At 36.1% G+C, this 57671-nt stretch carries 40 protein-coding genes (2 of these 40 cut by a window edge); 16 read left to right on the top strand and 24 right to left on the bottom strand.

The genetic code is table 11. From position 1 onward, the window contains the following. The 4 genes in view from E0W73_RS11575 to E0W73_RS11560 are tightly spaced (at most 12 nt apart) and all read left to right on the top strand, a layout consistent with a single transcriptional unit that may run on beyond the window. Positions 1–482 carry the 3' portion of a TonB-dependent receptor gene (locus tag E0W73_RS11575; RefSeq protein ID WP_135222243.1) on the top strand. Its footprint begins 2200 nt before the window's first position, so only the last 482 of its 2682 coding nucleotides appear in the window; the start codon falls outside the window, past its left edge; its stop codon occupies positions 480–482. Between the two features lie 12 nt (positions 483–494). Continuing rightward, the gene (locus E0W73_RS11570) at positions 495–1805 is read left to right on the top strand and encodes a DUF4876 domain-containing protein (protein ID WP_135222242.1); all 1311 of its coding nucleotides are present in this window, start codon (positions 495–497) and stop codon (positions 1803–1805) included. A gap of 11 nt (positions 1806–1816) precedes the next feature. Beyond that, positions 1817–3412 (top strand): DUF6850 family outer membrane beta-barrel protein, encoded by a 1596-nt coding sequence (locus E0W73_RS11565; RefSeq protein ID WP_135222241.1) that lies wholly within the window; start codon positions 1817–1819, stop codon positions 3410–3412. Between the two features lies 1 nt (position 3413). Beyond that, complete coding sequence (locus E0W73_RS11560; RefSeq protein ID WP_135222240.1) at positions 3414–4553, top strand: cytochrome-c peroxidase; 1140 nt, start codon at positions 3414–3416, stop codon at positions 4551–4553. 159 nt (positions 4554–4712) lie between these two features. Here E0W73_RS11560 and E0W73_RS11555 read toward each other — a convergent pair whose 3' ends face one another. The 4 genes from E0W73_RS11555 to E0W73_RS11540 all read right to left on the bottom strand — a co-directional run bounded on the left by E0W73_RS11555 (position 4713) and on the right by E0W73_RS11540 (position 7657). Next, complete coding sequence (locus tag E0W73_RS11555; protein WP_135222239.1) at positions 4713–5120, bottom strand: hypothetical protein; 408 nt, start codon at positions 5118–5120, stop codon at positions 4713–4715. 361 nt (positions 5121–5481) lie between these two features. After that, positions 5482–6501, bottom strand: coding sequence for a phenylalanine--tRNA ligase subunit alpha (pheS, locus tag E0W73_RS11550; protein ID WP_135222238.1), 1020 nt, complete (start codon positions 6499–6501; stop codon positions 5482–5484). A 154-nt stretch (positions 6502–6655) separates the two neighbouring features. Then, positions 6656–7105: a hypothetical protein gene (locus E0W73_RS11545; RefSeq protein WP_208730537.1), complete on the bottom strand. Its 450-nt coding sequence runs from the start codon at positions 7103–7105 to the stop codon at positions 6656–6658. A 195-nt stretch (positions 7106–7300) separates the two neighbouring features. Further along, on the bottom strand, positions 7301–7657 hold the full coding sequence (locus E0W73_RS11540) for a hypothetical protein (RefSeq protein WP_135222236.1): 357 nt from the start codon (positions 7655–7657) through the stop codon (positions 7301–7303). 363 nt (positions 7658–8020) lie between these two features. Between E0W73_RS11540 and E0W73_RS11535 the strand changes: the two genes are divergently transcribed. The 4 genes from E0W73_RS11535 to E0W73_RS11520 all read left to right on the top strand — a co-directional run bounded on the left by E0W73_RS11535 (position 8021) and on the right by E0W73_RS11520 (position 11919). Further along, positions 8021–8566, top strand: a complete 546-nt coding sequence (locus tag E0W73_RS11535; protein WP_135222235.1) for a CvpA family protein — start codon at positions 8021–8023, stop codon at positions 8564–8566. Between the two features lie 330 nt (positions 8567–8896). Further along, a complete protein-coding gene (locus E0W73_RS11530) occupies positions 8897–10000 on the top strand; it encodes a helix-turn-helix domain-containing protein (protein WP_135222234.1) in 1104 nt (367 codons plus the stop codon). Between the two features lie 245 nt (positions 10001–10245). Continuing rightward, the gene (locus tag E0W73_RS11525) at positions 10246–11238 is read left to right on the top strand and encodes an alpha/beta hydrolase (protein ID WP_135222233.1); all 993 of its coding nucleotides are present in this window, start codon (positions 10246–10248) and stop codon (positions 11236–11238) included. Between the two features lie 6 nt (positions 11239–11244). Beyond that, positions 11245–11919 carry a hypothetical protein gene (locus E0W73_RS11520; protein WP_135222232.1) on the top strand — a complete coding sequence of 225 codons (675 nt, stop codon included), beginning with the start codon at positions 11245–11247 and terminating at the stop codon, positions 11917–11919. A gap of 397 nt (positions 11920–12316) precedes the next feature. Here the strand turns inward: E0W73_RS11520 and E0W73_RS11515 are convergent, their stop codons facing one another. The 11 genes from E0W73_RS11515 to E0W73_RS11465 form a co-directional block, all read right to left on the bottom strand. Then, entirely contained in the window at positions 12317–14713 is a 2397-nt protein-coding gene (locus tag E0W73_RS11515; RefSeq protein ID WP_135222231.1) for a glycoside hydrolase family 95 protein, read from the bottom strand. Positions 14714–14977: 264 nt separating this feature from the next. Next, positions 14978–16924: a sialate O-acetylesterase gene (locus E0W73_RS11510; RefSeq protein ID WP_135222230.1), complete on the bottom strand. Its 1947-nt coding sequence runs from the start codon at positions 16922–16924 to the stop codon at positions 14978–14980. 113 nt (positions 16925–17037) lie between these two features. Further along, complete coding sequence (locus tag E0W73_RS11505) at positions 17038–18546, bottom strand: cellulase family glycosylhydrolase (RefSeq protein ID WP_135222229.1); 1509 nt, start codon at positions 18544–18546, stop codon at positions 17038–17040. A gap of 150 nt (positions 18547–18696) precedes the next feature. Further along, complete coding sequence (locus tag E0W73_RS11500) at positions 18697–20934, bottom strand: glycoside hydrolase family 3 C-terminal domain-containing protein (RefSeq protein ID WP_135222228.1); 2238 nt, start codon at positions 20932–20934, stop codon at positions 18697–18699. Between the two features lie 277 nt (positions 20935–21211). Next, a complete protein-coding gene (locus tag E0W73_RS11495) occupies positions 21212–22777 on the bottom strand; it encodes a GH39 family glycosyl hydrolase (protein WP_135222227.1) in 1566 nt (521 codons plus the stop codon). A 228-nt stretch (positions 22778–23005) separates the two neighbouring features. Then, positions 23006–25012, bottom strand: a complete 2007-nt coding sequence (locus E0W73_RS11490) for a glycoside hydrolase family 97 protein (RefSeq protein ID WP_135222226.1) — start codon at positions 25010–25012, stop codon at positions 23006–23008. Between the two features lie 372 nt (positions 25013–25384). Continuing rightward, positions 25385–27784, bottom strand: a complete 2400-nt coding sequence (locus E0W73_RS11485) for a glycoside hydrolase family 31 protein (RefSeq protein ID WP_135222225.1) — start codon at positions 27782–27784, stop codon at positions 25385–25387. A gap of 121 nt (positions 27785–27905) precedes the next feature. Further along, on the bottom strand, positions 27906–30389 hold the full coding sequence (locus tag E0W73_RS11480; protein WP_135222224.1) for a glycoside hydrolase family 2 TIM barrel-domain containing protein: 2484 nt from the start codon (positions 30387–30389) through the stop codon (positions 27906–27908). 75 nt (positions 30390–30464) lie between these two features. Then, positions 30465–31832 carry a hypothetical protein gene (locus tag E0W73_RS11475; protein ID WP_244248476.1) on the bottom strand — a complete coding sequence of 456 codons (1368 nt, stop codon included), beginning with the start codon at positions 31830–31832 and terminating at the stop codon, positions 30465–30467. 22 nt (positions 31833–31854) lie between these two features. Continuing rightward, a complete protein-coding gene (locus tag E0W73_RS11470) occupies positions 31855–33429 on the bottom strand; it encodes a RagB/SusD family nutrient uptake outer membrane protein (protein WP_135222223.1) in 1575 nt (524 codons plus the stop codon). 11 nt (positions 33430–33440) lie between these two features. Then, positions 33441–36569, bottom strand: coding sequence for a SusC/RagA family TonB-linked outer membrane protein (locus E0W73_RS11465; protein ID WP_135222222.1), 3129 nt, complete (start codon positions 36567–36569; stop codon positions 33441–33443). Positions 36570–37172: 603 nt separating this feature from the next. Here E0W73_RS11465 and E0W73_RS11460 point away from each other — a divergent pair. The 4 genes from E0W73_RS11460 to E0W73_RS11445 all read left to right on the top strand — a co-directional run bounded on the left by E0W73_RS11460 (position 37173) and on the right by E0W73_RS11445 (position 41424). After that, positions 37173–37889, top strand: a complete 717-nt coding sequence (locus E0W73_RS11460; protein WP_135222221.1) for an NUDIX hydrolase — start codon at positions 37173–37175, stop codon at positions 37887–37889. Between the two features lie 44 nt (positions 37890–37933). Continuing rightward, positions 37934–38623, top strand: coding sequence for an NUDIX hydrolase (locus E0W73_RS11455; protein ID WP_244248475.1), 690 nt, complete (start codon positions 37934–37936; stop codon positions 38621–38623). A 162-nt stretch (positions 38624–38785) separates the two neighbouring features. After that, positions 38786–40582 carry a translation elongation factor 4 gene (gene lepA / locus E0W73_RS11450; RefSeq protein ID WP_135222219.1) on the top strand — a complete coding sequence of 599 codons (1797 nt, stop codon included), beginning with the start codon at positions 38786–38788 and terminating at the stop codon, positions 40580–40582. Positions 40583–40809: 227 nt separating this feature from the next. Then, positions 40810–41424: an outer membrane beta-barrel protein gene (locus tag E0W73_RS11445; RefSeq protein ID WP_135222218.1), complete on the top strand. Its 615-nt coding sequence runs from the start codon at positions 40810–40812 to the stop codon at positions 41422–41424. 56 nt (positions 41425–41480) lie between these two features. On the opposite strand, the gene E0W73_RS11440 is transcribed toward E0W73_RS11445, so the two are convergent. The 3 genes from E0W73_RS11440 to E0W73_RS11430 are packed head-to-tail and all read right to left on the bottom strand — an operon-like array spanning position 41481 to position 43808. Further along, a complete protein-coding gene (locus tag E0W73_RS11440; protein ID WP_135222217.1) occupies positions 41481–41678 on the bottom strand; it encodes a hypothetical protein in 198 nt (65 codons plus the stop codon). A 5-nt stretch (positions 41679–41683) separates the two neighbouring features. Beyond that, a complete protein-coding gene (locus E0W73_RS11435; protein ID WP_135222216.1) occupies positions 41684–43075 on the bottom strand; it encodes a radical SAM protein in 1392 nt (463 codons plus the stop codon). After that, on the bottom strand, positions 43065–43808 hold the full coding sequence (locus E0W73_RS11430; RefSeq protein ID WP_135222215.1) for a prolipoprotein diacylglyceryl transferase: 744 nt from the start codon (positions 43806–43808) through the stop codon (positions 43065–43067). Before E0W73_RS11430 ends, E0W73_RS11435 begins: the two co-directional genes overlap by 11 nt. Positions 43809–44004: 196 nt before the next feature. Between E0W73_RS11430 and E0W73_RS11425 the strand changes: the two genes are divergently transcribed. Continuing rightward, entirely contained in the window at positions 44005–44964 is a 960-nt protein-coding gene (locus E0W73_RS11425) for a helix-turn-helix transcriptional regulator (RefSeq protein WP_135222214.1), read from the top strand. A 56-nt stretch (positions 44965–45020) separates the two neighbouring features. On the opposite strand, the gene E0W73_RS11420 is transcribed toward E0W73_RS11425, so the two are convergent. Next, positions 45021–45500, bottom strand: coding sequence for a DinB family protein (locus tag E0W73_RS11420; RefSeq protein WP_135222213.1), 480 nt, complete (start codon positions 45498–45500; stop codon positions 45021–45023). A gap of 318 nt (positions 45501–45818) precedes the next feature. Between E0W73_RS11420 and E0W73_RS11415 the strand changes: the two genes are divergently transcribed. Continuing rightward, a complete protein-coding gene (locus E0W73_RS11415) occupies positions 45819–49874 on the top strand; it encodes a T9SS type B sorting domain-containing protein (protein ID WP_135222212.1) in 4056 nt (1351 codons plus the stop codon). Between the two features lie 289 nt (positions 49875–50163). Beyond that, the gene (gene thiL / locus E0W73_RS11410) at positions 50164–51210 is read left to right on the top strand and encodes a thiamine-phosphate kinase (RefSeq protein WP_091494276.1); all 1047 of its coding nucleotides are present in this window, start codon (positions 50164–50166) and stop codon (positions 51208–51210) included. A 123-nt stretch (positions 51211–51333) separates the two neighbouring features. On the opposite strand, the gene E0W73_RS11405 is transcribed toward thiL, so the two are convergent. The 5 genes from E0W73_RS11405 to E0W73_RS11385 all read right to left on the bottom strand — a co-directional run bounded on the left by E0W73_RS11405 (position 51334) and on the right by E0W73_RS11385 (position 57238). Beyond that, positions 51334–52032 (bottom strand): response regulator, encoded by a 699-nt coding sequence (locus tag E0W73_RS11405; protein WP_135222211.1) that lies wholly within the window; start codon positions 52030–52032, stop codon positions 51334–51336. Beyond that, entirely contained in the window at positions 52029–54032 is a 2004-nt protein-coding gene (locus tag E0W73_RS11400) for a tetratricopeptide repeat-containing sensor histidine kinase (RefSeq protein ID WP_135222210.1), read from the bottom strand. The genes E0W73_RS11405 and E0W73_RS11400 overlap by 4 nt, the downstream gene beginning before the upstream one ends. A gap of 139 nt (positions 54033–54171) precedes the next feature. Further along, on the bottom strand, positions 54172–54420 hold the full coding sequence (locus E0W73_RS11395) for a hypothetical protein (RefSeq protein ID WP_135222209.1): 249 nt from the start codon (positions 54418–54420) through the stop codon (positions 54172–54174). A 177-nt stretch (positions 54421–54597) separates the two neighbouring features. Beyond that, positions 54598–55407 (bottom strand): LytR/AlgR family response regulator transcription factor, encoded by an 810-nt coding sequence (locus E0W73_RS11390; RefSeq protein WP_135222208.1) that lies wholly within the window; start codon positions 55405–55407, stop codon positions 54598–54600. 289 nt (positions 55408–55696) lie between these two features. Continuing rightward, positions 55697–57238, bottom strand: a complete 1542-nt coding sequence (locus E0W73_RS11385; RefSeq protein ID WP_135222207.1) for a glycine--tRNA ligase — start codon at positions 57236–57238, stop codon at positions 55697–55699. A gap of 161 nt (positions 57239–57399) precedes the next feature. Between E0W73_RS11385 and E0W73_RS11380 the strand changes: the two genes are divergently transcribed. Further along, positions 57400–57671, top strand: partial view of a ComF family protein gene (locus E0W73_RS11380; RefSeq protein WP_135222206.1) — the 5' end (the start) only. The gene runs 346 nt beyond the window's last position; 272 of the gene's 618 nt are visible here — the first part of the coding sequence; it begins with the start codon at positions 57400–57402; the stop codon falls past the right edge of the window.

Here is a 57671-nt window from a genome sequence, read left to right as displayed (position 1 = left end):
GTTCCACTGATCTTTTATCGGCAGAAAGATATGGAGTCTATCCTTCGATGCCGATGACCAATGAGAATTTCACTGCAAGTTTTAACTTCAGTTATCATATTCCAAAAGCAGGTTTATTATTGTCACTAAGAAGCGAGCATATCATTTTACGTACTTCCTACATTACGAACAGTAATTATCCAAATGGCTATTTAGACAATCAATTGGCCTATCATGAAATTCCAGAGGCAGATCGTACAAATTCACAAAAATACGGACACATTTTCCGCGATACGCAAAATGACTCACAAAATAAGCTTGAAAACATGCTTCATAATTTTCATCTGCGTCTTTCCAAAGATTTTCTAAACGGATTTAGTGTTTCCTTTTATTCGACCAATTTTTTAAACCTGAAGCCTTATTACGAGAAAAACGGCATTAGGAGTCCGTACGATTATTTCGCAAAATTCTCTTTTGGAACCCGACTTAATTATCAATTTTAAATCTATATACCTATGAAAAAAACGCTATCTCTTTTTATAATACTCTTTGGACTAATCATTCAGTCCTGCAGCAATGATGATAACGAAAACGAAGCATTAAAACCAGTTGATTTTAGTGTTTCACTTAAATATGATGCTACTTTTAACAGTCAGGTTGTTAAAAAAGCAAGCGTAACTATTGTGAATACAGAAACTGCCAATAAATATACCGTAGAATCTGATGAAAGCGGTGTGGCTACTTTTAAACAGATTTTACCGGGAACTTATACTATTACTGCAACCAAAGTGATTGCATCTGCTGAATTTACAGAGACTTTTGGTTACACGCCAACAGAAGCTGAAATTAATTTTAATGGTTCCGAAAGCAGTGTAATCGTAAATGCGACAACGCTTGCAAGCAACATCGAAATGAAAACTTCTAAAGTAGGCGATTTCGTTATTAAACAAATTTATTACGCTGGATCTGACACTAAAAAAGGAGCAATTTTTAGAGATCAGTTTATAGAAATTTATAACAATTCTAATACCGTTCAGTATGCAGATGGATTATACGTGGCGTTGCTGACTGGATCTACATCCACTACTGTTTTAGGTTACTCATTGCCAAACGGACAGTTTGATTGGAGCAAATCAGAAGGCATGACTGAGGGTAGTACTGCAAATACCAATTATGTTTATGCCTTAAATATCATTAAAATTCCTGGAAGCGGAACTCAATATCCTGTACAACCGGGAGCAAGTATTGTAATTGCCCAAAATGGTATTAACCATAAAGCAAATTATGTAGACAACAAAGGTAAAACCGTTAGTATTCTAAGCCCTGAATTAACGGTAGATTTAAGTACCGCAGATTTCGAATCATTCCTAGGAGATTATTCTGGTGATTTGTATCAATATGATATTCAAAATGCTGCTGTTCCAGATGTAAACATTGCTTACTGGGGAAATAGTAACAATGACATGATATTAGACTCAAACGGAAGACATAGCTATGTTATTTTCAAAATGACTGATGCAGAATTCACAGCATTGAAAAAATATAAAAATCCTAAAGGTGATGCTAATCTGGCACTTCAAATTCCGGTTAGTGTTATTATTGATGGAGTTGATACTACAAGAGATTTAGGTTCCAATCTAGTTCCTAAAAAACTGCCTTCTCAAATTGATGGAGGAAATACCTATGTCCCTTCAGGAGCTTACTCTTCAAAATCGGTAATAAGAAAAACTAAAACTACAATTGCCGGCAGAATTGTGCTTCAGGACACGAACAACTCTACGAATGACTTTGTGGAAGCAACAGCAAATCCAAAAGGATTCAACTAAAATTTTCTTTAATGAAAATCAATAAAACTAAAATATATTACAATAAAAGTAATGCCTGGAGATTCTGGGCATTACTTCTTTTATTGTTTTCTTTCGCTTTTACAGTGAATGCACAAGACACTATAAAAGTGCAGAATCACATTATTGATAATCAAATCAAAAATCAAATTTTTAAATACCCAATTGCATATACCAATCCCAATATTAAAGATTTCACCTTTACCGAAGTTTCGTATGAACATCAGCAAAATGAATTTGCAAGAAAACGGATCGCGAACGAAATCAATACGTATCAATTTTTAGCGCAGGGTTATTTTACAACAAAATCCAGATGGAAATTATTTGGGGATTTGGCCATCAAAAAAATACTTGAAAAAAATCTTGGCTGGGTACTTTCTGATGACCGTGCCGAAGAACAGGAAGTAATTGACCCGCATTATTTTTATGTTCCCAGAAAAGCCGATTGGGACAATCAGGTTTATGCTTTGAGCGGAGGTTTTTCTAAAGACATTACCAATCATTTATCTGTGGCTGTTAAAGCCAAGTATGGTACCGAAAAATTCAGTAGAACTTTAGATGCCAGATCACAAATCATAAACAGAAATTTGGGAGGAGAAATGCAAATTGGTTATCAGTTAACTAAAAATCATAAAGCCTTTGCTTTTGGCAATTATGCCGAAAATCAAAAAGATTTCAACTATACCTACAATAATACCAATTTAAATCTGGAAATCTATCCTGAAACTTATCTTCGTTTTAATGCTGGTTATGGTAGAATTCTAAATTCTTTTAGAAATAATGAAGGAGGTTTTACTTATACCTATATTGATCAAGTAAATAAACTGGGGCTAGGCTATACTTTTTCAAATAAGAAAACAATTATAACCGCTTTATATCACAAACAAAACTCAAACAATATTTTTTATTCCAGTTCCTATACACTTAAAGCAAACGAACGGTTAAAACTTAAAACAAACTCCAATCATGCCGAAATATTCGCCATGCACAAATGGAATAAAAAAGAAATTCAATCTACTTTGCAATATGATCAAAGTGATGCGAAAAATTTTGACACAAAAAGTAATGGTTACAATTATACCAATTCACTGAATAAAATCAATTGGACAGCCTCATTGGCCCAAAAATCAGGTTCTAAAATTGATTATTTAGTGGGTTTGAATCTGCTTTACCAGCAAAACGAATACGATGATGTTTTGGCCACAACACATATCAAATTGAATTCATTAAATACTGGAATTTATACGAGTAAAGATTTTGCTTTTGATAAAAGTAAATTGAATGCAACGGCAAGTTTCAATATGTATTTTCCGCTTCCATCAAAATTGGACTATTATGATACTTCGGGAGGAACAAATGCCAGATTTTTTGACGAAGTGATTCTTTACGATTATGCTGTCAATACCACAAATTATTTTGCGTCAGAATTACGTTTACAATACAGTTATCCTGTAAAAAACAATAAAACAGTGGTTTTCTTTACCAATCTAAAAGAGAAAATCGCACTTAAAAAACAAACTGATTATCCAGTCAGCATTAATACCAATACCACCTATTGGGTTCAAATGGGTGTACAATTAAATTATTAAAATGAAAACAAAATTGATTGCCGTCTGGGCAATGTTATTTTCACTAATCCTATTATCTTATTCTAAAATAGAGCCTCAATTTTCGATTTCAGAATTAAAAGCGCTCTATAGCAGTGGCGATTATCAAAAATGGCCAAAGCCTGAAGTAGACTCTATGGTTTACACTCAGGGATTTGAAGACATCGGAACTTTAGGCAAACCCGAATTCCCGGCAAACAATCCGTATACTGAAGAAAAAGCCGAATTAGGCAAAGTGCTCTTTTTTGATCCGAGATTATCCAAATCCGGTCAGATTTCGTGTGCCAACTGCCACGATCCCGAATTAAACTGGGGCGATGCTAGAAGAGTTTCCTACGGAGAAGACAGACAGCAAGGAAGTAGAAATGCGCCAAGTTTACTCAACATTGCCTATTCTAAAGTTTTCTTTTGGGACGGAAGAGCCAAATCTCTCGAAGATCAGGCCAGTTTCCCCATACAAGATGCTAAAGAAATGAACTTTCATATCGATTTAGCCACCAAACGCTTAAACAAAATAAAAGGTTATAAACCGTATTTTAAAAAAGCTTTCGGAAAAGAAAAATTAACTCAGGAAGAAATTTTAAAAGCTATTGCTACTTTCGAAAGAACTCTAATTAGTCCGAAAAGTAAATTTGATAGATTCATTGAAGGAGATTCTACTCAATTAACTAACAGACAGGTTCTAGGTTTACATTTATTCCGTACCAAAGCAAGATGCATTAATTGTCATAATACAGCCAATTTTGCCGATAATAAATTTCATAATGTTGGTCTTACGTATTACGGAAGACAATATGAGGATTTAGGAAGATACAATGTAACGGGAAAAGCTGAAAATGTAGGCGAATTTAAAACGCAGTCTTTACGCGGAGCGGCTCAAAATGCACCGTATATGCACAATGGTTTATTTCCGAATTTGCGCGGCGTTTTAAACATTTACAACGCCGGAATGCCTCAGCCCAAACGAAAAGAAACTCAGTTAAATGATACTTTGTTTCCAACCACTTCTAAACTGATAAAAAAATTAGATTTGAGTCAATCAGAACTGCTTGCTTTAGAAGATTTTATTATGAGTCTATCAAGCACAGGATATAGAATGAAACAGCCTGTTTTACCACAGTAGTTTTAGTATTCAGTGGTCAGGTTTTTAGTATTCAGTGATACCTTTAGTGGTCAAGGTAGTTACTTAAAAAACAAAAAGTCAGGAGAAAAATAATCTTCCTGACTTTTTGTTTATATGTAACGTCTGTAACTGATTACTAAAAAATCTGATCACTGACCACTACTTCACCATCACCCCTTCAACAAACAAAATCGGCACTTCTTCCGTTTTGTTTTCGTCAAGCGAATTGGCTTTGAAGATAAATTTCTTATCGTATAATGTATTTCCGATGAAGAAAGTTACCATGAATTCGTTGTTCAATACTAAAAGGCTTTTTTCAATCAATTCTATTTTTACAACAGAAACTGAAGGAACTTCCACAAAAGCATGACGCAGAATCGAAGTTTTTTTCATTTCGCCATCAATAGTTCCAAATGCTTTCGAAACTACCATGACGCTATCTAAGTTGAAATCACTATCATTAACCAAATAAGCGTACCATACTTTTTCCATAAAATCGTCGCTCCATTCCTGCACGGCGGCAAGAAATACGTTTTCGACTTCCGGAATTATTATATCTTTTTTCATTATTTAAATTTTAAAAACCTTTGTCAAAGCCTGAAACTTCAACAAAGGTTTGTTTATTGTAAAGGTAATTATGCCAAAGTTTCCTTTTTTTACCATTAAGTTATTAAGAAAGTTAAGTTTTGTTTGATGAAAACAGGAAGCTTAATATATCTTATAAACCTATAATGATTACTATCTTGCCTTAAATCTTAATTACCTTAATTGCTTAATGGTAAAAAGAGAATTAAGCTTAAATTTTCGATAATTTTGACACATCGCAAGGTCGTTTATAACGTAAAGCCCTAGCCCTGATGGAAGCGGCATCCTTTTGTCTCGTTTTTTCAACGAGACAAAAGATACAGCGGACAGCAGGAAACAGCTCCTAAATATTAGCTTTAAACTGCTCTAAGAAACGAACATCATTTTCGTAGAACATACGGATATCTCCAATTTGGTATAAAAGCATTGCAATACGCTCTACTCCCATTCCGAACGCAAATCCGTTGTATTCGTCTGGATTGATGTCACAGTTTTTCAAAACGTTTGGGTCAACCATTCCGCAACCTCCAATTTCCAACCAGCCGGTTCCTTTTGTGATACGGTAATCGGTTTCTGTTTTTAGTCCCCAATAAATATCAATTTCGGCACTTGGCTCTGTAAATGGGAAATACGACGGACGAAGACGAATCTTAGATTTGCCGAACATTTCTTTTGTGAAATAAAGCAACGTCTGTTTCAAATCGGCGAAAGATACATCTTTGTCAATGTACAATCCTTCCACTTGATGGAAAATACAGTGCGAACGAGATGAAATTGCTTCGTTACGGAAAACACGTCCCGGAGAAATCGTACGAATTGGCGGTTTATGATTTTCCATATAACGCACCTGAACAGATGATGTATGCGTACGCAACAACACATCAGGATTGGTCTGAATGAAAAACGTATCCTGCATATCTCTTGCTGGATGATATTCTGGCAAGTTCAATGCCGTAAAGTTATGCCAGTCGTCTTCGATTTCCGGACCTTCAGAAACGTTGAATCCGATGTTGGCAAAAATATCTATAATCTGATTTTTTACGATAGAAATCGGGTGGCGCGAACCAATAATTACTGGTTCTGCAGCACGTGTTAAATCGCCAAAAATACCTTTTGCTTCCTCTTTGCTTTCTAAAGTTTCTGCAATAGTTTTAACTTTATCTTCGGCCGCATTTTTTAAAGCGTTTACTACCTGACCGAATTCTTTTTTCTGATCGTTTGGAACATTTCTAAACTCGGCGAAAAAATCATTTAAAATTCCTTTTTTTCCTAAGAATTTTATACGGAATGCTTCTAGTTCTGCTGCGTTTTCAGTTGAAAAAGCTTCTGCTTCGCCAATATATTCTTTAATCTTATCTATCATTTTCATTCGTTTCTTGAGAATACAAATTTAAGTATTTTGTTTAAAGTTTACCGCTTAAAGTTCAAAGTTTCCTTTGTAGCTGTAAAACAGGATATTTACACTACACTGCCCTTTGTAAAATCTGTAAAATTGTCTGCTTCTGAGTGTTTAAAATTTATTTTATGAGACTTAGTTTTTCTTCGATTTTTTTAACCTGTTCATGCCAATACTCTAAACCTTCCTGATTGGTAACTACTTCTTTTTTATAATTAGAAGAAATCCTGGCCAATTCAGACCAGTTTTTATTTGTATCGCGTTCTTTTTCTTTTTTAGTTGAAGGTTCAATTCTGTTGCGCCAAAAATCCATATTCTTCAAATATGTTTTTTTCATCTCTTCAAAATATTCGATTAGTTTTTCCTTCGAATTCGGAATATAACCTGGTCCACTGCAGCCGCAGGAATGAAAAGTAATGCCAACGGAATATAAACTTTTTAGATGTTCCCATTTTTTGACATCATCCTTTTTAGGCGATTCAAAATCGAGTCCCATATTTGCCATTAATTGGGCACATTCAGGGCATTTAGCTTCAAAAACAGAAGCTTCTCCTTTTTTGATATCACCCATTAATCTTCTTTTAAAAGTCTTTCGACAATTAAAACAAGCGTAATGAGGCTTATAGGATGTCATGGCGTATCTACACATTTTTTAGTATTCAGTTTTTTTAGTAATCAGTGTTCAGATATTTAGTGGTCAGTGGCTTGCTTAGTTGCAGTTTACAGTACTGAATACTAAAAAACTGAATACTGAACACTAAAAAATCTAGTCAATAAGTTTTCTTTCTAAAAAGTAATTCACGATCGCTTCTTTCATTAAAACCGATTGTTCACCTGCCTTTAACGGAGGTAATTGTTCTTTAACCTTATAATGCGGCCAGCCTTCTTCGTCAAAATATTCGAATTCGTAAAATCCGTAAGGCTCCAATAATCGGCAGATGGCAATGTGCATTAAATTTAGTTTTTCGTCTTTTTTGTATTGACGATGCACTTTTCCGTATTCCTGAACCCCGATTAAATAAATTATAGAATCCAAATCTAAATCTTCGCCTTGCGAAAACTGATTGGAAAGTATATCGACGAGCTTTTCCCAGCGCTCCTTTAGTTGTATATCTCTAGACATTGTGTGATTTTAGATTGTTGATTTTAGATATCAGATTGCTGAAAAATCTGATTCTGAAGGGGACAGAATCGTAATCTGATTTCTAAATTTTGATTTGCAAAGATACATAGTTCATATACAATGTGCCTAAAAATTTTAAACACATAGAAACATAGATTTTTTTTGAGCCAAAAAGTAAACCAAAAGAAACTAGTTTCTAACACATAGCAAAACAAGTGAAACGCGTTTATACAGTTTTGAAACTATGTTTCTATGTGTTGAAATTTATCTCATTTTATAAAACCTTTGAACCTTTGTCTCTCTGCCACTCTGAACCTCAAAAAAAACCTATCTTTGCGCCTCATTAAACACCAAAACCTAAACATGAGTTTTTTTGACATTATCGTTGCCGCACTTTTGGCTTTTAGCTTGTATAAAGGAATTAAAAACGGGCTTTTTGTTGAAGTTGCTTCTTTTATCTCGCTTCTATTAGGAATTTATATTGCGATAAAATTTTCTTCATTCATGACCGAAATGATTTCAAAACATGTTTCGTGGAATCCGGTCAATATTCAGATTACGGCTTTTATTCTGACTTTTATTCTGGTTGTGATTGGCGTTTATTTACTAGCAAAAATGCTGACCGGAATTGCAGATTTTGCCATGCTAGGCTGGCTTAACAGTCTCGGAGGAGGATTTTTCAGGGTTTTAAAAACAATTCTGATTTTGAGTATTTTTATAGCCTTATTCGAAAAGATAAACTTCAATAATACTTTCGCAAAAAAAGAAACTTTAGACAATTACATTTTTTATAATCCGGTAAAAAAAGTTGCTTCTTTTGTTTATCCGTCTATTGAGAAATGGTACGAAACATTTAAAAAGGAGCATGCTGAAAAGCAAGAAGAAGAAAAAGAACAGACAGAAAAATAATATTTGTATCGATAAGAATTAAACCCTCCTGGTTTTTGAAACCTGTAGGGCTTATTATTCAAAAGCCTCAGCGAGACGATATATTTATAGAAATTAAATCCCGCGAATGTAAAAAAGCTCCGGCGGAGCGACATATAAATCATCATAATACAAATTATGTCGCTCTGCTGGAGCTTCAATCGTTGCTATCTAATTTATGCTATAATATTCGCTTCTCCGAAGCTTCTTTTTTAATAACCTACAGAAAACACCACACATTCAAATATTTGCAGGAAATATTTTATCTTGCTCCGTATTTCCAACAAACCGATTTAACCAAAAATCTAAACCATGTTGTATTTAACGGGCATTATAATCACCTTTTTTCTGGTCGTTATTCTAACTAGTAAAAAGAACAAAAGTGAAGCTGATAAAATTCTGGCGCTTTGGCTGTTTTGCACAGGGTTTCACTTGTTTTTATATTACCTGCATTATAAAAAAGACTTTTCTTCTTTTCCATTTTTACTGGGTTTAGAACTTCCAATGCCTTTATTGCAAGGTCCGTTTTTGTATTTGTACACTTCTGCTTTGACCAATCAAAATCCGCATCGAAAATACAATTGGCTTCATTTTTTACCCTTTGTAATTGCTGTTTTAGTTTTAATGCCGTTTTTCACATTATCATTTCAGGAAAAATTAACCGTTTTTCAAAATGATGGAAAAGGATACGAAAACCTGATTCTGATTTTATACAGCGCTATTTTAATTTCCGGAATTTTCTATGCCTTACTTTCACTTCGGAAACTTTCCAAACACAGAGAAAACATTTCAGACCAATTTTCTTTTACTGAAAAGATTAACCTGCGTTGGTTGCAGTATTTAATTCTTGGATCAAGTATAATCTGGCTCGTAGTTATTTTTTATGAAGAGAAACATATCTTTTCTGTTGTCGTTTTTTATTTAATATTTATTGGCTATTTCGGAATCAAGCAAGTCGGAATTTTTACGAACCAGCCTATTTCACAAAATGATAATTTTCAAAACCTAGTTTTAGAAAGCGTTTTTGTTGAGGAAAATCAAACTGAAAAAATCAAATACGAAAAATCAAGTTTGAGTTCAGAACAGCTTCAGTCCATTCATCAAAAACTAACTGAGATTATGCTGACTGAAAAACTCTATAAAAATCCAGATTTGACTTTAGCGGAATTATCTCAAAAACTAGATGTTCATCCTAACATTTTGTCTCAAGTCATTAATTCTGCCGAAGGAAAAAACTTTTATGACTACATCAATTTACAGCGTGTCGAAGAATTTAAAAAACTGATTTTACTGCCCGAAAATCAAAAATTCACTTTGCTTTCTATTGCTTTTGAATGCGGCTTCAATTCGAAAACGGCTTTTAATCGAAACTTCAAAAAAGCAACTGGACTTTCTCCTTCTGAATTTTTGAAATGATATTTTAAACACATAGAAACATAGTGATTTTTTGTATTGAAAGGCATTTCATTTGTAATAAAAAACATAGCTATGTGTGAGAAACTAGTTTCTTTTAGTTTTCTTTTCTACTCAAACAAAAAACTATGTTCCTATGTGTTTAAAATTTTAACCTCAAAGCATATAAGAATGGAACCACCTTACAAGTTGGGGCGACCAGCATACTAGCGGAACCCATCTTTGCATAAATTTTAATCAATTCTGCAATGAAAACCAACTTACTTTACACAGCTGTAATGGCTGTCTCGATTTTCTTTTTCCTAGGATGCGAAACAGAAAATGACATTAACAAACTTGGAAATTTAGTTCCCAAAACCGTAGAGTACGACTCTAGTCTTCCTTCGATTCCGATTAACGGAACACAGCTTCATGCAGAGACCTTCGGAAATCCGAACGATCCAATGGTGGTCTTTCTTCATGGCGGTCCAGGTGCCGATTATCGAAATGCTTTAAACGTAAAAGAGCTTGCCGATGATGGTTTTTATGTTGTTTTTTACGACCAGCGTGGTTCGGGATTATCCAAAAGACATGACAAAAAAACTTATTCTATTCAGTTAGTTTTAGACGATCTGACTGCTGTAATTGCGCATTACAGAACTTCTCCCACACAAAAAATATTTCTTTTTGGACATTCTTGGGGCGCAATGCTCGCTACTGCCTATATCAACTCGTATCCGGATAAAATCAACGGAATTATTCTGGCCGAACCGGGCGGAATCAACAAAAAACTGCTTGATGAATATGGCGAATCGAGCCGAAAAATAGAGCTTCTTTCTGAGCTAACCAGCAACCTTTTTTATATTGACCAGTTTTTAACTGGAAAAGAAAACCAACACGAGATTCTAGATTATAAAATGGGCATTTCGTCGAGCTTTTCGTATGCCAAAGGAAACGATGAAGGCATTGAAGGCCCTTCTCCTTTCTGGCGTATGGGCGCAGCAGTACTCAATGGATTTGTTGATATTTCAGAAAATGAAGGATTTGATTTTACTACAAACTTAATGAAATACGACACCAAAGTTTTGTTCTTATTTGGAGAAATGAATAAATCTTACGGCTACAGTTTTGCCCGAAAGGAAGCGATGTATTTTAGAAACGCACAAATCGAAGAAGTAAAAGGTACAGGACATGAAATGATTTATTTCAAATGGGAGAATGTTCATCCGATTGTGTTGTTTTATTTAAATGAACTAAAATAATTGGGTATGAAAGCAATAATAATATTAATTACATTTATCATTTCTTATCTCAGCTCTCACATTTTACAGGCTCAAACCCTAAATTGGGAAAATCTCAAAAAAGAAGAAAAGCATATTCTCAATATCAATGCAGGCTGGGAAAACAGCATGGTTTTTGGTTTGCATTACGGCTATCATTTTCGAACAGAAAAACCGCTTGTGGCAGAAGCTTCGATTTCGATTCCGGCAGGCAGTTATTTTTTGGATGATTTCAAGACCAAGCTGGGCGGACAAATCAGCTTTTATAAAATTGATAATTTTCGTTTGAATGCTTCTGTTCATGCTATTTATCGCCGTTATGAAAATCCGCTCGTTGTGTTCCAGAATTTTGGAGCCGATGCCACAGTGGTTCTGGGATATTACAAACTAAAATGGTTTGCTTCAGGCGAATTTGGTTTTGACAAAGCAATTCTGACCCGCTTCAAACATCTGGAAATCTATAAAGAAGTTTATCCTGAGGCAAAAAATGGCTGGTACGGACCCTCAACAGGAGGGAATTTCAATTTCGGAATTCAAGGCGGTTATTCTTTTAATCGAAGTGATATTACTTTACGGGCGGGAAAAGTAATGACGCAGGATTTTAAGATAACACCATTGATTCCGTTTTATGTACAGTTGGGGTATAATTATAAATTGGATTAATTGATTTTAAACACATAGAAACATAGATTTTTTACAAACTAATAGAAGGATAATTTAAAAAGCTATGCTTTCACACATAGCTATATCTATGTTTTTTTTACTAGTGAAATTCCTTTCAACGTATAGAATAACTATGTTTCATGTGTTTAAAACTATTCCTAAAAACAAACCCGACAGTTAGAGAGCCTCAGAGAGGCTAAATATTTATAGAAATCCAATTACACAAAGAGAAAAAGCTCCAGCGGAGCGACATCTTCATTCCCAAAATTATATTTCGCTCCGCTGGAGCTTTATATTGTAAATATTCTATAAATATGTTGCTTCTCCGAAGCATATTAAAAAAACCAAACCCGACAGTTTTAAAACCTGTCGGGTTTAATTAAAATCTAATATAAAATTAAATATCGATTTCTAAACTTTCTCCTTTTTTCAAAACAATTTCCTGTTTTTTATCTCCGAAAATCAAAGTTGTTTTTCCTCCTGTTTTAGAAGAAATTACAGCATGAGATAGATTTTTATTATTCCAACTCATTTCAATTTCAAATCCTCCTCTAGCACAGATGCCGCTTACAGAACCTTCTGACCAAGCGTCTGGCAAAGCAGGTAATAATCTTATTTCATTTTCGTCTGACTGAACCAGCATTTCGGCAACTGCAGCTGCACCTCCAAAATTACCATCAATTTGAAAGGGCGGATGAGCATCGAATAAATTTGGGTACGTTCCTCCTCCTCTTCTGGGTTTTTCTGTTTTTTTGCCGTCGGGGTCAACATATCGCAATAATTCTCGATACATTTTGTAGGCACGATTTCCGTCCCAAAGTCTTGCCCAAAGATTAATTCGCCAGCCTTTTGACCAGCCTGTGGTTTCGTCGCCTTTTATTTCTAATGTTTTCTTTGAAGCTTCGGCTAAATCAGGCGTTTTTAAAGGCGTAATATGGTCGCCCGGGAAAAGTCCGAATAAATGCGATTGGTGACGGTGCTTTGGGTCTTTATCTTCCCAATCAAAATACCATTCTTGCAGGTTACCTTTTTTCCCAATTTGATACGGATGAAGTTTAGCCAGTGCTTTTTCTAATTTATCTCTAAAAGCGGCATCAGTATTCAATACTTTTGATGCTTTTATGGTTTTGTCAAAACATTCACGAATCATCGCTAAATCTGCCGTTCCTCCGTACAATGTTGCTCCCACAAAACCATCTGCCAATTTATATTGATTTTCTGGCGAAGTTGATGGCGAGGTAATCAGATTTCCATTTTTATCTGTTATCATCCAATCTAAACAGAATTCGGCTGCTCCTTTCATTAACGGATAACCTTCTTTTTTCAAATAAGCTACATCTTGGCTAAAAATATAATGCTCCCAAATATGCGTACTTAACCATGCTTGTGCCATTGGCCAACACGCCCACATTGGGTCTTCTTTTCCGAACTGCCCCACCGGATTGGTCATGGCCCAAATATCTGAATTGTGCGCTGCAACCCAGCCTTTATCTACTCCATAAAAAGTTTTAGCGGTAACTTTTCCGGTGACCGAAAGGTTTTTAATAAAACTCAAAAGCGAAGAATGCATTTCGGATAAATTGGTGTTTTCTGCGAGCCAGTAATTTTCTTCCAAATTAATATTCATAGTATAATTACTGCTCCAAGGCGGACTCAAATGCGGATTCCAAAGTCCTTGCAAATTCGCTGGAACGCCCAAGGTTCTCGATGAACTGATTAATAAATATCTTCCGAAATTGAAATAAAGGATTTCAAGGTTTTTATCTTCTTTTCCGTCAGCGTAGCGTAATAAACGTTCGTCTGTTGGCAAATCTGGAGCGGTTGTTTTTCCTAAATCCAGATTGACACGATTGAAGAATTTTTGATAATCAACGATATGGGCTTCTTTCAGTTTATCGAATGTTTTGGCATAGGCTTTATTCAGATTTTGCAAAGCGATTGAAACATCGTCTAAACCTTCTGATGCCGGATTTTTGTCAAAACCGTTAAAGCTTGTTGCAACAGAAACAAAGATTATGGCTTCAGTCGCATCTTTTAATGTCAAGGTTTCTCTGGAACTTGTAATTGTCCCATCTGTTTTTTTGATTTGAACTAAACCTGTAAATCGTGTTCCTCTTTCTTTCAGATTCAGATATTTTGGAACAACATTGTATCCTGCATTTTCATTAATTGGCGCAGCACCTGTGAGTACCAAAATATTGTTTCGCACTTCAACATTCGATTTCAAAAGGCTTTTCAAATTAATATCAAAATTCAAAGCTCCTTTTTGGTCGGCTGTCAATTTGATAATCATAACCTTATCTGGAGCAGACACGAAATATTCTCTAGTATATTTTATACCCGCCATTTCGTAACTCACTTTTGAAATCGCATTCGAAAGATCCAATTCTCGATGGTAATTTACCGCTTTTCCTTTTTCTGAATTATTGATTTCTAATGTTCCTAATGGTGCATATTTCTCTGAATTTTTTCCTTGAACTTTTTTATTGAGTTCTTCTGCCAGTCTGTAGTTTTCGTTTTGTAAAGCTTCGCGAATGGCTGGAATGTTTTTATAAGCTTCTGGACTCATATTGGCATTTACGGGTTCGCCCGACCAAAGCGTAATATCATTCAAATAAATTTTATCTGAATTGGCGCCTCCAAAAACGGTTGCTCCCATTTTTCCGTTTCCTAAAACTAAAGTTTCTTCAAAAAATTCTGCGGGTTGTTTGTACCATAAAACATTTTTGGACTGTGCAGAAATGGTTGTATAGCAAGATGTAAGAAGTAAGAGGAGAAATATTTTCTTTATCATATTTGGTTATCTTATCCTAACAGGTTTCCAAAACCTGTTAGGTATTTATTTTTATCTAAACTAATAAAAAAATCTAGTGATACCTAACAGGTTTCCAAAACCTGTTAGGATAAAAAACTACGATCAGATCTATAGCCGTTTTATGCGCGTGAGGGATAGGAGCAATCCGCCGCGGCGGAGCGGATAGCCCGACCCCGATAAGATAAGTGGGCTCGTATACGCAAAGAGAATTAGCCCACTTATCTTATTGGGGTCACGCCCAAATTATTTACTCACTTTATACTTCTCATTCGCCGTAATCATTTCCCAATTATCAGTTCTGAATGGCGATGCTGGAAATTTCTCTTTATTGAAAAGATTGATATTTGTATCGTCATCTGCCCAACCGTAATGCACTGCAACCGGATTTTGAACCTGATCGCTCGAAACGATTATTTTATTGTCTTTAATTATCGCTTTCGCGGAATGAAAAATTTTGTCCTTGCCTGCGATTTCGAATCCTTTTAGTTCGTCATTACTTGGCGTTGAAAGTCCGCTGCCGATATTATCGAAAGTTAGAATAATTTGGTTTCCTTTTATTGTTTGAGATTTATATGTTGGTCCGCTGTGAACTTGTTTTTTCCCGTAAATATTGTTTAAAGCTGTTGCCGCCAAACGCAATCCGATGTCTTGTTTGTTGGTTGGGTGAATGTCTTTTGCGTTTCCAATATCTGTTGTCACGGCCATTCCGGTGTTTGGCAGTTTTAAGGTTTCAGATTGTGCTTCGCGAAGTTCTGCCCAACGACTTCCTTTTTGGCTGTTTCCTCCAAATTCATCAAATGTTGACAACTGAACGAAGTAAAACGGGAAGTTTCCTTGTTTGAATTTTGTTCTCCAATCATTAATCATTAACGGAAATGATTTTTTGTATTCTGCTGCTCTCCAAACATTGGCTTCTCCCTGATACCATAAAACGCCTTGCATGGCGTAAGGCACTAACGGATTTACCATGGCATTGTACAATAATGACGGATAACTGTTTGGCGAAACTTCGATTCTCACTTTTACGACATTGAATTTCCAAAGTCCTTCTAAAGGCAGATTCGAATCTTTAAAATCGATTTTTAAATCGGTTGCATCGCCATAGATACCGCCTCCGCCACTATAATCTGTAATTCTTACTGCAATTACGTTTGTTCCTTCTTTTAAGACATTAGATGGAATTTTGTAAATTCTTTTGGCGTCCCAAAGATTGTTTGTTCCAATTTGAACGCCATTTACAAATGTTTGGTCTTCGTCGTCAACTTTTGCTAAATGTAAAGTCGCTTCTTTTTTGGCTTGTTCTGCTGTTAAAACAATCGTTTTTCGCATCCAGACAATTCCGTCAATATTTCCTATTTGCTGGTTTTCCCAAAGTGAAGGCACTTTTATTTCTGGCCAGTTTTTATCTTGGAAGTTTGGATTTTTGAATTGCTCTTCATTTTCCATCGAAACATCAAAACCTTGCACTTTTTTCAGATTGTCTAAAACCGATTTTTTATACGTTTCAAAAATGGCATTGATATCTACAGTTGGAACATCGACAATCATGGCTTTAAAATCGGGACTGTTTTCGAAAGCTTCTCGGCTTGTCCAGGTTTCGACATTGGTCCCGCCCCAAGATGTATTGATAATTCCGATTGGAATTTTTAATTCTGCATACAGTTTTCTAGCGAAATAATAGCCAACTGCTGTGAAGTTGCCTACATTTTGTTTATTGGCTTCTTCCCATTTTCCTTGTTTTAAATCATCTTTTGGAGTACCACTTAAATCTTGTGCGACGCCAAAATGACGAATCATTGGATAGTTAGCAGCTGCAATTTCGTTTTCGGCATTCATGGTTTTGGAAACCTGAAACTCCATATTCGATTGTCCGCTACAAATCCATACTTCGCCAACCAAAACATTTTTGATGGTGATTTTATTTTTTCCGATAATTTCTAATTCAAATGGTCCGCCGGCTTTTTCAGCACTTAAATTTACCGTCCATTTTCCGTTTTTATCGGCTGTTGTTTTCTTGATTTGTTTGTTGAAATGAATTTCTACGCTTTCATTCGCATCGGCAAAACCCCAAATCGGAATTGGCTTGTCTCTTTGAAGCACCATTCCGTCAGAGAATATTAAAGGCATTCTCACATTAGCATTAGCTAAAACACTAATTAACAGAAAAATAAAAACTAAACTCTTTTTCATTTTTTTAATTTAAATATTTTTTAAACCATATAAGTGATATAAGATAGTTTAAGTTTTCATTTAGCAATGCGCTTAAATTTACTTATATCACTTATATGGTTTAACTACATTTTTTACTTTAATCCGTCTATTAAAGCGGTTAGAGCTTGTGTGTCGAAGACGGTATTATTGGTTCTGTTCATGATTCCGAAACCGTTGTTTCCTAAGCTTCCTTCGTCCCAATAAAAAGGTAATAATCCGTTTGCTTTTGCTGTTCTCACCACCGTTTTTAAATAATAGGCTCTTGAATTTAAATGTAAAGTTAAAGCGTCTCCAGTTAAGGTTGTTCTGCGAATTGCTCCAAATTCTCCCAACAGAACTGGAATTCCTTTGTCTACAAATTGGGTTTTCATCAATTTGAAATTCTTTTCTAAATCGGCTTCTTCTCCCCAAGTTGCATTTCGTTCAGTATCAGTTGTCGAATGGAAACCAGCTCCCCAATAATAAAACATTTTGCCCCAAGATTCGTCTTTGGTTAAACCAGCAAAATTCCATGGTGTGTAATAATGCACTTCGACCATCATTCTGCCAGAAACTTTATCTGTTGGCAATGTAGTCATTAATTTGTTTGTTTTTTCAATATCTGTTGTCGGGCCTTGAACTACCAAAACACGAGTGGCATTTTTTCCTCCTGTCGAACGAACGGCATCAATAAAAGTTTGGTGATACGAATTTAAAACCGCCATTTGAGCTGCATCTTCAACCGCTGGTTCGTTGGCACTGGCAAAAAGCAAATGTTCGTCAAATCCGCGTAAATGCGTTGCGATTTGTTCCCAAAAAGCTTTTTGTTTGCCGTTATTTTCTACTTTTTTGGCTTCTGTAATATTATTTTCCAGCCAGCCTCCGTCCCAGTGAATATTCACTACAACATACATATCATTGTCTACGCAGTATTGCACCACTTCTTTAACGCGATTTAACCAATCTACTTTAATTTTTGCTGTCGCTGCATTTTCCAGATTTTGATTCCATGAACACGGAATTCTGATGGCATTGAAACCGTTTGCTTTTACGGCATCGATTAAAGCTTTGGTCACTTTTGGATTTCCCCAAGCGGTTTCACCGCCCGTTGCTTCCAAAGTATTTCCAATGTTCCATCCTAATTTGATTTTTGCTGCTAATTCAACTGCAGAGCTTCCCATTCCGCTTGCATCAGCTGCGATTGGATTGGTATTGTAGCTTGGGTATAAACCTGCAGCAACTGTTGCACCCGTTTGTGAAACTGCAATGGTAACCGTTTTTGCTTCGCTTGAACTTAAAGTAATAGAAGCGGTTCTAGCAGCAGTTTCTGCATTGGCTGAAGCTGTTATTCTCACAATAATGCTTCCTTTTGTCCCAGCTGCCTGACTCACTTTTACCCAGCTTGCCGAACTGACTAAAGTCCATGCTGTGGCTTCTGAATTAATAGTCACATCGGAAGTATTTTCTTTACTATCAAAATCAATTTTAGTGGTGCTCGCATTTAATAATTTTACTGTGGTTTCTGGAGAAGTATTTTCTTTGTCTGAACTGCAAGCTAAAACGCCTAAAAAAGCAAAACATAAAAGTAAGCTCAGCAGATAATCTTTGATTGTTTTTTTCATTTGGTTTGGTTTAAGTTTTACAAAATAGGCTTAAAAAAATAACCATATAAGCAATTTAAGTTCATTTAATCAAGCTTCAATTAATCTCGCAAGACGCAAAGTTTAAAGCAAAGTCAAAATGAACTTAAATTATTTATATGGTTAAAAAGACTACTTAATTGTTACTGTAATCTCTTTTTTAATGTCTCTTGAAGAAGTTCCCAATTTGATGGTATATTTTCCTGGTTCAACTGTCCATTTTTTAGAAGCAACATCGTAGTAAGCCAATTCTTTAACTGGTACTTTGATAGTTACTTTTTCTGAACCTCCAGCCTTAACAGCAACTTTCTTGAAACCTTTTAGTTCTTGCGCTGCACGGGTAATTTTAGAATCCGATTTTGAAGTGTACAATTGAACTACTTCTTTTCCGTCTACTTTTCCAGTGTTTTTAACATCAACTGTAACTTCAATTACGTCGTTTTGAGCATATGATTCTTTATTTGCTTTTGCATTATCAAGCGCAAAAGTGGTGTAGGATAATCCGTAACCAAAAGGATATAACGGCGCTACGTTTTTAGTATCAAACCAGCGGTATCCAATTAAAATTCCTTCTGCATAATTAACCGCTTTGTCTCCGGGGAAACTGTTTGTAGCGTGGGCAGGAGAATCTTTCAATTGTTTTGGCATTGTCCAAGGTAATTTTCCTGACGGATTTACTTTTCCTAAAATCACATCGGCTAAAGCATTTCCACCTTCAGAACCGTTAAACCAGCTCCAGACTAAAGCAGAAGATTTTTGGCTCACTTCATTAATATCAAAAGGCGCTCCGGCAATCATCACCACAATTGTTTTTGGATTTACAGCCAATACTTTTTTGATTAATTCTTCTTGTCCAAAAGGCAAGTGTAAATCTCTTCTATCTGAAGCTTCTGTTTCGTAATCACGATTTGAACCCGCAAAAATGATGGCTATATCTGAGTTTTTAGCGGCTTCTACCGCTTCCTTAACTTTTGCATCGTCTAATTTGTCGATGGTAACTGGTCCGTTTGCTGTGATATTTCCTAAGTTTCCTTTGTTTTTCTCATCATAACGCTCTAAATATCCTTCAGCATAATTGATTTTTACTGATGAAGGCAATCTGTTTTTAAGACCTTCCAAAGGCGTAACTTCTCTTTTTGTTTTAACACCCGCACCAAATCCGCCAAGAGCATTTTTCTTTGTCGCATTATTTCCGATAACGGCGATAGATTTAACTCCGTCCAATTTTAGCGGAAGTGCATTATTTTCATTTTTCAACAAAACGATTGCTTCTGCAGCAATTTTGTAAGCGTCTTGGTAATGCGCTTCGGTTGCAATGCTTCCTTTAGCACGAGTTCCGCCTCCCATTGCTTTAACTTGAAACAATGTTCTTAAAATTCTTTTTACATGCAAATCGATTTCTTTCTCAGAAACTTCACCAGATTTAACCGCAGCAATTAATTTATCGGCTAAGAAAAATTCATTGAAAGGCTTTGGTGTTCCCATTTCAATATCCAAACCATTTTTCAATGCTTTTGCAGTGGAATGCACCGCTGCCCAATCTGAAACTACGATTCCTTTGAATCCCCATTCGTCACGAAGGATTTTATTGAGCATATAATCGTTCTCACATAAATATTCACCTCTGAATTTATTGTAAGCGCCCATAATGCTATACGCTTTGGCTTCTTTTACCGAAGCTTCGAAAGCAGGAAGATAAATTTCGCGAAGTGTACGCTCGTCAATTTGTACATCTACAAAATCACGATTCGTTTCCTGATTGTTAGCCGCGTAGTGTTTTACGCAAGCCATTACGTCTTTTTCCTGTAAACCCACAATCAAAGGCACGGCGATTTTTTTGTTCAAAAATGGGTCTTCCGACATGTATTCATAGGTTCTTCCTCCGAGCGGTGTTCTTACCATATTGATGGCTGGCGAAAGCAACATGTCTTTGTCTCTTGCACGTAATTCTTCTCCTAAACTGGTTCCAAAAGTATGCGCCATTTCAGCGTTCCAAGTTGCGGCCAAAGCACCTCCTGCAGGATAATAAGTCGCAAAATCGTTTGTCCAGCCAGCCGGAGCCCAATTGTCTCTCGAGATTTCCTCACGAACTCCCAGCGGACCATCGGCCATTTTTAATTCGGGAATTCCTAAACGTTTTACGCCTGCGTTGGCAAACATACTGTTTCCGTGAAGCATTCCTACTTTTTCTTCCAATGTCATCTGTGAAATCAGTTTGTCGATTTCTGCGTCATGTTCAGTGCTTATTTCTTTTCCGATGTATTCTTCGGTCTCCGCCGAATTCGAACCCGAAGTCTGTGTCTCATTTTTACATGAAGTAAACAATGCAAAAACCAAAGCTGCCGAAAGGTATATCATTTTGTTTTTCATAGATAATTAGGTGTTTTTTGATTTAAAGATTTTTGATTTCCTCACGCATCATCTTTAAATGCAGTTAATATTATTTTATGTTTGTGGTTTTCTCTCGATTTATTGTTTAGTCATTGTGTGAAATTATTTAACACATAGAAACATAGCTTTTAGTTACTTACAAAAGGCGTTTCACTGAGAATAATGCACATAGAACTATGTGTTAAAGCTTGCTTTTTTTGTAATCTTAAACAGAAGCAATAAAAATCAATGTTTCTATGTGTTTAAATTAATTTTGCTATTGCTTGATTAAATTCAGCATGACAACATCATTTTCATTGATTTTAAATTCTTTGCTGAAAGTGCCTTTTCCGTCAATTGTTATTTTTTCTGTTAAAATCGGTGCTCCGTTATTTTTTTCTTTTATCGAATTGACTTGCTCACGTGTCAACTGACTCGGTTTATTCATGGCTAAATAATCCGCGTAAGCGTCATTTTCTTTGTAACCCACTTTATAAATTTCTAAGACGTATTTTCCTTTCTGCATTCCATCAATTTCAACTTTTACTTTTCCTTTTTCTTTTGATGGAAGGTCTTTTATGTAATACGTCTGATTGAGTTCTTTATCGCCGGGATGTGTATTGGTAAAATCCCATAATAAAACCTGAACATTGCTATTTTTGTCTTTGCTTACCCAAGAATTTTTATCAGAATTTTGAAGTTCAGTTTCTCCCAATTTATTCATTAAATAATAAGAGAAATAAGCTGGCTTTTTAATTCCCTGCGTATTCAATAATCCGAAACCGCCGTGAAAAGGCGTAAATCTTGGCCCAGCTTCTTCAAAAATATCGGTAAAAACCCAATACGACATGGAGTTTGCCTCATTGCCGACTTGTTTTAATTTCTGCAAAATATATGCTGCTGAATGATAACTGTCGTGAATTGGGTCTGCTGGGGTATAAGAAGAACTCCATTCTGTATAATGCAACTCCAGATTTGGTTTAGCCGATTCTGTAATCTGTTTGCGTGAATTTAGAACTTCGCCGCTTACGCTAAATTCATCTTTACTTAAAATAGTTCCAGAAGTTCCGAATTCGTCCAAATAGCCATGTTTTACTCCGTAAGCATGCGTCGAAATAAAATCAATCGGAACATTATTCTTTGCACAAAAAGCAATGGTTTCAGGAACCCACGCCGCACCCGCTGTTGCTGGTCCGCCGACTTTATACGCTGGATTTACCGCTTTCACGCCACGCACAGCATAATCGTATAATTTATAATATTCATCTTGTGTACTGCTCCAAAAGCCTGGCGATAAGTTAGGCTCATTCCACACTTCAAAATACCAAGTTTTTACTTCTTCGTCTCCATAACGTTTCTTAAAATGCGCAGTTAGATTTCGAATTAAATCTTCCCATTTTTTATAATCTTTTGGAGGCGTTACGTTGCCGCGCCACCAAAAAATGGTTTCTTTTCCGCTTGCCAAGGCATTAGGCATAAAACCTAATTCAACGAAAGGTTTCATTTTCAGACTTACAATAAAATCGAACAGAACATCTACATATTGGTAATTGTATTCTGGATTTCCTTTTTCGTCTTCACGGTAAATCGCCATATCATCTGTCAATAAACCATGAAAGCGGAGGTATTTAAAATCGCATTCTTTTTTGACCATTGCCAATTGCTGCTGCCAATCTGCACGAAGTCCTTCGTTTGCTCTTCCGGCACCAATGCATTCTTTGAACATGGTGTTTAGTTTTCCTGCTTCTTTTTTGAAATCGACTTTTATGATTCTGTTTGCATTTTGCCCAAACGAATAGATTGAAATAAATAAAACTCCTGCTAGTATTAAAAGTTTTTTCATCTGAAAATGGTTTTGTTATCCTAACAGGTTTCCAAAACCTGTTAGGTATTTATTATTTTTTCCTATTTAAAATAACTATTTAGCTGTGACGTAATATTTGAATACCTAATAGATTTTAGAAACCTGTTAGGATACTTAATAGTTGCGTTACCAAACCCGACAGGTTTTAAAAACCTGTCGGGTTTAACATCTAACATTTAACCTCTAACTCTTAGCTTCTAACCCAAATTACAATTTCTTGAATCTCACTGCTCCACCGCCAGCACCGCCTAATTTTAATTGTAATTTATCTGAAGCTTTTACTGTTTTCTTAGAAATTGCAACCGCTTCTGGATTGTGCGTTTGGTCTGTTCCTTCGGCATCTACATAAATCTGTGCTTCATAAGTCGCATTAGAATCTAAGAATGATAATGAAACCTCAACATTTCTTGGTTTTTCGTTTGTCAAAGTTCCTAAATACCAATCCGCGCTGTTTCTGTCTTTTCTTGCTGTTGTGATGTATTCGCCAATTTTACCTTCTAAGATTTTAGTGTCTTCCCAATCGGTCGGAACGTATTTTAAAAATTGCAATGCTGGTTTTCCTTCATAGTTTTCTGGAAGGTCAGCCAACATTTGAATCGGAGAATAAATTGTTACGTACAATGCCAATTGCTGACCAACCGTTCCCTGAATTCTCTTTCCTGGATAACCTTGTTTTACCTCGACATCAAAAATTCCAGGCGTGAAATCCATTGGTCCTGAAAGCAATCTCGTAAACGGAATAATACTTAAATGGTTTGGCGGATTTCCTTCGCTCCAAGCATTGTATTCTTGTCCGCGCGCTGCTTCTCTTGAAACCATGTTTGGATACGTTCTTCTTTCTCCGGTATCTTTAATTGATTCGTGGTATAAAACCGCCAAATCGTATTGCGCCGCTTTTTCTAAAATATATCTGAAATAGTTTACACCAAATTGCCCAAAATGCATTTGTTTCATATTCAATTTAGAACCTACGTGACCAATTTTTACCGTATGAATTCCTAGTTTTTTGTATAAAGCAAAACCTTCGTCAACTTGTTTTAAATAGTTAATTAAATTGGACCCCGTTTCGTGGTAACCGATTAATTCGATGTTCTTTTTCTTGCCGTATTCTACTACTTTTTCTAAGTCGAAATTATCAGCATTTTTCGTGAAGCTGAACATGTGCATACGGTTTTCATACCAACCTGGCGTCCAACCTTTGTTCCATCCTTCGATTAATAAATGGTGAAAACCTTCTTTTGCTGTGAAATCGATATATTCTTCGGCATGTTTTGTCGTTGCGCCTTGTTTGTCGCTTTCCCAGAAAGTATATTTTCCGATATGCATTCCCCACCAGATTCCTAAATATTTATAGGGTTTGAAATAGCTGTTTGTATTCTTTAATTTGTTTGGCTCATTCAAGTTTAAAACCAAATAAGAAGTAATCAATTCTCCTGGATTTTCTCCAATTTGAATCGTTCTCCAAGATGAAGTAAACGAATCTTTCACACGAACTTTTACACCATCAGCCCATGGCACTAAGTCTGATTTTAATTCTGTTCCTTTTGTATTTACCAAAGTCATACTTGCAAAATCGTACAAGTTTGCTTCGTGGAAACTTAAAGCCAATCCGCTTTTGCTTTCGATTGTTAGTGGAGTCAAAACCGTATCAAGCGTACTTACTGGCGCATCTTTGAACAAATATTCGTCGCGGTTTTCTCTGTTGGCAGGAATCCACCACGCTTTTCCGTCTTCTTTTAAGTTGAAAGTTGTTTTTTCATCCATGATGAAAATACTGTCTTTTACATTTTGTTTTGGATAAACATATCTAAAAGCTACTCCGTCATCGAAAGCACGAAACTGGATTTGTAATTTTCTTTTGTTTCCAGTTTTCTGCTGTAAATCGACTACCAATTGATTATAGTGATTTCTGATGTTTTTCTTTTCTCCCCAAACTTGCTCCCAAGTTTCGTCAAACGTAGAAGTTTTGGCTCCTTTGATTTCGAAGTTTGTGCTTAAGTCTTCATTTCCTTTCAATACAAATCCCATGTCAGATGGAGTAATTACTTCTGTCTTTCCGTGAGAAACGGCATATTTTGGAGCATTTTTTACGAGCTCAAATTTGATTTTGTTTTTTCCGTTTGGCGATGCTAATTCGTAAGCATTCTTCGTTTTTTGGCTGTAGCCGATTGTCATTGAAAACAGTACGGCTGGGAGAATTAGATAGTTTTTCATGTTTTTTGGTATTATGTTTTTTTTGCCACGAATTGCACGAATTTCCACGAATTAAATTTGTGCTACTTGTTGCTAACTTTTTTAACACATAGAATCATAGCTTATTGGAATCTTTAAAAAGAGGCGTTTGACTTGTTTAAATTCACATAGCTTCTATGTGTGAGAAACTAGTTTCTTTCCAATTTCTTTATTCACAAACAATAAATCTATGTCTCTATGTGTTTAATTTTTTTTTCACACAGATTAAACAGATTTAAGCAGATTTTAATCCTTTTAATCTGTGTAATCTGTGGCTATATATTTTGCCACGAATTACACTAATTTCCACGAATCAAATTTGTGTTAATTCGTGTAATTCGTGGCAGACTTACTTTATTTTGCCCACTCAGTTTTAAAAGTGGTTTTTCCATTTAATGGATTTGCTGCTACATCAAAATTGTTTCCGCTTTTGTTCACTTTTATTTCTTGTACAGCATCTCCTTCTGGTAAAAATACTTTGGCTGTTGCCGAAGTGGTTTTGTCGCTTGCAAATACTTTTAATGTTAATTTAGTCCAATCCATATCTTTTGTGGACTGCGCTAAACCTATGTGTGGAACTGCAGTTCCGTCTTTTACTAAAACTACGATTGGCACTTCACCTGCTTTGATTTTATGCCATCCAGATTGGTACACTTTTTTAGTTTGGTAATCAATCCAAGTTCCTTCTGGAAGGTAAACATCTCTTTCCTCAACTTCTTCAAAAAGCGGTGCAACCAACATGCTTGACCCGAATAAATATTGATTATCGACTAACCAAGCGCCTGGGTCGTTTGGATATTCTACAAATAATGCGCGCATCATTGGCAATCCTTTTTGAGAACTTTCTTTCGCTTGAGCGTAGATGTATGGCATTAATTCGTAACGCATATTATCAGCTTTTCTAAATCCTTCTAAAAATTCTTTGCTGTACAACCAAGGTTCGCGAGGCGGTTCTCCGTGGCTTCTCACGTGCGAAGTAAACATTCCGAATGGCGTCCATCTTCTGTAAATATTCTCAGGAGATTTTGTTGCGAAACCTCCAACGTCATGACTCCAGAAACTGAATCCGCTTAATCCTAATGAAAGTCCGCCGCGTAATTCTGCCGACATCGCTCCGTTTGTAGTTTCAGAATCGCCTCCCCAATGTAACGGATAACGCTGAGATCCTGCCCAAGTACTTCTTGCCCAGATTAAAGTGTATCCTTTTTCTTTCTGCGTGATTTCTGCAACTGCTTTATTATATCGTAACGGATATAAATTGTGTTCATAGAAACCAGTTCTTCCAGAATGGTAAATTCCGTCTGGCGGTGCCGCTTCTCCAAAATCTACTTTGAAAACAGCAACGCCTTCATCAAATAACTTTTTCAATTTTCCTTGGTACCAAGAAATGGTTTCAGGGTTTGAGAAATCCAAAACGGCATCTTCGTAAGGAAGATTTCCTTTTCTGTCTCTTACGGCTAAATTTTTATCCATGATTTCAGGAAACAAAGTATTCTTTGGTGTGAAATATGGTAATTGCCAAAGACAAACCTGGAAACCATCTCTCTTTAAATCAGCCATCATTTTAGTTGCATCTGGGAAGCGAGATTTTGCAAACTCGTAATTATTTCTCCAATCTACATCAAACCAACCAGTATCAAAGTGAATAACATCAGTTGGGATTTTATATTTACGTAAATCTCTTGCTACATCACGCCCTTCTTTTTCTGAGAAATACGTAATACGGCTCATCCAGAAACCGAAAGACCAAAGTGGCGGCATAGCCGCTTTTCCTGTCAAATTGGTATATTGATCTAAAATGTCTTTTGGTTCTCCAATGAAGAAAAACAAATCAGCTTCGTCGTCTCCAATGTACATTTCGTTGGCGCTTGAAAAATATTTTCCGAAGTCCACAGTAATTGGAGTTGAATGATGCATAAAAACTCCGTATCCACGACTGCTCATGTAAAACGGAATCGGTTTGTACATCGTTTCATTTTGGATTCCGTTCGCATCATCCGTCCATAAAACTACTTTTTGTCCGCGTTTATTGAATTGTGTGAATGATTCACCGCAACCAAATATTTTTTCGTCTGGCTCTAAGCTGAAAGCCGCGCCCATACTTCTTGAATAATCGCTGTTTCTACGTACATAAGAAAACGGAAGTGTTGGCGTGTATGTGTTTTTAAAATCGGTATCGTGAAGTGTACTTGTCAGCAATTTTCCTTTTTCATCGTAGATTTTTACGTGCCATGGTTTTGTCAAAATTTCAACTCTACCGTGTTTGCTTGTATAACTGTGACCGCCTTCAATTTTAGCATATTTCCATAATTCTGGGTGATTTGGCGCAACGCCGTCAACCAACATTAAAGACTCTTTTTGTGGATGAAACTGCGGTCCAGAAGTCGTTTTGATACGAAGGGTTCTATCTGAAACAAACTGAATTTCGAATGGCAGAACAGGAGATTCTGCGTATTCTGTTGTTGGGAATTCGTTTGCTTTTTCCACATCTGGTTTCATCATCATGTTGTTGAAAGCCTGACGTGTTTTATAATTGTATCGCAGATATTTGATGGTTCCTTTTCCTGTTGCAGGATCAAAAGAAGCCAATTCGTCTGCGAAATAAAAAGTATTCAGATAGTTCTGAAAATCTTTGCTGATATCGATTGGTGCGTTCAACACATCTGCATTTTGAATTTGAGCTGATGCTTTTGGCGTAAGAACGCATCCAAATAGAAAAGCAGAAAACAGTGCGGTTAGTTGTGAGTTTTTCATGAGTTAGTTTTTATTTTTCTTTCCTGCAAGGTTTCCAAAACCTTGTAGGTCTTACTATTTATTATTCAAAACTTATTCTATACCTACAAGGTTTTGGAAACCTTGCAGGAACTTTGCCTAATTATTCTGTTGTAATTACAATTGTCGATTGTTTTAGTCCATTCGCTTTTGCGGTCAATTCTAATCTTCCTGATGTATCTCCAGATTGTATAACAACCAAACATTTTCCTGCCAAAGCCGTATGTTTATTTCCTTTGTACGATTCGTGACTAACTGGGTCTCCACTGCATACGCCTACGATTTTTCCATTTCCTTTTAAAGAAAAGTTGATTTCGTTATTGGCATTTGGAACCAAAGTTCCATTTGCATCCAAAATATCAACCGTTACAAAAGACAAATCATTTTTATCTGCTTTGATAGTGCTTTTGTCAGCAGTTAATTTTAATTGCGAAGGATTTCCTGCCGTTTTGATTTCTTTTTCTAAGACCACTTTTCCGCCTTTGCGAGAAATTGCTTTTAATGTTCCTGCTTCAAAAGGAATTCTCCACATTACATGTAAATCGTCTCCTTTTTTAGCTCTTTTTCCGACTGATTTTCCGTTTACGAAAAGTTCCACCTCATCAGCTTTATTGTAATACGCCCAAACATCAACTGCTTGTCCTGCTTTCCAGTTCCAATGTGGGAAAATATGCAAAACCGTTTTATCTGTCCATTCGCTTTGGTACATATAATAGACATCTTTCGGGAAACCGGCTAAATCCACGATTCCGAAATACGAACTAACAGAAGGCCATTCGTATGGAGTGGGTTCTCCGATATAATCGAAACCTGTCCAAACGTACATTCCGGCTAAGAAATCATGTTTTTTAATGATTTTCCAAGTGGCTTCGTGTGTAGAGCCCCAAGGCGTCTGCACTTGGTCGTAGGCTGAAACGGTATTTCCAGGATTTCCTCCTTCAAATTTTTTATCCCAGCTAACTGGCCATTTTTTGATGGCATCTGAAACAGCATCATAATAACCTCTTGTCTGCAAACCTGAAGTTGTTTCGGTCGCAATAAAAGGCGTTTTTGGAAAGTTTTTTAAGTGATGTTCGAATGTTTGATGCGCGTAATTGTATCCGATTAAATCTAAAACGCCAGACCCAGCAAGCGGATTAATAGAAACATTCTTTTTCTCGAATTGCAGTGTTACCTCATCAATATTCATATTTACCGGCGGATTCATTCCTGCTGTCAACGGACGGGTTTTATCGTATTGACGTGTAATTGAGGCTAAATCTTTGGCGATTTCAATTCCAGTTTCATTCCATTGTTCCGGGATTTCGTTTCCGATACTCCACATAAAAATGCTGGCATGATTTCGGTCGCGCAACAATTGGTCTATTAAATCTTGTTTGTGCCATTTGTCCCAATCGTTTGCATAATCGTATTTGGTTTTAGTCTGCTTCCACATGTCAAAAGCTTCATCCATGACAATAAAACCCATTTTGTCGCAAAGTTCTAAAAGTTCTGGAGCAGGCGGATTGTGTGAAGTTCTGATTCCGTTTACGCCCATTTCTTTCAAAATCTCTAACTGACGCTCGATGGCGCGTGTGTTGATTGCCGAACCCAACGGACCTAAATCGTGATGCATACAAACTCCTTTTATTTTGACTTGTTTTCCATTCAAAATAAAACCTTTGTTCAAATCGAATTTAAAATCTCTGATTCCGAAAGTGGTTTTGTATTGGTCAATGATTTTATCGTCAAGCGAAATTTCTGTAACTGCTGTATACAATTCTGGATTTTCATCTGACCACAGTGTCGGATTTTCAACTTCTGCCGATTGTTTCAGCGTTTGATTTCCGTTGGCATTGATGGTTATATATTGAGTAACCGATGTTACTTTTTTGTCTTCTTTAAAAATAGTAGTCGTTACCGTTGCTTTTTTAGCTTCTTTGTATTGATTTTTAATTGTCGTTTCAATACTTACAGAAGCTTTTTCTGCCGTAACATTTGGAGTTGTGATATAAGTTCCCCATTGTGCAACGTGCAATTTATCTGTTGTTTCAAGCCAGACATTTCTAAAAATTCCTGAACCTGAATACCAGCGTGAGTTTGGTTGTTTTGAATTGTCAACCTTAACAATTATTTCGTTGTTTTTGTCTCCGTAATTTAAATAGGGAGAGATTTCATATTGAAAACCAATATAGCCATTTGGACGTTTTCCTAAATAATGTCCGTTTACCCAAACTTCGCTGTTTCTGTAAACGCCGTCAAAAGTAATCGAAGTAATTTTTGTGCTGTCTTCTGCAGCAACTTTAAATGTTTTTTTGTACCAGCCTAGACCTCCGTTAAGTGCTCCGCCTCCATAACCTGCCGGACTTTTTTCATCAAATTTTCCCTCAATGCTCCAATCGTGAGGAACGTCTAAAGTTCTCCATTTTGTGGAAGCTCCAATGGTATCTTTATCGATTATGCTGTCATTAAGATGAAAGCTCCAGTCTGCATTAAAAGAAACTTTCCGGCTACTAAATTGTTCGTTTGTTGATGTCTTACAAGCTGTAATTAGAAGAAAGCCTGCAAAAAGTAATCCTATTTTTTTTAATGAAGTCAGCTGCACCATAGGGTTATAAATTTTAAAATAACCTGAAAGCAATTATTACTTTCAGGTTATTGTGAAATTAAAAAACAGTGTAAATTAAGGCATTATGTAGTGGAAAACAAACCATTCATCTTTTCCTGCATCATAAGAGGTTCCAAACCAAATACCTTTTGTTTGATAGTCAGTATTAAATGCTTTGACTACTTTAATAACATTGGTTGTTGGATTCATCCAGCTTCCCGAATTTTGAATAAGTGTATTGGTTCCTAAATTGATTTCGTTCTTTTCTTCGTCAATTGTAAACAATCCAGTAGTGACTACACCATTCTGACTTCTTGTATAATTCAATTTACCTCCGAATTGATCAAAGCGAATCCATGAATTACCCGCTGCTGCTGCCCAATCGTCGTTCCAACCCCAATTGTAAGAGCTTGAAGCGCCCGTTGTCCAACCTTTTCCTTTGCCAATCCAATCCACTGGGTTTCCGTTTCCGTCTAAAGCCCAGACTCTTCCTGTACCAGCGCCACCGGTAAGCATTTTTAACAATTCTCCCGAAGCAAAAGTAGGATCAAAACCTTCATCATAGTTTGGTCCTGTAGCAGGCGGTACATAACTATCAGCATATTCTTTAGAAACAAAATTCCAGATGTACCACCATGGCCCTTCACTGTTGGTTCTCATTATGGCAATTCTTAACTGGTTTTCTGTCAGTTTCAGAATTTTGATATTGTTGTTCCAATTACTTGCATTTGCGATATAATTATCCGGTCTTAAAATTGTCGCACCAGTTGTTGTTAAAGTATGGGTATTAATATCCAAGAAATAAGTACCACTTTCTTTAAGCGTTCCGTCTGGTTCATGAATTTTTAAAAATGGTCCGCCTTCAAGACTGAAAGTCATGGTTCTTCCCCAGTGCATATCAGCGTCTGTACTAGAATTTGCATTACCTTCTGGCTCCCAGTTTGGCGTAAAATTACCCCATTCAACTGTTGTGCTTGGGTCTGCATACGACATTGCTCCTGGAGCCATTCCGTATTTGCCGTTATCAGCTATCCATACTTTTTGTTTTCCTACTCCTCCAGATAAGGCTGTCCAAAGCGGATCGTTTACATAATTTAAATTATCCTGAGTTACCGTTATGGTTACTGGATCTAACTCTACGATTCCGCCGCCTGTAACCGCTGAAACTTTAATTGTATAGTTTCCTTTAAAAGCGTATTGAACCGTTTCTACTGCCTTGTCTGATTTTCCTGTTACATAATCCCAGTTTAGTATAACCCCTGGAGTTGTATTTTTTAAGATTACAGTATTTCCTCCCGGATCTTTTACTAAATCCTGGGTAATTTCAAAATGTATATCCGATTTATCAATCGGGCCGTCTAACGAATATGAGTCCGGCGAACAAGATGATATCAGCATGGCCAATACCAAAAATGAGGTCATTAAGAATTTAATATTTTTCATTTTCTTTGATTTTTAGTTAAAATTACCAGCCGGCATTTTGTTTTAAAACTCCATTAGACAAGGTAATCTGCGTGTTTGGAATTTGCTGTAACCCATTTGTTTTTTGAATGTTACCCGCAGAAATTGTTTTTGTAGCCTGAGCTCCACCATTAAGAACGGTAGTTGTTTCTGCAATGCTTGCAGATGCTTTGCTCACTCCCTGACGAAGTAAATCCCAATATCTGATTCCTTCTAATGCAAACTCTAAATGTCTTTCGTTCATGATATTGTCCTGGGTAACTGGTAAAGAGGTAAAAGCTGTTTTATAGGCTCTTCTTCTCACCTGATCAAAATAATTTTGAGCACTTCCGCTTCCTAATTCGGCAGCCATTAACAATACATCTGCATATCTTAGCACCGTATAATCCTGATATTGGCTGATATCCCAAAACTGACTTCCCAGCACAAGTGGCATATCTACACCGTTTTTATCAACCATTGGTGAATATTTTTTATTGTAATAACCAGTATATTCACGTTGATTGTTTATTTTAGTAAATGGAATTTTTTCTTCTGTAATTCCAATCATCGTTGCAGTACGTCTTGTGTCATTGGCTGCATAAGCATTCCATAATTTAGCATTTACGGTTACACCCCAGCCACGACCGTAAGGATACCAAGAAAACTCTCTCATTCCAAACATTACCAGCCAATGGTTACCATCTGTGTTTCCGTTGTAATCGCTGGTAAACGTATATTTTATAGAGAATACTACTTCTTTATTGCTCTCTCCTGCATATTTATCTACAGAAGCAGCTGGCCAAAGCGTTGAGAAATCGTCTAATAAGCCATGTCCGCTAGATGCCACAACGTCTTCTAAATGTGCTAAAGCTTGTGTTTTTGTCACTACACCTACCAAATCGGTTTTTCCGTAGTATCCTGTATAATATAAGAAAACACGTCCAAGTAAAGATTTTGCAGCCCATTTTGTAACACGTCCGCTGACAGTAGCACTGTAAGCCACCGATGGTAAATTGTTTGAAGCAAAAACTAAATCTTCCGCAATAACTTTATAAACTTCTTCTGGTGTTGCTTGTGGCACATTTTCGGTTGAAGGTGCTGTCAATAAAGGAATATTCCCCCATAGACGTACCATTTCAAAATACAAGTAAGCTCTTATGAATTTCGTTTCAGACTCATAAGTATTTCTTAAAGCTGTATCTCCTTTCCAGTCAATCTGATCCATTTTAGATAACAGAACGTTGCAACGATAGAGCGCTTTATAATAAGCAATCCAGTTATCATTAAACATATCGATTTCTGCAGGGGCACGAGAAATATCAAACTCGTCTATAGCCGCATAATCGTATTTATCTGAATTACCAGTTCCGCCAAAACAATCATCAGACATGATTTCGGTTACAACAGGCACTCCTTTTCCTGCTCCTCCCGTAGCTACCTGCATTCCGTCATAACAGCCTACAAGTGCTGCATATGCATCATCAGTTGTTTTATAAAAATTTCCATCTGTCTGCTGTGTCAAAGGTTCTGTCTCTAAGCTGCAAGAAGCCATAGAAAATAAACACAAACAGAAAATATATAAATAGGTATTTTTCATTTTTTTATGTATTAAAGTTTAACATTTAGACCTAACATGAATGTCCTTGGTCTTGGATAGTAACCCACATCAACACCTGATGAAAACTTCTGGTCATCATTTGAAGAACCGAATCCGATCTCTGGATCCATACCGTCATACTTCGTAAAAGTGTAAAGATTTAATACAGAGAAATACACTCTAAACTGACTTGCAAAAAATGGTTTTGACTGTTTCATTTTTGCTAAATCAAATCCTAATGTTACTGTATTAATTCTCAAGAAATCACCATTCTGAATATACAAATCTGAAAACTGCGTAAAGTTTCTATTGTCTTCTGTTACTCGAGGCATTGTATTAGAAGAACCTTCACCATGCCAACGGCTTAAAATTGCTGAAGTATAATTTCCGTAAGTACCTACTTGATTTCTATAGGACTGAACCAATTGGTTTCCTGCCACACCATTTGCATTTAGAGAAAAATCAAAAGCTTTGTAGCTAGCAGATAGAGAAAAACCATATGTAAAATCAGGATTTGGATTTCCGATACTTGTTTTGTCGGAGGCATCTATTTTATCGTCGCCGTTTGTGTTTACATAAATAATATCTCCAGGCGCTGCTGTTGGTTGCAGTACAACTCCGTTTGCCGATTTGTAGTTATCAATTTGTGCTTGATTCTGGAAAACTCCTCCTGTTTTATAACCCCAGAAATAACCTAATGGATATCCGTTCTGTGCTCTGTAAAACTCGCCTGAGTTATCATAAAGTTCGCCGTTTAACCCGTGAATGATGCCATCAGCATTCGGAATCTCTCCAACTGTATTTTTATTGTAGGCTCCATTTGCACTTATGCTGTAATTGAAATCTCCAATTTTATTTTGGTAATTCAAGCTCAACTCAACTCCTTTATTTACTACATCACCACCGTTTATGTATGGCGCATCTGCACCTGCAGTAGCCAAAATAGGAGCCAGAATCAACCAGTCTTTGTTTGTCTTTTTATAAACATCGAAGTTTACGCTCAAAGCATTATTTAAAAATCTGGCATCAAAACCAAGGTCAATTTGTTCTGAAGTTTCCCATTTTAAGTTAGGATTTGCAATATTCTGCGGATATGCTCCTGGCGTTAGCACGCCTTCTTCGTTACCAAAACTATAGTTGGTATTATTAGATTTTATCAATGATAAAAACTGGAAGGATCTAATGCTCTGGTTACCAACCTGACCCCAGCTTGCTCTTAATTTAAGAAAGTTTATAGCTCTTGAATCTTTTAAAAATCCTTCATTAGAAACCACCCATCCTCCAGATACTGATGGGAAATAACCCCATTGATTTCCTGCTGCAAATTTTGAAGAGCCATCTGCTCTCAATGTTGCATTTAACAGATAAGTTTCTTTGTAATTATAATTTAATCTTCCAAAATAAGACATTAGGATGTTTTCGAATTTATTCCCTTTCATCGAGATTCTCGCACCGTCTTTATTGGTGGTATTATCTAGCCAAGCATGTTCTAAATCATTAAAAACCGAATCAGCATTGGCCACTTCAATTAATGTTCTGTCGTATTTGATATAAGAAGTACCTAACAAAGCTTCGAACTGATGGCTGTCTGCTACGTTAAATTTATAAGTCAACAAGTTATCCCAGTTGATGCTTTTGCTTTTATCCATATTCTGGGTTACTCTATCAAAAGCAGTATTTGCATAGATTGATAATCTGTAAACTGGGGTATACGAATGTCCTTCGTTTACATTATAGTCAAGACCTAAAGTTGTTCTAAAAGTCAAATTTTTAAACGGCTGAATCTGTAAATACACATTCCCCAATAATTTTTGGCTATCTCTTTCGTTCTGGTTGTTGTAAACCATCAAGGCATACGGATTTGCTACACCTGCCAACCAAGGTTCTGTACTGTTTGTAGTATCAAAATAGTTTCCGTTTGCATCGTACATCGGCAATAAAGGCGTTACCTGAAAAGCACTTCTCAACGAGTTATTGTACTGATTTCCTACTCCAATTCCGTTTTTATTGACATAGGCAAAACTTAAGTTTTCACCAATGGTAACTACGTCTTTGTAAAGTTTGTGTTCTGAGTTGAATCTGAAATTGTAACGCTCATAATTAGATAAATCTTTTCCTCCAACAACTCCTTCTTGTCCTAAATAAGACAAAGCAGTAGAATAAACAGAAGTTTCTGAACCACCTGAAGCACCAAAAGAAAAGTTTTTTGTAGCCGCATTATCCGTCAGCATTTTATCCATCCAGTTTGTCCCAGAACCCATTCCAGCAATTTGGTCATTTGTAAAGTAAGGGCTCTTACCAGAGTTCACCGCTGCTTCGTTTAAGATAGTTGCATATTCTCTTGCGTCGAGCATATCAACTTTTCGAGCAACAGACTGTACGCCGTAATATTGGTCAAAGGTAATTTGTCCTGTTGCACCTCTTTTTCCTTTTTTCGTAGTTACTAAGACAACCCCGTTTGAAGCCTGAGAACCATAAATTGCTGCAGAAGCCGCATCTTTTAAAACAGAGATAGATTCGATATCTGAATTATTCAAATATGAAATATCACCTGTAAGAATTCCGTCTACAACATATAGTGGCGTGCTTCCTGCAGTAGATCCGACACCACGAATCACTACATTAAAACCCTCACCCGGTTGTCCTGAAGTAGAAGTAACCTGAAGACCAGCCGCCTGACCCTGAAGCGCTTGTAAGGCATTTACAGTATTGGTTTTAGCCAAACTTTCTCCACTTACCTGAGTAACAGCATTGGTAACAAGTGTTTTCTTTTGTGATCCGTATCCAATTACCACAACTTCTTTTAATTCTGCTGTTTCCTCTTGCAAGGTAACGTTGATTGTTCTTTGGGTTCCGACCGTAACTGTCTGCGTTTTGAATCCGATAAAGGTAAACACAAGTACATCACCTGTTTTTGCTTCTATCTTGTAATTCCCATCAAAATCTGATGCGGCACCTGTTTTGGTTCCTTGTACAGCAACACTTGCTCCTGGAACCCCCATCCCGTCGACAGCAGAAGTAATTGTTCCGCTTACAGTTTTGGATTCCTGTGCAAATCCCGACTGTATCATAAATACGCTAAGCAGCAGCGCCATAAAACATGGAAGCTTTTTTGTTTTAATACAATTTTTGCTTTTCATAGTAAGAATTGGTTAATTTAAGTTAGTAATTTTTCTAAATAGAGTTGGTTGTGAAGACTAATTCCGCAGTCTCCGAAGTTTGAGTTGTAAAGTTTATATCATTTTTTATTCGTGATTACCGGCAAACAATACACAAATAATGTGTTTTCTGAACCCGTAGCTGCTGGTTGTTTTGGGTAAAAATGCCTCCCGAATCAATTCCTAAAAAAAACATTTGCGATAATTTAAGTTAATTGTAGATTTGTCTTTCTTAAACTTATAGTCAATATGAATTTATCTTATGGTAAATTTGACTACAAGTGTAAAACAATTTTTCTATATTAACAAAATATTAGGGTTAATTTTTTTCAATTCTAATATTTGGTTAATCATTTTTATCAATGCTTTAAAAATGGATTTAAAAAAACAATAAATAATATCAAAAAAATATGGTTTTAGAGAATTGATAATCAGTGTTTTAAAAAACAAGACTCTAAACCCTGTTTTTAGAAGCTTTTGCAAGAGCTTGATTATCAATTTTTTGTTCCGTTAAAAAAAATATAAAGGTTCTATAAAAGATTTTAAAGATTTAATTTGTTTAATTTGTCAAAATTTATCGTGAGTATGATTGAAAATGTCGACGACAAACCTGCCTTGAAAAGCGAACAAAGCGCAATGAACGCCATCACGATTGACTGCGTTATTTTTGGTTTTGATAAAGGAAGTCTGGAAGTACTGCTAGTACAACATGCAGAGGGAATCAGTAAAGGAAAATGGGGTCTTCCCGGCGGATGGATTTACAAAAAAGAGAGCACAGACAATGCAGCGCATCGTTTGTTAAACGAATTGACCGGACTTGACAATATCTACCTTGAACAACTAAAGGCATTTGGAGAACCAGACCGTTTCCCGCTCAGAAGGGTCATTACAATTGGTTATTATGCGTTGGTAAAAAGAGAAGATTATAATATTAAAGCAGGTTTTACCGCCGCCGATGCAAAATGGTATAAAATAGACAGTATTCCGAATCTTATTTACGACCATAATGAAATCTTGGCCTACAGCCTCAAACATCTTCGTCAGAGAGTACGCCAGGCGCCAATTGGTTTTAATCTCTTGCCAGAAAAATTTACTTTATTACAGCTTATGCGACTTTATGAAGAAATTTTAGGCATCGAAATGGATAAATCTAACTTCAGGAGAAAAATTCTACACATGAAATTATTGGCGGCTTTAGACGAAAAACAACAAGACGTTTCGCACAGGGCCGCACAGCTTTATAAATTTGAACCCGAAATCTACAAACAATTGACAGAGAAAGGATTTAATTTTGAATTTTAACAGCAAAACTAGTTTCGATTTTTTTAAAATAATACGGCATTAACTTGACAGAAATAAACAAACCCGCGGTAGAAGGAATCACAATTGACTGCGTTTTCTTCGGATTTAATAAAGAAAGCTTAGAAGTGCTGCTGGTACAGCATGCACAGGGAGAAAGTATGGGACAATGGGGACTCTTGGGAGGCTGGCTCCAAAGAGACGAAAGTGCAGACGATGCAGCGCAGCGTATTCTTCAGGAACTCACCGGTTTAGAAAACATCTATCTCGAACAGCTTAAGGCATTTACCAACCCAAAACGTGTTCCCGAAAGACGTGTGGTTACCATTGGCTATTATACTTTGGTTAGCCGCGAAGATTATAACATCAAGGCAAGTTTAAGGGTGATTGAAGCAAAATGGTACAAAATCAGTGAAATTCCTGATTTGATTTTTGACCATAACGAAATTCTGAACGTCAGTTTGTTGCAGCTTCGAAACCGCGTGCGTCAGGCACCTATTGGTTTTAATCTTTTGCCAGAAAAATTCACTTTACTGCAGTTAATGCATCTGTACGAAGAAATTTTAGGAATTGAACTCGACAAATCAAACTTTAGAAGAAAAATTCTGCACATGAAGCTGTTGGTCGCTCTAGACGAAAAACAAAAAGATGTTTCGCACAGGGCCGCAAAACTGTATAAATTTGATGATGAAATCTATCAGAAACTGACCGAAAAAGGATTTAATTTCGAATTTTAAAGCGCTATTTTATTTTAAGCAGCCAACTATCGGTAATCATCATTCCAGAATCCAAAACTTTGCGCTATCTTTGCGCCTTAGTTACACGCATTAAAGCATTTGCTGGAGCGGAAAATTATACCCAAAAAATACTAAAACTCTTTAGAGAACTGATATATTAAAATGAAGAAGATACGTAACTTTTGCATTATTGCACACATTGACCACGGTAAAAGTACATTGGCTGACAGATTATTGAGTGCTACACAGACAGTTTCTGCCCGTGAAGAAAAGGCGCAGCTGCTAGACAATATGGACTTAGAACGTGAGCGTGGTATTACCATTAAAAGTCATGCCATTCAGATGGAATACAAGTACAAAGGAGAAGAATATATCTTAAACTTAATTGATACTCCGGGACACGTAGATTTTTCATACGAAGTTTCTAGATCTATCGCTGCCTGCGAAGGAGCTTTACTGATTGTGGATGCCGCACAGAGCATTCAAGCGCAGACTATTTCTAACTTATATTTAGCACTTGAGAATGATTTAGAAATTATTCCGGTTTTGAATAAAGTCGATTTACCAAGTGCAAACCCTGAAGAAGTTAGCGATGATATCATCGATCTATTAGGATGCAAATTGGAAGATATTATTCATGCTTCAGGAAAAACTGGTTTTGGTGTTGAAAACATCTTAGCCGCTATTATCGAAAAAATCCCTGCTCCTAAAGGAGACCCAGAAGAGCCGTTACAGGCTTTGATTTTTGACTCAGTTTATAATCCGTTCCGCGGCATTGAGGTAATCTTTAGAGTTGTAAACGGAGAAATCAAAAAAGGCCAGAAGATTAAATTCATGGCTACAGACAACGAATATTTTGCTGATGAAATTGGAACGTTAAAACTAAATCAGGTTCCTAAAAATGTAGTTTCGGCTGGAGATGTTGGTTATTTGATTTCTGGAATTAAAGAAGCTCGTGAGGTAAAAGTAGGTGATACGATTACAGATGCAAAAGTTCCGACAACGAATATGGTTGCTGGTTTTGAGGATGTAAAACCAATGGTATTCGCCGGTATTTATCCAGTAGATACAGAAGACTACGAAGATTTACGTTCTTCTATGGAAAAATTACAATTGAATGATGCCTCTTTAGTATTTACTCCTGAAAGTTCTGCGGCATTAGGATTTGGTTTCCGTTGCGGATTCTTAGGAATGCTTCACATGGAAATTATCCAAGAACGTTTAGAACGTGAGTTTGATATGACTGTAATTACAACTGTTCCTAACGTTTCGTATTTGGCTTACAACAAAAAACATCCAGAAACGCCAATTGTTGTAAACAATCCTTCAGATCTGCCAGAGCCTTCAAAACTGGATAGAGTTGAGGAGCCATTTATTAAAGCTACTATCATTACAAAAGCCGATTTCGTAGGAAACGTAATGAGTTTGTGTATCGAAAAACGTGGTCTAATTACCAACCAAACCTACTTAACAACGGAGCGTGTTGAATTGAATTTTGATATGCCTTTGGCAGAAATTGTATTCGATTTTTACGATCGCTTAAAAACCGTTTCTAAAGGTTACGCATCTTTCGATTATTCTCCAATCGGAATGCGAGTTTCGAAATTAGTAAAACTTGACGTTCTTTTAAATGCTCAAACAGTCGATGCGCTTTCTGCATTGATCCACGAAGATAACGCTTACAATATCGGTAAAAAAATGACCGAGAAATTACGTGAACTTATCCCAAGACAGCAATTCGACATTCCGATTCAAGCGGCAATTGGAGCAAAAATCATCGCTCGTGAAACGATTAAAGCACTTCGTAAAGACGTTACCGCAAAATGTTACGGTGGAGATATTTCGCGTAAGCGTAAACTTCTTGAAAAACAGAAAAAAGGTAAAAAACGTATGCGCCAAGTAGGAAACGTTGAGATTCCGCAAGAAGCATTTATGGCTGTTTTGAAGTTGAATGACTAGATTTTACTTTAGAAAATAGAGTATAGAAACATAGAATATAGATAACCCGATGACGAAAGTTGTCGGGTTTTTTGTTTGCATCGCTCATAAAATTATCACGTCAAAACTTACAAAGAAAGTGAATTCTTAACTCAATAGATGGATTTTTAACTCGTTCAAACAAATCTACGGGCCTTTTAACATAGAAAAAGTATTTTTAATCTTACAAATTTTAAATATATAAAACTATGAAAACCAAATTTTCAATCATTTTAGCCCTTTTCGCATTTTGTTTCGCAAACGCTCAAGAATACCAAGCTGAAGAGGAAATGAATTCTGCAAAAGGTGTGACTTTCCAAAAAGGAGACATGTTCTTGGAAGGTTCTATCAAAATTAGTACGGGTGGAGACTCAGACTATTATGGTTTTAGTCCAAAATTTGGCTATTTGTTAAATGATAAATTTGCAGTTGGAGCTAAATTAGACTATCAAAGTAATGAAACAGAATTGACCAATACCAAAACAAATGTATTTGGAGTAGGTGCTTTTGCTCGTTATTATTTTCTGGAATTGGACAAAAAACGTCTAAAAACTTACGCTGAAGCTGGCTTAGGATTTGGAAGAAACAAAACCGAAATCAATGGTGTATCAGATACTGACAATAGTATTACTGCTGATATCAATGTTGGTTTAAATTATTTCGTAACTAAGAATATTGCTATAACATTTACTTTAGCCAATATTTTAGCGTACAATAGTGTTTCACCAGAAGACGGTCCGTCATCAGATACTTTTAAGTTGAATATTAACTTGTTTGAAAACATCTTCAATCAACCACAATTCGGACTTTTATTTCGATTCTAACGCACAATAATATAGCCTAAAACCCCTAATAAACGGAAATTATTAGGGGTTTTTTATTAGGACAAAAGCGTTCCGCATATTCCTAATCCGATAAGCAGGTATAATGCTCCAATAATAAAACAAACTTTTGCTGCGTTTGGATGATTTTTCTTTACCGCAAAACCTATGATTGCCATTAAAATTGGAGGCCCTACCATAATCGCTACAAAAAATGCAACCAAACCATTTAAATTACCTACTTCTAACGTTGTCATATTCTTTATACTTTAGTTCTTAATTCTTCTAGTCTTTCAACTTTATCATCTCTATAAAATAAATTCATGGTTTCAAACGGAATTATTTTATTATCCTTATTGACAATATGCACACATGATTTTTTTATTGCTCTCACGTCAAAATTATAGGCATCAATAAACTGCATGATAATAATTCTAAACAGATTATCATAACCTAATTCTGGCGCATCAATATTGGGAAGACAACACAATATCGATTTCAAATTTTCCTGTGCAACTTCTACAGAATTTCCGGTACTAAACAAGTCGATCATTTTGCCACGAAGCACTTCATCCTGTTCGTAAATAATCGTGTTTTTACTATTATCCAATAAATCATTTGGGTTGATATATCGTGTCAACGGAAAAACTTCCGCTCCTAATTTCAATGCATATCCCATCACTAAAGCATCTGGATTGCAAGGTACCGGAAGCAAATCATCGGAATTAAACACAGTCGTTTGCTCCAGAATTTTTCTCCTAACTTCTGTTAATGTCATGCGGTCGGTTTCTAAGTTAAAATTCTCTAATCGGCCTGCAATTTGAGTTGGCTGGAATGTAACTCCTCGAACGCATTTTTGCTTTAATGCAAACTCAATAATTTTACCAATTTCATGGTCGTTTAATCCTTTTTGAAGCGTAACCACCAAAGTCGTAGACAAATTAACCTCATTTAGATTTTCTAAAGCCTGTCTTCGTATTTCGCTTAAATTTGCTCCGCGCAACTCCTGCAACACACGATCTTCAAAAGAATCAAACTGAAGATAAATTTCAAAATCTGGAGAATAGCTTTTTAGTTTCTGAACAAATTCTTTGTCTTTTGCAATTTTAATTCCATTTGTGTTTAGCATTAAATGCTTTATCGGAATTGATTTTGCATAATCCAAAATTTCGAAAAACTCAGGATGTATGGTTGGCTCTCCTCCACTAATCTGCACAACGTCCGGTTCTTTTTCATTTTTAACAACTGTATCGAGCATTACTTTTATTTCGTCGAGCGTCCTGTGCCGTCCATAACTCGGCGACGAACCTGCGTAGCAAGTCGGACAGGTCAGATTGCATCGATCCGTAACCTCAACAACTGTCAAGCAAGAATGTTGTTCGTGGTCTGGACATAAACCACAATCGTAAGGACAGCCATAATGTGTTTTTGTATTAAAAGTATACGGCATCTCAGATGGTTTATTGTAATTTCGGATATTCTTGTAATACTGAACATCATCGGCAATTAAAACCTTAGAACTTCCATGTTCCGGGCATCTCTTAAGCATGTAGACATTATCATCTTCAAAAACAATTTTGGCATCGATTCTCTTTAAGCATTCTGGACAGAGACTTAATGTAAAGTCATAATAAGTATATTTTCTAACTGGCATTTTTTACAAATAAATATGAAATTGTTTTGTTATAATAGAGCAGGCATATCAAACATAAAATCTGGATTGAACTTATTCCAAAAATCAAGAAATGATTGGGTTTCAAAAATTCTATAAAAAAACGAAAAGTAAAATAGGCAATCATAAAATACTGAAATAACAGTCCGTTTTTTCTATTTCTAGTTTTTAATTTGTTCAAAACAAAAAACAAAATAATCAAAAAAACCAATTCATATAAAGCAATTGGATGTCTTTTGATATTATCGCCAAGGTTCATACCCGTAAAAAAGGTAGTTTCTTTTCCGTATGTAAACTCATTTGTCCCAGATAAAAAACAGCCAATTCTCCCAATAAAAATTCCTAAAATAATCGGAAAAGTAAATAAATCGCCTGATGACTCTTTTTCGCCAATAATCTTCTTAGCCATTTCAACCCCCAACAGGCCGCCAAACAATCCTCCCATGATTGTTTTGGCATTGAAAAGTTCTAAAATTGATTTTGCATCAAGATGAAAAACAGGGTTTTCTAAAAAACCCATAATCCTAGAGCCTAAAAAAGCTCCAATTGCCGCTCCTAATATGATGGAAAGTCTATTAGCAGAAACGATACTATCATTTGTTCTCTTTCGCAAAAAAACATAATATCTGAATCCTAAAAAAAATGCCAGATACTCTAAAATTAAATGGATATTAATTTCATAGCCAAAAATAATTGGCTCAAACGGGAGCTTCATTTCTTTCAGAATTTAATACTATAATTCTGTAAAGATGCAAAAAAATGTTTAAATTCATCCGACTTATTAAGTAAAAAGCTGTTTCAATTTGGAACAGCTTTTTTTATTTTGTTTCATTTTTTCATTTGTATCTTTGGCTCTTCACAGCAAAAAAACTTAGCAACTTAGAACCTCAGAACCTTAGAATCTTAAAAAAATGCTCGACGAAGCTCCAAAACGATTTGACCGAATTGTCGCCATCCTCATTCAGTTACAATCCAAAAAAATTGTAAAAGCACAGGAATTGGCCAATCGTTTTGATTGCAGTTTAAGAACCATTTACCGAGACATTCGAACGCTCGAAGCATCTGGAGTTCCCATTTACAGCGAAGCGGGAGTGGGCTATGCTTTAATGGAGGGGTACAGACTGCCACCCGTAATGTTTACCCGAGAGGAAATAAACAGCTTTATTGCCGCCGAAAAATTGATGCAGAAATTTACCGATCCATCTCTTGGAACCAATTATGCTTCGGCGATGTACAAACTCAAATCGGTTTTGCGAAGTACAGATAAAGATTATTTGGCCAATATTGAGTCGCGAGTTGTCATGAACACTGCCGAGCCAATGTTTAATCATAATTCGCCAAATACATTGGCGGTTCTTTTTGAAGGAATTGCTGAAAAAAAACAAATCTTGCTCTCTTATAAAACGTTTAGCAAAGAAGAAACAACGCAAAGAAACATAGAACCTGTAGGGGTTTTTCACGACAATAACAACTGGTATTTTTTGGGATACTGTCATTTAAGGCAGGATTACCGCCAGTTTAGAACCGACCGAATTCTGGGAATCCAGAAAACTGAATCTGATTTTACTATCGAACACGAAGCCTTAGAAACTTACTTAGATAAAACTGAAAATTGTCCGACTACAAAAGTCAGGATTCTGGTCGAAAAGAAAATTGCAAGATATCTCGTATCTGAAAGAAAATACCATGGTTTTGTAGCAGAAAAAGAAGTTGGGGACAAAATCGAAATGACCTTTATGTGCCGCAACATGGAAGACGGTTTTCCGCGATGGTTCTTGATGTTTGGTGATTATGCCACAATTCTGGAACCCCAAAGCCTGAAAACAAGAATTTTAGAATTACTGGAAATCAACAGACAAAGACTTATATAAAAAAACTCTCAAAGAGAATTTTCTGCTTTGAGAGTTTTTTTATTGTTTTTCAGAAATTATCTTTCCCAGAAAAACGGTGGTTCGATATTCAAAGCTCTTAAATACACGTAAGCTTGACCACGGTGATGCACTTCATTATCAATAAAATATAAAATATTCTGAATAACCGGAAATTCATACTGCCCAAAAAGATTAAAAGTTTCGCTGAAATCTTCAACAGATAATTTTTCCCAATACTTATTGATTTCTGCTGTGGCTTCGTCCCATTTTTCAAGGTATTGTGCTTTAAAAATCAATTTTTCATCTCCTTCTGAGAATGCTTCAGTTTGTTTCGTCACAATTCCTTTAAGTCCCGGAACTGCAATAGCTAAAAGTTCATCAACTAATTTTGCAAAAGGCCTCATTCCTCCGATAGAAAATTCAAAAAAATCTTTCTCTGGAAAAATTTCGATTAATCTTCTTGTTAAGGCTCTGTGCCCTTGCCAATGTTTCAATAAATCTTCTGATGTAATTACTTGTGCTTCTAAAGTTTTCATGGTTTTAAAGTTTTAAATTTTTAATACTTCAAAAGTAAAATGGGCCGGTGACAACAGTTTGTCAGCAGGAAAAAATATTTTTTAGAAATCTTTGTTTATGCCATTTCGAGTAGCACAGAAACAAGACGCTTTACCTTGTTCTATAAGGAACTGCGACTCTTTTTTTTACATGAATTTCTCTTAGAATTTAACAAAATTGAAATTATGATGCTTTTTTGCTTAAACCGCAACATTAAATCATAAAATACTGATAATCATATTTTTAAAAATAAATAATTTCGTAATTTTAAGTAACCCGATGAGTAAAAAATAGGAATTATGAGAGTTGCTTTATTTCTGATTTTATTATTTTATTCGACTATATCTTCAGCACAGGGAATAATAGTCGACACTACAACTTTGGGCATACCTGAACTGGTTCGGGAAGAATTGATGCAAAATGGCTGTTCGAACGAAACTAATTTCAGATACTCTTCGCGTCGTGGCATTGGCAAATTCACCAGTACAAATCCGAATTTCCCTATTTCAACCGGTATCATCATACGAAACGGAATAGCCAAATACACAGAAGGACCATATACGGGCAACAACGAAAGCAGTAAACTGAACAATGCCACCGACAGTGATTTACAGCAAATCAGCGACAACAACGGTCAAGTCGTTCCAGTAACAGATGTGAGTTTTCTTGAATTTGATTTTACGCCTTTATCCAGCAATTTCAGTTTTGATTTCCTTTTTGCCTCAAACGAATACGGTGAATTTCAGTGCGGCTTTAGCGATGTTTTTGCCTTTATCCTGACAGATTTAACTACGGGAATTTCTACCAATCTTGCCGTAGTGCCGGGAACGACAACTCCAGTTTCGGTTAAGAATATTAGAGACCAACAATATAATTCGTCTTGCTTGTCTGCCAATGCCAATTTATTTGACCGCTATAATGTAGCAAATCCTTCTCAGTCGGCCATTAATATGAGAGGCGAGACCAAAGTTTTAACTGCTTCATCGACTGTGATTCCAAACCGAACTTATCGCATCAAATTGGCTATTGGCGATTATAACGACAGCAATTACGATTCGGCTGTTTTCATAAAAGGCGGAAGTTTTATGACTACTATGGATTTAGGTCCCGATAAAACTATTTGTCAAGGCGAAAAAATCATACTTAAATCGGAGCTCGTTGGCAATTTCAGCTATGTTTGGACATTAAACGGCACCGTGATTCCGAATGAAAACAGCAATATGCTAACAATAGTTAAAGCTGGAACTTATGGAGTTACGGCGACACTTTCTGGCTGTGTGGTTAAGGACGAAATTATAATCAAGGATTTAACTATTAAAACTCCAAAAAACTTAACCGCCTGTTACACTACAAGTGGCACTTATCAGTATGACTTAACACAAAACAACCAAACCGAATTAGGAATCGATTCTGCTCAACATGTGATTTATTATTTTGATTCTTTAGCTGCAGCTAATGCAAATGGGCCTATGATACCCGAAAATCAATTAAAATCTTATACGAGCTCAGGCAATCAGACTATATACATAAAAGTGGTGCCTGTTTATGACAAGAGCTTCTTTTGCAACAATATAGTTTCATTTAATTTATTAGTTACCGACCCAATCAATGTTGTAAAACCACCAGACTTAAATGTTTGTGACATTATTTCTAAAAGTATAACCGTTGACTTAACTGTTCAGGAAGCCATTATCTTAAATGGATTAAATACTGCTGCCTACAGAATCAGGTACTACAACAGCGAAGCTGATGCAAATAATGCCAGAAACAATATCGCAGATCCGAAAACCTTCAGTACCACTATAGCCCAATCACCGAAAACGATTTGGGTTCGTATTGAAAATATCTCAGACTCGGTTTGTTATGCCACAGTCAGTTTTAATGTCATTGTTAATTCGCTTCCCTCGGTCGATAAGATTCCGAATGTAATTGCTTGCAACAGTTATACGCTTCCTCCAATTACAAATGGTGAGTACAACACCTCTATCAACGGAACGGGAACTAAAATGAATCCTGGAGATGTTATTACCAAAAGCGGTACTTACTATATCTATACCGGACCCAATACAAACAATTGTACCAATGAGAGCAGTTTTAATGTAACGCTAATTTATGAGATTAGCTTCAAAAAAGACGGTTGCGGTCAATACGTTGTTCCAAGAGTACCTGCGGGTGGTTTTTTCACACAACCTGGAGGACGTGGCGATTCTATCCCTCAAGGAACAGCATTTACAAGCAGTGGCTCTATTTATTATTATGCCGTAATCGATGGGTCGGTATGCCGTGACATTGAAGTCCCTTTTACCGTTTATCCCTTGCCAGAAGTAGATAAACCCTCCAACATTGTGACTTGCGATTCGTATACGCTTCCAACTTTAGCAAACGGAAATTATTTTACCCTATCGGGTGGTCAAGGAAAAGCGCTGAAAGCCGGTGACAGAATAACTTCTAGCCAGACTGTATTTGTTTTTGCAAATGACGGAAGATGCACCAACGAGCATTCTTTTAAAATTGATATTGTAAACTCATCGATTTTTGTACCGATTTCGCGATGCGGCAGTTTTACTTTGCCTCCCATTGCCATTGGCGGTTATTACGAAAGTCCGGGAGGTCAAGGAAATAGCATTCCGGTAGGAACTGTTATTACTACTTCTCAAACTGTGTATTATTATTCCCCAACTACGACCTCGCCCAATTGCACCGAAAATCTTAAATATGTCATCACCATAAAACCGCTTCCTCCAGTAGATACTCCAACTAACAGATTGGAATGTGCCCGTTATGTTTTGCCACCATTAGTAAATGGTAATTATTTCACTAAAACCAACGGCGGAGGAACACGGCTAAAAGCAGGCGATGTCATAACAACAACCCAAACTATTTATGTTTATGCTGTAGGATCTGAATGTACAAACGAACATAGTTTTACTGTTCAGATAAGACCTGTGCCACCTGTTGATAGTTTTACAGATGTAGTGACCTGCAACGATTTTATACTCCCAAAACTGAGAAATGGAAAATATTACACCGCTACTGGAGGTCTGCATGGCACGGGAACACAGCTAGCAGAAGGAACCTCTATCAACACTACACAAACCATTTATATTTATAACGAGTGGCCCGATTTGACTTCCTGCAACAACGAAACCTTTTTTAAAGTAAATTATCTCGGAATAGATGTCGGCAATTTTAGCAATATCAATGTTTGCGACAGTTATACTTTGCCGCCGTTGACTTTGGGTAATTATTATGCACAACCTGGCGGAAAAGGCCCCGTCATTCCAGTCGGAACCATCTTAAACAGTTCGCAGACTATTTATGTTTATGCTGTTTCTGGTAACCGCCTCACCTGTGTCAGCGAAAAGAGTTTTCAAGTCAGCATTTCTAAAACGCCTGTTTTAACCAATACTCCCGATGTTGCCATTTGCGAAAGCTACACCTTGCCTCCTTTAGCAGTCGGCAATTATTACAGCGGTCCCAATGCAACTGGAACTCAATTTACAGCGGGCCAAAAAATAAATACCAGCCAAAGATTGTATATCTATGCAGCGGCAGCAACCAATTCTACTTGTTATGCCCAGAACGATTTTTATATTACTATTTATCCGTTAAAAAATTTCTCTGTGCAAAACGCAGCCATTTGTGTCGATTATCAAACGGGAGCATTATTAAATCCAGTTATACTGAGTTCCGGAATAAATTCTCCCGACTATACTGTTGAGTGGTATTTTAATAATAACAAAATCGGTACTGGACCAACGTATACCGCAACTCAGGATGGAACTTACACTGTTGTGCCTGTTAAAAACGTACCCGATGTTGGCAACGACTGCGGTTATAATCCGGCCACCGTAACCGTCGAAAAATCGAGTCCAGCTATAGCAACCGTAACCGTTTCGGATGAATTTGCAGATACCATCGATATCATCGTCAACTTAAGTAATGGATTTGGAATCTATGAATATCAGCTGGATGACGGCGATTTTCAAACCAGCAACATATTTCAGAACGTTGATTCGGGAGAGCATGCAATTACCGTGAGAGATACAAAAGCCAATTGCGACCATCTTATTTTATTTGCCAAAGTGCTCAAATATCCTAAATTTTTCACTCCCAATAATGATGGCTACAATGACACTTGGAACATTCCTGATCTCGCCGACCAGCCCGATGCGGTTATTACTATCTATGACCGTTACGGCAAACTGATTACAATGATCAAACCATCTGGTCCCGGCTGGGACGGAAATTTCAACGGTAGTCCGCTTCCCTCTTCAGATTATTGGTTCCGTGTTACTTACAGCAAAAATGGCGTTGCACAGGAATTCAAAGCTCATTTTAGCATGAAAAGATGATTATTCTTTGGGCGTGCCACCATCCCGACAAGAGGGCAAACTTAGATTGCGCTTATTCGCCCTCTTGTCGGCATGCTGTCAGGCTGTCCGCGTTACTTCGGTAACTTGCTTCCATCCTTCACGCGACCTCACAAAGAACGTTTTTGAAAATTATAATTGAATATCGGGGAACGTCTCTACACAGCAAACAGACTAGAAAAAACTTAGAACCTTAGCATCTCAGAATCTTAGCATCTTTAAAAAAAACCTTTGTACCTTTGCAACTTTAAAACTTTGGAACTTAAATAAAATGATAGAAGATAAAAATCCGCAGCGAACCAGCATAGCACAATTGGGCGAATTCGGTTTAATAGACCATTTAACCAAAAACTTTGATGTTACTCAGGAATCTACTTTAAAAAGTATAGGCGATGATGCTGCTGTTCTTGATTTTAAAGACAAAAAAGTAGTTGTTTCTACTGATTTATTGATAGAAGGAGTTCATTTTGATTTGGCTTATATGCCTTTGAAACATTTAGGATACAAAGCCGTTGTCGTAAACGTTTCTGACATCTGTGCTATGAATGCGAAACCAACACAAATTACGGTTTCTGTAGCAGTTTCAAATCGGTTTCCTCTTGAAGCATTAGAAGAATTGTTTGATGGCATCGCACACGCTGCAAAAGAGTATAAAGTCGATGTAATTGGAGGCGACACGACCTCATCTCAAAAAGGCTTAATCATTAGTATAACGGCAATTGGAGAAGCTGATGAAAAGGAATTGGTTTACAGAAATGGAGCTCAAAAAACAGATCTTTTGGTTGTAACCGGAGATTTGGGTGCTGCTTATATGGGATTACAGGTTTTAGAACGTGAGAAACAAGTTTTTCAGGTAAATCCAAACAATCAGCCGGATTTAGATCCTTATACTTATTTGGTAGAACGTCAATTAAAACCAGAAGCAAGAAAAGATGTTCGTACTCTACTTCATGCTTTAGACATAAAACCAACTGCAATGATTGACATTTCAGACGGATTATCTTCTGAAATTATTCACATCTGCAAACAGTCAAAAGTGGGTTGTAATTTATATGAAGATAAATTGCCTTTAGATCCGCAGTTTATTTCTACTTGCGAAGAGTTTAATATTGACAGTACTACGGTCGCTATTAACGGCGGCGAAGATTATGAACTTCTATTTACAATTGACATTAACGATTTTGACAAAATAAAAGGAAACCCGAATTTCTCTGTTATTGGTCACATGACGGAAGAAAACGAAGGAATCCATCTCGTTACTCGTGCCAATACAAAAATTGCCTTAAAAGCACGTGGTTGGGATGCTCTTACTGAATAAATTTTTAAAAACTCCAATAAAAAAAATCCAAATTCCAGTAGCTATAAGCATTGGAATTTGGAATTTCTTTTTTGAGATTTCTTTTTTTATTGGAATTTGGAATTTTCTAATTGGAATTTCTTTTTAAAAAAGCCCCTTACTTTTCGCTTCTTTGATTAAATCTTCGTCTGAACCGCTTTTTATTTTAAGCAGTTCTTTCATGCTTTTTTTTCGTTTTTCAATAGCTGAGAATGAAATCGGAATATATTTCGGCATGATTTCAGATTCTGTTCCTTCAGAAAGATGAATTAAAATCTGTTTATCGAATTCATCTATTTCTATAGAGTTGTGCGTCGACTGATTAAGCATTTTTACCACCGATTGACTATAATACTTTTCATTTTTCATGATTTGATCGAGCGCAAAAAGCAATTCATCAAAAGTCAGATCGTTTTTAATGACCAAGCCATTGGGCTGAATCGTTCTGATAATGGTTTTTATTTTCAGAAGTTCGGTGTACATCGTTAAAAGCACAATCCTGCATTCTGGAATTTTTTTCATTAAAAGTTTGGCTAAATCTTCTCCAGAAAATATTTCTTTCTCTTCATAGGCCGGCATGCTGATGTCTAAAAAAGCAATATCAAAAGGGGGTACATTTGGACTTTCAATCAAATCATAAGCCGATTTGCAGTCATGCGCCTGAGAAATTACAAACTCGTACTCATTTGGATTATAGCGAGTAATCGCATTTTTGTATCCTTCGATTATAAAAGGATGGTCGTCTACGATTAAAACATGTCGCCTGATTAAGTTTGATGTTGATTTGGGGTTGTCAAATATCATGGTGATTCAGGTTTATATTTTTGGTCAATGGGAATTTTCACTGTAAGTGTCGTTCCTTCTCCTTTAACAGATTCTATTGTTGCTATACCATTAGATTCGGCTGTACGGTATTCAATATTATGAAGACCTATTCCGTTTTTAGTTCTTCTGGTATCAAATCCAATTCCGTCATCAATAATTCTAACTACTAAAAAGTCGTCTTCGTTTTTCAATTCAACTGTAATAATATCTGCTTCTGCATACTTATTACAATTCTGAAGTCCTTCTTGAATAATTCGGTACAGATTGATCTTATCGATATTGCTGATCAATTCCCATCTTATATTAGGATCAAAAACGGTAATTAATTTTGACGAGTAAGTATTTTTCTGATTTTCAAACAGTTTTTTTAGTATTGCAACAAAATTATTAATTAATTCTGACTTTTCCCTGTTTAAGTCGTGAGAAATTTCTCGGATATCCTGTTCGATGTTTTTGAGTTCGGCCAGGTATTTTTTTCTTTTTTCTGCTGCCTGAGCTTCATCCATTTTATCAAGACTGTCCAAACTGATTCTTATTCCGAACATTCGACCTAAAACACCGTCATGAAGTTCCTGCGCTACTTTTTTCTTTTCCTTGATTCGGGTTTGTTCGATTTCATTTTGCTGCGAAATCATGAGATTATAAATATCTTCATTGGCAATCTGTTGTTGTTGTTTAAAAATCAGTTCGCGGTTTTTTGCTTGCTGGGTTTTATAAACATAAAAAAACAAACCAATCAAGGTACAGATACTGAAAACATATATAAGTGTCTTATTTTTTTCCTGAAGATTAGAATTCTGATCTTTAATTTCGTTGGTTTCATAAGCTATTCTAGAAAACTTCTCCCCCATTGTACGTTCAGCTTTCAGCATTTTTTCATTAAGCTGAATATATTCTCTCGAATATTTGGAAGCATTTTTAGGGTCAACCGCAGCAGTTTGCTTAAGTGCTTCGAGCGTATTAATCAGTTTTGTAGAACCTCGAGATAAAGTCAGCGCTTGCTTTGAAAACTGAAATGCTCGGAAAGTATCTTTTTTAAAAGCATAATATTCAGACAAATGAATTTTACTTGACACTACTCCAGAAGTAAGATCAAGACTGTCCCTAATTCTTAAAGATTCGAAAAACAGATCGGGCAACTGATCTGATTCGTTTAATTTGAATTTGCTATAACCTAAATTATCCAATAAAATTGCATAGAGGCTCGTTCGATCTACAAAGAGATTTTTTTCTTGAAGCCCTTTTTCAAAAAAGCCTTTTGCTTTTTGGTAACTGCCCATATGCATGTAGATAAAACCTATATTATTTAAAGAAGCCGCCTTATACTGATAGGCATGTGCTATAGTCTTATCATTCAAAATATTCAAAGCTTTATTCTGAAACTCGAGCGCTTTGGTAAACTCTTCTCTTTCGTTGTATAAAATTCCGAGCAGGTTATAACTTTCATACAAAAGTTCGTTTACATTTTTCTGATTTTTCAAAATGCTTAGGGCTTTAAAAACAGCTATTTCGCTTTCAAAGAAATCACCTTCGTTATATTGCAGGTTTGCTTTGTTCAAAAAAGTTTTCGCAAGATTGATCTCGTCATTGATTTTCAGGTATGTTTTTTCGGCTTTATAATAATTCAAAAAAGCGCTATCGGGCACAGATTGAGACAAATAATAGTCGCCTAGATAAGTGTAAGCCTTAGCCATATGAACAGAATCCTTTGATTTTTCTGCTCTTTCAAGAATCAGTTTTGTGGTTTCGAGATACGATTTCCAATCGCTCATATTGTAATAACGATTGGCTACCTTAAAAAGATTTACCTTATTGATAGAATCGTCTTTTTGCCTCAAAATAATATTGAGTGCTTTCTGATTGTATTTTTGCTTAATTTTTAACGGAAGATTATTCTCATTGGCCAGCGAAAGAAAAGTCGGCAGGCTGTCTATTGCCACAGTATCCTGATCTGATTCTGCTTTCTTATTACATGCCATTAAAACAAGAAATAAAAGGAATAGTATTTTGTTTTTTTTCTTCAATTGTGTTTCAGAATTTTCTCAAAAATACTAAAAAATAGATACAAAAAAAGCTGTCAGAATCTGACAGCCTTAATTTGTATTTTTGTTGTGTAGTTTAGTCTACTTTTTTATCGTGTCCAAGAGATTGGTTAACGTTTGCAAAATTCAAATGATTGCTTTGTAATTCAGTGTTAGATCCATGAAAATCTTGTTTTTTAATCACACCACCTGCTGCACCACCGTCGATTGGTAATGTTTTAATAGAATCGTTTGCTGCTAAATAAGTTGGAGCTTCTGGAGCTGCAAAAGAAGTTGCTACAGTTACTAAAGAGAATAATCCGAATGTTAAAGCTGTTTTTTTCATGACCTAAAGTATTAATTATGTTTTTATTTTTTTTTGGAAAATCATCGCTTTTTGCTGCGAATCATGGTGTAAAACTACTACGGTATTCAAAAAAAATTTATACAAAAAAATAGGTTTATGGTAGATCGTACCCAATTGGTAGTCAATGGGTAGCAAATTCATGTAAACACTTAATTTTTAGACTTCTAGGTAATTTCCAGCTGCAAAATCTGCAATAATTAGGTCAACATTTGTCTTGTAAGTTTTGGAAAACGGAATCTTTTTGGAGGAGTTTTTTATGTAACACATTGAGTTTCCGCTATGAATCCTCGAAATGTAATTTCTGTTGATGACATAACTGTTATGAATCCGGATGAAAGGAAAAGTCAAAAGGCTCTCAAAATGCTTTAAAGTTTTAAAAGCTGTAATCATTTCGCCGTTGCTCAGATAAATATCGGTTGAGTTGTTATCGGCCTGAAAATAACAGATTTCTTCTGCATTGACATAACGGTAATCTCCGTAAGATTTTATACAAATAACGAGCGGTTCTTCGATATTGCGAGCAGTTCTTGCAAACGATGTTACAGAAGTTGTAATTTCGTTCTTGATTTTAATTGATTCTGAGGCCAAAGTGCTTTTGTCTAGTTTCAGAATCAGCTTGAGCAGGTCTATTTGTATTACGGGTTTTACGATATAATCAAAAACATCATACTTGATGGCTTCAAACGCCAAATCTTTTTTCAGAGTCGTAATTATGATTTTAGGAATCGCGGCTAAATACCTGTACAATTCATTAATAAAAGAAAGCGATAGATTACTGGAAATATTCTCTGGTGCAATTTCTAAAAATATAAGTGCTGGCTGTTGTTCCAAAACCAATGCGAGCCCTTCTTCGTAACTAGATGCCGATGCCAAAAAGCTTAATTCCGAAAAGCCGTCTGCAATTTTTCTAGTGTTTACAGCACTTTCGGGATTATCATCAATAATAATATACGAATACTTTTTCAATTTTAAGCTTTAATTATTTGCGAAGAATTCTTCCTACTCATTCTTTCTTTTTTGTTAAAGAAACAATTATTTGTGAAAACTGAGAAAAAAAATTGGATTTAGTCTTTTACTTACACTTAAAATTACGAATATTTGAAATTCAAAACACTCATTGTTAACACATTAATCCAAAATGTTAAAGTTTAAAAAGTTTGAAAAATAGTGGTGAAAAGTTTAATGCCTTTCGTTAAACAAAAAAATCCCAAATTCAGCATTAGAATTTGGGATTTTGAATAGTATTCAGAAAAAATTACATCTTCATTAACCAGTTTTTCATCGAAACTTCGTTTTCGATAATACCTCTTAATTCAGTAATTTTTACACGGTCTTGTTTCATTGTATCTCGGTGACGGATGGTTACTGTTTCGTCTTCAAGAGTTTGATGATCTACTGTGATACAGAAAGGCGTTCCTAAAGCATCCTGTCTTCTGTAACGACGTCCTACAGCATCTTTTTCATCATAAGCCACATTGAAATCCCACTTCAAATCTTCAATGATTTTTCTTGAAATTTCTGGCAAACCATCTTTTTTAATTAATGGTAAAACCGCTGCTTTAGTTGGAGCTAAAACTGCCGGTAACTGTAAAACAGTTCTTGTAGAACCGTCTTCTAAAGTTTCCTCTTTTAATGAAGTAGCAAAAACTGCCAAAAACATACGATCTAAACCAACAGAAGTTTCTACTACGTAAGGAACATAGTTTTCGTTTAACTCCGGATCAAAATATTGTAGTTTTCTTCCTGAGTATTCTTCGTGCGCTTTTAAGTCGAAATCTGTACGAGAGTGAATTCCTTCCAATTCTTTAAATCCGAATGGGAAATTAAATTCGATATCTGCTGCCGCATTTGCGTAGTGTGCTAATTTTTCGTGATCATGGTAGCGGTAGTTTTCTTTGCCCAGACCTAAAGACAAGTGCCATTTTAGACGCGTTTCTTTCCAGTGTTCGTACCATTGCATTTCTTCTCCCGGACGTACAAAAAATTGCATTTCCATTTGTTCGAATTCACGCATACGGAAAATAAATTGTCTTGCTACAATCTCGTTTCTGAACGCTTTACCCGTTTGGGCAATTCCGAAAGGAACTTTCATACGACCAGATTTCTGAACATTCAAAAAGTTTACGAAAATACCTTGAGCCGTTTCTGGACGTAAATAAAGATCCATCGCATTTTCTGCAGAAGCACCCAATTTAGTTCCAAACATTAAGTTGAACTGTTTTACATCAGTCCAGTTTTTAGAACCCGTTTCAGGATCAGCTATTTCAAGCTCTTCGATCAAAGCTTTTACATCGTCTAAATCTCCAGCTCCTAAAGAACGCCCTAAACGTTCTCTAATTTCTTTTTCTTTAGCCAAATATTCAATAACACGAGCGTTTGTAGTTACAAATTCTTGTTCGTTGAATGCGTCTCCAAAACGAGCTTTTGCTTTGTCAATTTCTTTTTGCGCTTTTTGGTGAATTTTTTCAGCAAAATCTTCAACTAAAACGTCTGCTCTATATCTTTTTTTAGAATCTTTATTATCAATTAACGGATCATTGAAAGCATCAACGTGACCAGAAGCTTTCCAGGTTGTTGGATGCATCAATATCGCAGCATCAAGGCCGACAATATTTTCATTCATCTGAACCATTGATTTCCACCAATATTCACGGATATTCTTTTTTAATTCGACCCCGTTTTGTGCGTAATCGTATACAGCACTTAAACCGTCGTAAACTTCGCTTGACGGAAAAATAAATCCGTACTCTTTTGCGTGCGAAACCACATTCTTAAATATATCTTCTTGTTTTGCCATAGTGATGCAAAAATATAAAAAGTACCTTTAAAAAAAAGAAAAATTATAAAGTTTGAAACGGCATTTTCGTTATTTTTGTAAATAAATTCCTGTGTTTTGTGATTAATTTTCTTTTAAACCTATTTTTCCCGAAAGTATGCAGCGGCTGTCATAAGATTTTGATGTCTAACGAAATAGTTTTCTGCACAATCTGCAGACATGAAATGCCTTTGACCCATTATTATTTAGATCCAAAAAACGAAGCCTCAAAAAAGTTCTACGGCAAGATTGACATGCAACATGTTTCGACATTTTTATATTTTAATAAAAAAGGGATTGTTCAGGAGCTCATTCATAATTTAAAATACAAAGGCCATCAGGAAATCGGAACAGTTTTAGGAAGCTGGTATGCAGAAGAACTAAAGGAACTGCAACTCGCTAGTCCGTTTGAAGT

This window comes from Flavobacterium foetidum (assembly GCF_004634245.1).
Taxonomy (GTDB): domain Bacteria; phylum Bacteroidota; class Bacteroidia; order Flavobacteriales; family Flavobacteriaceae; genus Flavobacterium; species Flavobacterium foetidum.
This window is presented reverse-complemented; position numbering and strand designations above follow the sequence as displayed.

Bases quoted from the DNA above. Each gene is read 5' to 3' on its own strand.
- E0W73_RS11570 (WP_135222242.1), top strand. From the start codon at position 495: ATGAAAAAAACGCTATCTCTTTTTATAATACTCTTTGGACTAATCATT.
- E0W73_RS11565 (WP_135222241.1), top strand. From the start codon at position 1,817: ATGAAAATCAATAAAACTAAAATATATTACAATAAAAGTAATGCCTGG.
- E0W73_RS11560 (WP_135222240.1), top strand. From the start codon at position 3,414: ATGAAAACAAAATTGATTGCCGTCTGGGCAATGTTATTTTCACTAATC.
- E0W73_RS11555 (WP_135222239.1), bottom strand. From the start codon at position 5,120: ATGAAAAAAGATATAATAATTCCGGAAGTCGAAAACGTATTTCTTGCC.
- pheS (WP_135222238.1), bottom strand. From the start codon at position 6,501: ATGATAGATAAGATTAAAGAATATATTGGCGAAGCAGAAGCTTTTTCA.
- E0W73_RS11545 (WP_208730537.1), bottom strand. From the start codon at position 7,105: ATGGGTGATATCAAAAAAGGAGAAGCTTCTGTTTTTGAAGCTAAATGC.
- E0W73_RS11540 (WP_135222236.1), bottom strand. From the start codon at position 7,657: ATGTCTAGAGATATACAACTAAAGGAGCGCTGGGAAAAGCTCGTCGAT.
- E0W73_RS11535 (WP_135222235.1), top strand. From the start codon at position 8,021: ATGAGTTTTTTTGACATTATCGTTGCCGCACTTTTGGCTTTTAGCTTG.
- E0W73_RS11530 (WP_135222234.1), top strand. From the start codon at position 8,897: ATGTTGTATTTAACGGGCATTATAATCACCTTTTTTCTGGTCGTTATT.
- E0W73_RS11525 (WP_135222233.1), top strand. From the start codon at position 10,246: ATGAAAACCAACTTACTTTACACAGCTGTAATGGCTGTCTCGATTTTC.
- E0W73_RS11520 (WP_135222232.1), top strand. From the start codon at position 11,245: ATGAAAGCAATAATAATATTAATTACATTTATCATTTCTTATCTCAGC.
- E0W73_RS11515 (WP_135222231.1), bottom strand. From the start codon at position 14,713: ATGATAAAGAAAATATTTCTCCTCTTACTTCTTACATCTTGCTATACA.
- E0W73_RS11510 (WP_135222230.1), bottom strand. From the start codon at position 16,924: ATGAAAAAGAGTTTAGTTTTTATTTTTCTGTTAATTAGTGTTTTAGCT.
- E0W73_RS11505 (WP_135222229.1), bottom strand. From the start codon at position 18,546: ATGAAAAAAACAATCAAAGATTATCTGCTGAGCTTACTTTTATGTTTT.
- E0W73_RS11500 (WP_135222228.1), bottom strand. From the start codon at position 20,934: ATGAAAAACAAAATGATATACCTTTCGGCAGCTTTGGTTTTTGCATTG.
- E0W73_RS11495 (WP_135222227.1), bottom strand. From the start codon at position 22,777: ATGAAAAAACTTTTAATACTAGCAGGAGTTTTATTTATTTCAATCTAT.
- E0W73_RS11490 (WP_135222226.1), bottom strand. From the start codon at position 25,012: ATGAAAAACTATCTAATTCTCCCAGCCGTACTGTTTTCAATGACAATC.
- E0W73_RS11485 (WP_135222225.1), bottom strand. From the start codon at position 27,784: ATGAAAAACTCACAACTAACCGCACTGTTTTCTGCTTTTCTATTTGGA.
- E0W73_RS11480 (WP_135222224.1), bottom strand. From the start codon at position 30,389: ATGGTGCAGCTGACTTCATTAAAAAAAATAGGATTACTTTTTGCAGGC.
- E0W73_RS11475 (WP_244248476.1), bottom strand. From the start codon at position 31,832: ATGAAAAATATTAAATTCTTAATGACCTCATTTTTGGTATTGGCCATG.
- E0W73_RS11470 (WP_135222223.1), bottom strand. From the start codon at position 33,429: ATGAAAAATACCTATTTATATATTTTCTGTTTGTGTTTATTTTCTATG.
- E0W73_RS11465 (WP_135222222.1), bottom strand. From the start codon at position 36,569: ATGAAAAGCAAAAATTGTATTAAAACAAAAAAGCTTCCATGTTTTATG.
- E0W73_RS11460 (WP_135222221.1), top strand. From the start codon at position 37,173: ATGATTGAAAATGTCGACGACAAACCTGCCTTGAAAAGCGAACAAAGC.
- lepA (WP_135222219.1), top strand. From the start codon at position 38,786: ATGAAGAAGATACGTAACTTTTGCATTATTGCACACATTGACCACGGT.
- E0W73_RS11445 (WP_135222218.1), top strand. From the start codon at position 40,810: ATGAAAACCAAATTTTCAATCATTTTAGCCCTTTTCGCATTTTGTTTC.
- E0W73_RS11440 (WP_135222217.1), bottom strand. From the start codon at position 41,678: ATGACAACGTTAGAAGTAGGTAATTTAAATGGTTTGGTTGCATTTTTT.
- E0W73_RS11435 (WP_135222216.1), bottom strand. From the start codon at position 43,075: ATGCCAGTTAGAAAATATACTTATTATGACTTTACATTAAGTCTCTGT.
- E0W73_RS11430 (WP_135222215.1), bottom strand. From the start codon at position 43,808: ATGAAGCTCCCGTTTGAGCCAATTATTTTTGGCTATGAAATTAATATC.
- E0W73_RS11425 (WP_135222214.1), top strand. From the start codon at position 44,005: ATGCTCGACGAAGCTCCAAAACGATTTGACCGAATTGTCGCCATCCTC.
- E0W73_RS11420 (WP_135222213.1), bottom strand. From the start codon at position 45,500: ATGAAAACTTTAGAAGCACAAGTAATTACATCAGAAGATTTATTGAAA.
- E0W73_RS11415 (WP_135222212.1), top strand. From the start codon at position 45,819: ATGAGAGTTGCTTTATTTCTGATTTTATTATTTTATTCGACTATATCT.
- thiL (WP_091494276.1), top strand. From the start codon at position 50,164: ATGATAGAAGATAAAAATCCGCAGCGAACCAGCATAGCACAATTGGGC.
- E0W73_RS11405 (WP_135222211.1), bottom strand. From the start codon at position 52,032: ATGATATTTGACAACCCCAAATCAACATCAAACTTAATCAGGCGACAT.
- E0W73_RS11400 (WP_135222210.1), bottom strand. From the start codon at position 54,032: ATGGCATGTAATAAGAAAGCAGAATCAGATCAGGATACTGTGGCAATA.
- E0W73_RS11395 (WP_135222209.1), bottom strand. From the start codon at position 54,420: ATGAAAAAAACAGCTTTAACATTCGGATTATTCTCTTTAGTAACTGTA.
- E0W73_RS11385 (WP_135222207.1), bottom strand. From the start codon at position 57,238: ATGGCAAAACAAGAAGATATATTTAAGAATGTGGTTTCGCACGCAAAA.